This window comes from Streptomyces sp. NPDC087906 (assembly GCF_055584925.1).
On sequence record NZ_JBVJLC010000004.1, the window covers coordinates 115,344 to 170,286 of the forward strand.

Here is a 54,943-nt window from a genome sequence, read left to right on the forward strand (position 1 = left end):
CGCGGAAGCGGTCGATGGGGCCGCGGCGGCCGTCCTGGGAGATCCCGGAGAGGATCAGCTCCTTGTCGCTGAAGCCCTTGCCGCGCAGGTAGCGGGTGAGGTGGTCCCAGCCGGCCGGGCTGTAGCCGACCCCGAAATGCTCGGCCGCGGCCTGGTCGAAGCCGCGCTCGGCGAGGAACTTGCGGCCGATCTCGGCCTCGGCTGAGCCGAGCTGCTCGGCGTAGAACTCCGCCGCGATCTTGTGCGCCTCCACCAGGCGGGTGCGCTCGCCGCGCTGGCTCGACGGGTTGTAGCCGCCCTCCTCGTAGCGCAGGGTGATGCCCGCCTGGGCGGCGAGGCGCTCGACCGTCTCGGAGAACGAGAGATGGTCGATCTTCATCACGAAGGCGATGGTGTCTCCGCCCTCCTGGCAGCCGAAGCAGTGGAAGAGACCCTTGCTCGGACTGACCTGGAAGGACGGGGACTTCTCGTCGTGGAAGGGGCAGAGCCCCTTCAGATTGCCGCCTCCGGCGCTGCGTAGCTGAAGGTACTCGGACACGACGGCATCGATCGGGACCGCGTCCCGAACCGCCTTCACGTCGTCATCGTTGATCCTGCCGGCCACGGGGGAATTCTACGGGGCCGGACGGACACTCCCTCTCCGCAGGGGCGGTCAGGTTCTCCGCGCGCGGCCGTCCCGTCAGCCGTTCCCGAGGCTGGACAGCGCTACGCCCGGGTCGGCGAGGGCGTGCACGTCCAGGCTCGCGCCGGACCTGATCAGCCGCTGGATGTCCTCGGTGACGTCCCACACATTGACGTTCATCCCGGCGAGCACCCGGCCGTCCTTCAGCCAGAAGGCGATGAACTCCCGCTTTCCCGCGTCGCCGCGCACGACCACCTGGTCGTACGTGCCCGGCGGCGCCCAGCCCGAGTATTCGAGTCCGAGGTCGTACTGGTCGGAGAAGAAGTACGGGACGCGGTCGTAGACGACGTCCTGCCCGAGCATCGCGCGGGCGGCCTCCGGGCCTGAGTTCAGCGCGTTCGCCCAGTGCTCCACCCGGATCCGGGAGCCGGCGTCCGGGCCCCAGGCGAGCGGGACGGCCGCGACGTCGCCCGCCGCGAAGACGTCCGGGTCGGAGGTGCGGAGCCCGGCGTCGACGGCGACCCCGCCGCCCTCGGCGCGGGCGGCGAGTTCGAGGCCCGCCGCCTCGGCGAGGGAGACGCGCGGCGCGGCGCCGATCGCGGCCAGCACGTCGTGCGCGGGGTGGTCCTCGCCGTCGTCGGTACGGGCGGACAGGACCATGCCGTCCTGGCCGACGATCTCGGTGAGCCGGGCGCCGAAGTGGAAGCGCACGCCGTGCTCGCGGTGCAGATCGGTGAAGATCTGGCCCAGTTCCGGGCCGATGACCTGGTGCAGCGGGGTGTCCGCGGCTTCGACGACGGTGACCTCGGCGCCGTAGCTGCGGGCCGCGGCCGCCACTTCGAGCCCGATCCAGCCGGCGCCCGCGATGACCAGATGGCCGTTGTCGCGGCCGAGCGAGGCGAGCACCTGGCGCAGCCGGTCGGAGTGCGCGAGCCTGCGCAGATGGTGCACGCCGGCGAGGTCGGTGCCCGGGATGTCGAGCCTGCGCGGCTCGGCGCCGGTGGCGAGCAGCAGCTTGTCGTAGCGCACGGACGTACCGTCGCCCAGATGCACGCAGCGGGCCTCGCGGTCCACGGAGGTGACGGTCTGGCCGAGGTGCAGCTCGACCTCGGCCTGCGCGTACCAGGCCGGTTCGTGGACGAAGACGGTGTCGCGCTCCTCCTTGCCGGAGAGATAGCCCTTCGACAGTGGGGGGCGTTCGTAGGGGTGGTCGCGCTCGTCGCCGATGAGGATCACCCGGCCGGTGAACCCTTCCGCGCGGAGGGTTTCCGCGGCTTTCGCCGCCGCCAGACCTCCACCGACAATGACGAATGTGCGATGTGCGTCGACCACTTGATGCCTCCTCGTTGCGCTGCCGCCATCTGCGAGCGTCCCGCACGGAGCGTGATGGCGATAGAGGGGGCGCTCCGTGCGCGTGCCTGATTGTCGTGATCCGGCTGCCTTCATCCAAGCGTGCGCCGGGAGGCCCGAGGCGTGCAGGCCGATCGTACGCGGCGGCCGTCACCTGGAGAGGCGTGCGCCACCGGTGAGTCCGCTGTGCAGGGCGCGGGCCGCCGCGTCGGTGAGCGACGCGATCTGGTCGACGATGACGCGTTTGCGCGCCCGGTCGTCGGGCGCGGCGTGGAACAGTCCGCGGAACTGCGGGTCGAGCCCTTCGGGCGCACGGTCCGTCAGGGCGGCCGCCAGCTCGGCCAGGATGATCCGCTGGTCGAGGCGGAGCGCCTCCTGCTCGGCGCGCTGCATGACGTACCGGTCGGCGACCGCCTTGAGCACGGCGCACTCGTGGCGCGCGGCGCGCGGTACGACCAGCTCGGCGGTGTAGCGGGTGAGCGGGCCCGTGCCGTAGGCGTCGCGGGTGGCGCTCTCGGCGGCGAGGCAGAACCGGCCGATGAGCTGGCTGGTGGCGTCCTTGAGCCGGCCGAGGGCGACGGCCGAACCGTCGTAGCCGTGCGGCCACCACTCCTGGTCCATGAGCCGGTCGAGGGCGGCGGCCAGCTCCTGCGGGTCGGTGTCGGCGGGTACGTAGCGACCGATGGCGACGGCCCAGATCTCGCCGCGCTCCTCGGGCGAGGCGAGCGCGGCGGGATCGACATGGCCGGCGTGCAGACCGTCCTCGAAGTCGTGGACCGAGTACGCCACATCGTCGGACCAGTCCATGACCTGCGCCTCGAAGCAGGTCCTGCCGTCGGGGGCGCCCTTGCGGGCCCAGTCGAAGACCGGCAGGTCGTCCTCGTACACGCCGAACTTCACGGAGGCGGGGTCGGTGGGGTGGTGACCGCGCGGCCAGGGGTATTTGGTGGCGGCGTCGAGGGCGGCGCGGGTGAGGTTGAGGCCGACGCTGACGGGTTCGCCGGTCCCGGACTGAGCTGACGGGATGAACCGCTTCGGCTCGATACGGGTCAGCAGGCGGAGGGACTGGGCGTTGCCCTCGAAGCCGCCGCAGTCGGCGGCGAAGTCGTTGAGCGCCTGCTCGCCGTTGTGCCCGAAGGGCGGGTGGCCCATGTCGTGCGAGAGGCAGGCGGTCTCGACGAGATCCGGGTCACAGCCGAGCGCGGCGCCCAGTTCCCGGCCCACCTGGGCGCATTCCAGCGAGTGGGTCAGCCGGGTGCGCGGGCTGGCGTCCCACTGCCGGGCGCTGGACCCGGGGGTCACGACCTGGGTCTTGCCGGCGAGTCTGCGCAGCGCGGACGAGTGCAGCACCCGGGCCCGGTCGCGCTGGAACGCGGTACGCCCGGGGCGCTTGTCGGGTTCGGGGGCCCAGCGCTCGGTGGCGGCTTCGTCGTAGCTGCCGGCGGGGTCGGAGGGGTGGTGCGCCGTGGTGCTGGGGGTGGTGCCTGTGGTGCCTGCCATGTTCCGAAGGTAACCGGAAGCGGTGGGGTCATGCGGGTCAGGGCGCATGAGCCCGGGGCCGGGCGGGCCGGGAGTCCGGGGCGGCCGTCGGGCGTCTTCTGCGTGGGTGGTTGCGTTGGGCGCGTCTGTCGGGCGCACGAGCGAACTGTTCTGCGTCCCGGCACGTCCTGATAGGCATGCGCCGACCGAAGCTGCCGAAGATCAAGCCGCCCCAGCTCCCCCGCACCCGGCGCGGGCAGCGGCGCGCCGTGCAGATCGCCATGGTCTGCTGTGTCCTGGCGCTGGCCCCCATGACCTGGATGCACACCGCCGCCGACAGCCGGGTCCGTACGGTCGCCGACGTGCCGGCCAGGGACGTGGCCGTGGTCTTCGGCGCGGGGCTCCGGGACGGCCGGCCGACGCCGTACCTGGCCCACCGGCTGGACGCGGCCGTGACGCTCTACCGGACGGGGAAGGTCAAGGTCGTGCTGGTCACCGGCGACAACAGCCGGGTGGAGTACGACGAACCCGACGCGATGCGCGCGTACCTCACCAGGCGCGGGGTGCCGGACGGACGGATCGTCAGCGACTACGCCGGGTTCGACACCTGGGACTCCTGCGTCCGCGCGAAGAAGATCTTCGGCGTCGACCACGCGGTGCTCGTGACCCAGGGCTTCCACGTCCGACGCGCGGTGGCCCTCTGCCAGGCGGCGGGCGTCGAGTCGTACGGCGTCGGCGTCACCGAGCCGCACGACGTGACCTGGTACTACGGCGGAGTGCGCGAAATGATCGCGGCAGGCAAGGCGGCACTGGACGCGACGGTCCGCCCGGACCCGCACTTCCTCGGCCCGCGGGAATCGGGGGTCACCTCGGTGCTGGCCGCTCACTGACGGGTTGTCCGGCGGTTTCGTCGGCGGTTTCTTCGGCGGTTTCTTCGGTGAGCCAGTTCAGGTACGCGTCGCTGCCCGCCACCACCGGGGTCGCGATGATCTCCGGTGTCTCGTAGTCGTGCGCCGACAGCAGGTGCGCTTCCAGTTCGGGGTAGCGGGCCCGGGTGGTCTTGAAGAGGATCTGCCACTCGCGCGCCGTCTCGATCTCGCCCTGCCAGCGGTAGACCGAGGTGACCGGCGCCGAGATCTGGGCGCAGGCGGCCAGCCGGGACTCGATGGCGCCGCGTGCGAGGGCTTCGGCCTTTTCTGCGGTGTCGGTGGTGGTCAGCACGGTCAGGTGGTCGGCCATCGGGGCTCCCTTGCGGTCGGCGCGGTCCACCGTACCGGCCGGGTGCCCCGACGGGCCGTCAGGTCAACCGGCGTACGCGCGTACGGACTTCGCTTCGCGCAGGGCCAGGGCCCACCACGCCAGTTGGTCGAGCATCGCCTTGGCGGCGCCGTCCGGGCCCGAGGGGTCCTTGGGGCTGCCCGTCGCGTCGAAGAGGGCGCCGGCGTTGTGGAAGGAGACCGTGTCCCTGACCGTGACGGCGTGCAGTTCGGCGAAGACCTGGCGGAGGTGTTCGACGGCGCGCAGGCCGCCGGACATCCCGCCGTACGAGACGAAGCCGATTGGTTTGGCCTGCCATTCGGCGAAGTGCCAGTCGATCAGCGCCTTGAGGCAGGCGGGATAGGAGTGGTTGTACTCGGGGGTCAGTACGGCGAAGGCGTCGGCGGCGGCGAGTCGTGAGGTGACCTTGGCGAGTTGGGCCAGCGGCTCGGGGCCCGGGTCGGGTGACGGCGCTGTCGGCAGGTCCGTCTCGGCGAGGTCGATCAGGTCGACGGTGAAGTCGGCGCGTGCGGAGGCGTGTTCGAGGAACCAGTTGGCGACGACGGGGCCGAAGCGGCCCTCCCGGTTGCTGCCGAGGATGACGGCCAGCTTCAGCGGCCCGGCGGTGTCCTGCGCGGTGGTGTCCTGCGTGGAGTCCATGGACCGAGCGTCATACTTAAACCATAGTTGAAGTCAAGCTACGCTGGTCCGTATGACGACACATCTCGCCTGGGACGCCAAGGAAGCCACTGTCGGAGAGCTGGCGGCACGCAGTGGGGTCGCCACGTCGGCGCTGCGCTTCTACGAGCGCGAGGGGCTGATCTTCAGCCGCCGTACGTCGGGCAACCAGCGGCGCTACAGCCGCGACACGCTGCGCAGGGTCGCCTTCATCCGCACCTCGCAGCGGCTCGGCATCCCGCTGGCCGACATCCGGGCCGTCCTGGCGCTGCTGCCCGCGGACCGTACGCCGACGAAGGAGGACTGGGCGCGGATCTCCGAGTGCTGGCGCGCCGACCTCGAAGCGCGCATCCGTACGCTTCAGCGGCTGCGCGACAACCTCACCGACTGCATCGGCTGCGGCTGCCTCTCGCTGGACCGCTGCGTGCTGTCCAACCCCGGCGACGAACTGGCCTCGCACGGCCCCGGACCCCGGCGGCTGATAGAGGACTGACCCCGTCGTACGGTGACCGGCATGACGACCGAGGCTCCAGAACTGCTCATCGAGGTGGACGGGCGTCCGGCCACCGAGTCCGACCTGCGGATGCGGGCGCTCAACACCTACGGACACTTCACCGCCATGCAGGTCAGGGGCGGCGGGGTGCGCGGCATGGACCTGCATGTCGCGCGGCTCGACGCGGCGAGCCAGGAGCTGTTCGGCGTGGGTGTGGCGGGCGAGCGGGTACGGGCGCTGCTGCGGCACGCGCTCGGTGGCGTACGGGACGCGTCGGCGCGCGTGTACGTCCATCAGGCTGACGAACCAGGCGAGTTGAGCCTGATGGTGACCGTACGGCCGCCCGCGGTGCCGGACGAGCGGGCGGTGAGCCTGATGTCCGTCGCGTACGAGCGCCCCGCCGCCCATCTCAAGCACCTGGGCGGCTTCGGGCAGATCTACCACGGCCATCGCGCCGCGCGAGCGGGCTTCGACGACGCGCTGCTGACCGGTCCCGGTGGCGTCGTCCTGGAGGGCAGCATCGCCAACGTGGGCTTCTGGGACGGCAGTTCGGTCGTCTGGCCGCAGGGCGCCATCCTGACGGGGATCACCATGGCACTGATCGAACCCCGGCTGGCCGCCGCAGGGCTCGCCTCCGTACGGCGCGAGGTCAGGCTGTCGGAACTGGCCGGATTCCAGGGTGCGTTCCACACCAACTCGCACGGCGTGGTGCCGGTGAGCCGGATCGACGACGTGGAGTTCCCCGGCGACGCGGAGCTGCTTGAGCGGGTGCGCGGCGTGTACGAGTCGGTGGAGTGGGAGCGTCCCTGACCGTGCCGGTCCATCCCGTGCTGCGGCGGAGGCGGCTCAGGCCTCCGGCTGGGTCGGGGCGGTCGGGGCCGTGGCCGGGGGCCAGGTCCGCAGGGTCATGTCGGCCACCTGCTGGAGCACTTCGCGGGTGACGCCGCCCGCCGCCTGGACCGCGATGCCGTTCGCCACGGTCATGAGGTGGCGGGCGAGCAGGCCGGGGTCTGCGTCGGGCGGCAGGTCGCCTTCGTCCACGGCCCGCCGGAAGCGGTCGGCGAGGTGGGAGACGTGCTCGTCGCGCCAGGCGACGAGGGCGTCGCGGGCGGCGCTTCCCGGCTCCCCCGCGGCGAGGGAGCCCTGGACGCCGAGGCACCCGGCGGGGGTGCCGGCGCCGGTGGTGGCCAGGACCGCGCCGTTGAGCATCGCGGCGGCCACCTTTCGGGCGGTCGGTTCCCGTACGGCACGCGCGCCGTACGAGGCGGGGCCCTCCGTATAGCGCTCCAGGCACGTGCGGAACAGGTGCTCCTTGTTGCCGAAGGCCGCGTACATGCTGGTGCGGTTGATGCCCATGGCGGCGGTCAGATCGGTGAGGCTGGCGCCTTCGTAGCCCTGTTCCCAGAACACCCGCATGGCGCGTTCCAGGGCCTCTTCGGTGTCGAATCCCCTCGGCCGGCCGATCGGCGCCTTCTGTCCCGTGTCCATGCCACCGATCCTACCTCTTCTGTACCGGTCGGTTCGTAAGCTGCTACAGTCTCGTTCAGTACCGCTCGGTACTGAAATACGCGGAGGTCATGATGGGACAGTTCGAAGGCAAGACCGCTGTCGTCACCGGCGGCAGCAGCGGGATCGGCCTCGCGGCGGCCGTCCGGCTGGCGGCCGAGGGCGCGCACGTGTTCATCACCGGCCGGCGCAAGACCGCGCTGGACGCGGCCGTCGAGACCATCGGCCCGGCGGCGGCCACGCCCGTGGTGGGCGACATCGCGAACCTGGCCGACCTGGACCGGCTCTACGACGCGGTCCGCGCCCGGGGCCGCGGCCTGGACATCGTGTTCGCCAACGCGGGGACGGCGTCGTTCGCGACGCTGGAGGAGGTCACCGAGGAGCACTTCGACGCGACCTTCGGCGTCAACGTACGAGGCACGCTGTTCACGGTGCAGAAGGCGCTGCCGCTGCTCAACGACGGCGCTTCGGTGATCATCAACTCCTCGGTGCGCGCCGACGACGGTGTCGCCGCGTTCGGCACGTACGCGGCCTCCAAGGCGGCGCTGCGGTCCTTCACCCGCACCTGGGCCAACGAGCTGAAGGGCCGCGGCATCCGGGTCAACGCGATCTCCCCGGGCACCATCGACACTCCCGCGGTCGACGCCGTGGCCGAGGGGGACGCGCCCGTCAGCAAGGAGCAGTTCGTCGCGGGTGTGCCGCTGGGCCGGATCGGCCGACCGGACGAGGTCGCCGAAGCGGTGGCCTTCCTCGCCTCCGGGCGGAGCAGCTTCATCCTCGGCGCCAACCTGTACGTGGACGGCGGCGAGAACCAGCTCTGAGCCCTAGGTCGTGCCCGCCGACGCGCCCCCGGCCACACCCGCTCGTCACCCGCTCGTCACCCGTTCGGCGCGTACGGGGGCGGGGGGCCGGCCGGTTCCCCGGTCTCGGCCGTGACCTGCGGTGACGGCTCTTGGCAAGCCTGACACGCACTCCCGGGGGCGGGAATCTGATCGGCCATCAGCAGGCGTGCGGCTCGTGGGGGCACTTACCTCGGAGGAGACCCGCGATTCCGACGGAGGATCACCATGCGCAGCACTGCCCGCCTGCTGACCGGTGCCGCCCTCGCGGCTGCCTCGCTCGGACTGGTGACAGCGAGCGCCACCGGTGCGTTCGCCGCAGAGTCCGGTGACGCCGACGGCGGGGACTTCGGGGGCGCCGAGGTCGGGGCCGGTGAGGTCCCGGGCGGCGAGGTCCCGGGCGGCGAGGCTCCGGGTGGCGGGATTCCGGACGCCCCGGACGGGGAGGTTCCGGACGTCCCTGAGCACGGGGACGTCGATCCCGGTGGCGGCGACCGGTGGAGCGGCGACCACGAAGGCGGCGACCAGTGGGGCGGCGGGGACCACGGCGGCGGCAAGCCCGGCGTGCTTGAGGTGACCCCGGCCGACGCGCCGCCCGGCGCGACCGTCACCGTGAACACCACGGCCTGCGGCCCCGGCGGCTACGCCAAGGGCGACGCACGCGAACTCGGCGCCGGGGAGTTCGAGCTGAAGTCCGAGACGCACAAAGAGGTCGTCGTCGGCCGGTTCACGGTGCCGGACAGCGCCAAGCCGGGCTCGTACCGGATCGTCGCGAAGTGCAAGAACGGCAAGGAGGCCGACGGTGATCTCACCGTGCTGGCCCACTCAGGGCCGGTCGGCCATGTGAAGACAGGGGTCGGCGGCAGCGTCGGGCCCGACACCACCCAGATCGCGGCGGGGACGGCCGTACTGGCCGCCGCCGCCGCGGGCGGGACCCTGCTCCTGCGTCGCCGGGCGAGCGGCACGCAGGACGGCTAGGGAATCTCCCGTCCGGGCGTCCCCGCCCCCGTCATGCTCATCGCTGACCGGGGCGGGGAACCCCTGCCCAGGATCCCCCGCAGTCCCGGATCCCCCGCATCCCCACCGCGGAAAGGTCGCTCACCGTGCCGGTCACCGCCCAGGTCAGGAGGAGGGGCTGGCTGCTGGCCGCCGTCGCCTGCACCGGTGTCTGGCTCGTCCAGAACGGCGCGCGCCCGGTCACCCCGCCCGCCCCTTCGGCCGCGCAGGCGTTCGCCGCCGGGCCGGACCACCACACCCGGGCGGCGGCCGAGCCGCTGCCCGCCTCCGCGCCGGTACGGCTGCGTATCCCGGAGATCGAGGTGGACGCGCCGCTGATGCGGCTCGGCCTCGCCGCCGACGGCAGTCTCGCCGTACCGCCGGCCGCGCACAGCAATCTCGCCGGGTGGTACGGGGACGGCGCGGCGCCCGGCGCCAAGGGGACGGCCGTCATCGCCGGCCATGTCGACACCGCGCGCGGGCCCGCAGTCTTCTACTCCCTGGGCACCCTGAAGAAGGGGGACAGGATCGACGTCGTACGCGCGGACTCCCGTACGGCCGTCTTCGCGGTCGACGCGGTCGAGGTGTACGAGAACGCCGACTTCCCCGACAGCAAGGTGTACGGCTCGGGCGGCCGGGCCCAGCAGGACCGGGCCGAGCTGCGGGTGATCACGTGCGGCGGCGGCTTCTCGCCGAAGACCGGCTACCAGGGCAACGTCGTCGCGTACGCGCATCTCGTCGGGTGACCGCGGGATCAGGCCGCCCACTGGTCGAAGGCGAGCTTCGCGATCAGTGAGAACACCACCACCAGCAGCACGCCTCGGACGAACTCGCTGCCCTTCTTGAGCGCCGTGCGCGCGCCCAGCATCCCGCCTGCCAGGTTGAACACGGCCATGAGCGCGGCCAGTTGCCACAGCACGGTGCCCTGGTAGGCGAACATCGCGAGCGCGCCCGCGTTGGTGCAGACGTTCACGATCTTCGCGTTGGCGGAAGCGGTGACCAGGTCGAGCCGGAGCACGGCGGTCAGCGCCAGGACCAGGAAGGTGCCGGTGCCGGGGCCGAACAGCCCGTCGTAGAAGCCGATCCCGCCGCCCACGAGGACGATCGCCAGGACCGTACGCCGCCGGGTGACCGGCCCGGCCCCCGCCTGCGCCCGGCCGAACCCGGGCCGCAGCAGGACGAAGGCCGCGACCGCCAGCAGCACCACCATGATCACCGGCCGCAGTACGTCGCTGCTGATCCCGGCGGCGAAGAAGGCGCCCGTCATCGATCCGGCCAGCGCCACGAGCCCGATCCGCAGGGCCGTGCCCAACTCGACCGGCGCCTTGCGCAGATACGTGACGGCGGCGCCGGAGGTGCCGACGATGGCGACGGCCTTGTTGGTGCCGAGGATGTTCGCCGCCGGCACGTGCGGCAGCCCGATCAGCAGCGCCGGCAGGAGCAGCAGCCCGCCACCGCCCACCACGGCGTCGATCCACCCGGCAGCGAGCGCGGCGAGGCAGAGCAGGGTGAGCACGGTCAGGGATATGTCGGGCATGATCGCGACCCTAACCGAGCGCGCGGCAGGCGGCCCTGGCCATACTTGACTGCTCGTTCCGGAAAAGCCTAGGGTCACCGTCGTGGCCAGGACCAAGGAATTCGATCCGGAAGCCGCGCTCCAGTCCGCCCTTGAGCTGTTCTGGCGCCGGGGGTACGAGGCGACGTCCATGGCGGACCTCGTGGCCCACCTCGGCATCGGGCGCGCCAGTATCTACGCGACGTTCGGCAACAAGCACGAGCTGTACCTGAAGGCGCTCGACCGCTACAGCGAGACGCGCGACGCCGAGCCGCTGGCCGAGCTGTCCCGGCCGGGTCCCGCGCTGCCCGCGGTCCGGGCGGTGGTACGGCGGTTCGCCGCCGAGGCGACGGCGGGCGGGACCAGGAGCTGGGGCTGTCTCGTCACCAACACGGCGACGGAGCTGGCGCCGCACGACCCGGCGGCGGCCCGGCGCGTCGAGCAAAGCTGGCGGCATCTGGAGACCCTGCTGCACTCCGCGCTGGTACGGGCCAGGGCCGGCGGTGAACTGCCCGCCGACCGCGATCCGCGCGCCCTGGCGCATCTGCTGCTCGTCCTCATGCAGGGCATGCGGGTGACCGGCAAGGCGTCGGACGATCCGGCCAGGGTGCGGGACGCGGCGGAGCAGGCGCTCACCCTGCTGGACTGATTGACCCTCTCAGCCAAACCGGAACGAACGATCCAATATTCACGCCCTGGGGGTTCTTTGTGATGTTCGCACGCTTCACCGGCAGATCCGTTCTCGTCACCGGCGCGGGGTCGGGCCTCGGCAGGGCCGTCGCGCTGGCCTTCGCCGCCGAGGGCGCGTCGGTCGTCGTCGCGGGACGGAGCGCGGGACCGCTCGCCGGGACCGTCGAGCTGATCGAGGGCGCGGGCGGCACCGCCGCAGCCGTGCCGGCCGACATCACGCGCCCCGACGAGGTGAGCGCCCTGGTGCGCCGGGCGGTCGAGCTGTTCGGCGGTCTTGACGTGGCCGTCAACAACGCCGGGGTCTTCCGCGGCGGCACTCCCCTCGCAGATCTGCCGCTGGTGGACTGGCACACGCTGATCGACGGCAATGTCACCGGACTGCTGCACTGCCTCCAGGCGGAGATCGGCCATATGCGGGCGAGCGGCGGCGGCGTGATCGTCAACGTCTCGTCCAACCTCGGCGCGCACAAGCGCGTGCCGGGGATCGCCGCTTACATCGCGTCGAAGGCCGCCGTCTCGGCGCTGACCAGGGCGGCGGCTCTCGACCACATCCAGGACGGGGTACGGATCAACGCCGTCAGCCCGGGGCCCTCCGCCACCGCGATGTCGCTGCGGCCGGGCGAGAGCGAGGCCGGCAGGGCCGCCCGGATCAAGGAGGCCAACCCGCTGGGCCGGGTGTCGGCCACGGAGGAGATCGCCGCCGCCGTCCTCTATCTCGCCTCGCCCGACGCGGCGTCCGCCGTCGGCACCGACCTGGTCGTGGACGGCGGCGCCGCCGCCTGATCCGCGCGTCAGCTCTGTCCCGCGACGGCGGCCGGGTCCATCCACGTGATTTCCCACTGGTGGTGGTCCGGGTCCTGGAACGAGCGCTGGTACATGAACCCGTGGTCCTGCGGGTCGAGGGAGGGCGAGCCGCCGGCGGCGAGGGCCGTGTCGACGAGTTCGTCCACGGCGGCGCGGCTCTCGGCGCTGAGACAGATCAGCGCCTCGGTGCTCGTCTTGGCGTCGGCGATCTCCTTCTTCGTGAAGTCCTTGAAGCGGGCCTCCTCCAGGAGCATCACGAAGATGGTGTCGCTGATGACGACACACGCCGTCTGCTCGTCCGAGAACTGCGGATTGCTCGCGTAGCCGAGCTTCTCGAAGAACGTCTTGGAGACCTGGACATCCTTGACCGGCAGGTTGAGGAAGATCATCGCGGGCATCGGCCGTCTCGTTTCTCTCGGCGCGCCAGGCGCGCGTCGCGCTCGGTGCGCGTTCGAGGAGATAGACCGGGCCTTCGCCGGAAACTCATCGCCGCAGGGCAGGCGAGTCCTGGCAGCATGACGCGGCGGGGCGGGCCGGACCCCCGCACGGGTTCCGGCCCGCCCCGCCGCGCGTCCCGGGGCCGCCCGCAGGACCCGTGAGGGGCGGGCGGACCGCGAACGGCCCCGGTGTCTTGGGCGGGGGCGGTTACGCGCCCGTCATGCGCGGTTACGCGCCCGCCGCCGCGCGGCCCGCTTCCAGTCGGGCCACCGGGATGCGGAACGGCGAGCAGGAGACGTAGTCGAGGCCGACGTCGTGGAAGAAGTGCACCGACTCCGGGTCGCCGCCGTGCTCACCGCAGATGCCGAGCTTCAGATCCGGCCGGGTCGCCCGGCCCGCCTCGCACGCGCTGCGGACGAGCGCGCCGACGCCGTCGCGGTCGATCGTCTCGAACGGGGAGACCCCGAAGATGCCCTTCTCCAGATACGCGGTGAAGAAGCTCGCCTCCACGTCGTCGCGGGAGAAGCCCCACACGGTCTGGGTCAGGTCGTTCGTGCCGAAGGAGAAGAACTGCGCGGACTCAGCGAGTTGACCCGCCGTCAGCGCGGCGCGCGGCAGCTCGATCATCGTGCCGATCGCCAGCTTCAGCTCGACGCCCGTCGCCTTCTCCACGTCGGCGATGACCTGGTGCGCCTCGTCGCTGACGATCTCCAGCTCCTGGACCGTGCCGACGAGCGGGATCATGATCTCGGCGCGCGGGTCGCCCTTGGCGTTCTTCCGGTCGGCCGCCGCCTCGGCGATGGCCCGTACCTGCATGGCGAAGAGGCCGGGGATGACCAGGCCGAGCCGTACCCCGCGCAGCCCCAGCATCGGGTTCTGCTCGTGCAGTTTGTGTACGGCCTGCAGGAGCCGCAGATCGTTCTCGTTGTGGTCCTTGCGGGCCTCGGCCAGGGCGACGCGGACCGACAACTCCGTGATGTCGGGCAGGAATTCGTGCAGCGGCGGGTCCAGCAGCCGTACCGTGACCGGCAGTCCGTCCATCGCCTCGAACAGCTCGGTGAAGTCCTTCTTCTGCAGCGGCAGCAGCGCGTCGAGCGCCGCGTCGCGCTCGTCGTCCGTGTCGGCGAGGATCAGCTTCTCGACCATGGCCCTGCGCTCGCCGAGGAACATGTGCTCAGTGCGGCAGAGCCCGATGCCCTGGGCGCCGAACCGGCGGGCGCGCAGGGCGTCTTCGGTGTTGTCGGCGTTGGCCCGCACCCGCAGCCTGCGGCGCCGGTCCGCGTACGCCATCATCCGGTGCACCGCCTCGACCAGTTCGTCGGCGTCGTCGGCGCCCGCGTGCATCCGGCCCTCGAAGTACTCGACCACGGGCGAGGGGACGACAGGCACCTCACCGAGGTAGACCTTGCCGGTCGAGCCGTCGACGGAGACGACGTCGCCCTCCTCGATGACGGTCGAACCGACCGTGAGCCGGCGGGCCTTGGTGTCGACCTCCAGCTCCTCCGCGCCGCACACACAGGTCTTGCCCATGCCCCGGGCGACGACGGCGGCGTGCGAGGTCTTCCCGCCGCGCGAGGTCAGGATGCCCTCGGCGGCGATGATGCCGTCGAGGTCGTCGGGGTTGGTCTCCCGGCGGATGAGGATGACCTTCTCGCCCGAGCGCGACCACTTCACGGCGGTGTACGAGTCGAAGACGGCCTTGCCGACGGCGGCGCCCGGCGAAGCGGCGATGCCCCGGCCGAGCAACTGCCGCTTCGCGCCCTCGTCGAAGCGCGGGAACATGAGCTGGGCGAGCTGGGCGCCGTTGACGCGCTGGAGCGCCTCCGCCTCGTCGATCAGGCCCTGGTCGACGAGTTGGGTGGCGATCCGGAAGGCGGCGCCCGCCGTGCGTTTGCCGACCCGGGTCTGGAGCATCCACAACTGGCCGCGCTCGATGGTGAATTCGATGTCGCACAGATCGCGGTAGTGCGTCTCCAGCGTCGCCATGATCTGCATGAGCTGGTCGTACGACGCCTTGTCGATGGTCTCCAGATCGGCGAGCGGCACGGTGTTGCGGATGCCGGCGACGACGTCCTCGCCCTGCGCGTTCTGCAAGTAGTCGCCGTACACGCCCTGGTGGCCGCTGGCCGGGTCGCGGGTGAAGGCCACGCCCGTACCGGAGTCGGGGCCGAGGTTGCCGAAGACCATCGAGCAGACCGTGACCGCCGTACCGAGGTCGCCGGGGATACGTTCCTGGCGGCGGTAGAGCTTGGCGCGGTCGGTGTTCCACGAGTCGAAGACGGCGCGGATGGCGAGGTCCATCTGCTCGCGCGGGTCCTGCGGGAAGTCGCGTCCGGTGTGCCGGGAGACGATCTTCTTGAACTGCTTGACCAGCTTCTTGAGGTCGCCCGCGGCCAGATCGACGTCGGTGGCCGCGTTGTTGGCCTGCTTGGCCTCCTCCAGCGCGTCCTCGAAGAGTTCGGCGTCGACACCGAGGACGGTCGCGCCGAACATCTGGATGAGCCGCCGGTAGGAGTCCCAGGCGAACCGCTCGTCGCCCGACTGCTTGGCGAGCCCGGCGACCGAGTCGTCCGAGAGCCCCACGTTCAGGACGGTGTCCATCATGCCCGGCATGGAGAACTTCGCCCCGGAGCGTACGGAGACCAGCAGCGGATCGTCGGCCTGGCCGAGCCGCTTGGCCATCTTCTTCTCCAGCGCTTCGAGATGGGCCGTCACCTCGTCACCCAGTGCCGCCGGTTCGGTCCCGCTGTCGAGGTAGACGTTGCACGCCTCGGTGGTGATGGTGAAACCGGGCGGGACGGGCAGTCCGAGATTGGTCATCTCGGCGAGGTTGGCGCCCTTGCCGCCGAGGAGATCCTTCAGATCCTTGTTGCCCTCGGTGAAGTCGAAGACGTACTTCGCCGGCTTCTCGGTCTTCTCCTGCTTTTCCGACACGGGTCTCGACTCCTCGGAGGACGACGCGCTGGCTGCCCTGACGGCGAGGAACATACCCAGATCAAAGGCGTCCGGACATGTCCACCTGGCCGTCGCACGGCATTGACCACTCGTCCGCCACCGGATCCAATGCGCATGGCGGATGCCCGCGCGGCCCGTACGGCTTCACGCCTCGAAGCGGGCATGACCCGCCGATGACCCTTTCCGCTCGTCTGAGCGGTGACAACGACGTCTGAGTTCACCCTTCGAACACCAAAGGGGTGGCACGCAGTGCCACCCCTTCCAGAGGTGCAGTCGCCCAAGATCCGCTCCTCTGAGCGCATCGACCGTCAAATGTGGCGAGAATCACGCCCCACGACGGGCCGAAGCGTGGTCGCGCAGCCGGTCCCGCGCGCAGTCGCGCAGCACCGCCAGATCGACGTCCTCCAGGCTCTCCGCGAAGTACCGCCCGGCGGCGGGCTCCACCGGCAGCAGGGACGGTACGACGAGGACGGCGCACCCGGCGGCCTGCGCCGAGGCCGTACCGTCCGGGGAGTCCTCCACGGCGACACACGCCCCCGGCCGCACGCCGAGCCGTGTCGCGGCGGCCAGGTAGGGATCGGGGTGCGGCTTGGTCCGTACGGTGTCGTCGGCCGAGAGCGTGAAGGCGAAGCCGACGTCCGGCAGCGAGCCGCCGACCACGGAGTCGACAACGGCCCGTGGCGAGGCGCTGACCAGGGCGAACGGCACCCCGTCTCGTGCCAGCTCGGCCAGCAGCCGGCGGGCACCCGGCCGCAGCGGCGCGCCCGCCTCCACCCGCCGGAGGAAGGACCCGGACAGTTCGGCGGCGACGGACTCGACCGCCGGAGCCGGCTCCGTACGGCTGGGTTCCGCGCCGGCGACGCGTACGAGATACGCGGCCGTGTCGGCGACGGCCCGGCCCACCACCTCGCGCGCGTCGGCGTCCGTCAGCCGGTGGCCGAGCCGGGCGGCGACCTCGTCCGCCGTGTCCCACCAGAGCACTTCGGTGTCCACGAGCGTGCCGTCCATGTCGAAGAGGACAGCCGCGGGCAGCTTCACGCGGCGTTCCCGGCGGACGCCGCGACACCGGCCACCGGTACGACCAGGGCGGGGCGCTCGGCCGGTACGACCGTGGCCCGTACGCCGGGCTGCAACTCCCCCGCGTCGCGCGAGGGCACGTCGGCCTTGACCGAGCCGCCACCGGGCAGATCGAGCAGCACCCGGGTGACCGAGCCGAAGAACGCGGCCGAGACGACCGTGGCGGTGCCTTCGGGGTCGGCGGTCGCCGTGACGTTCTCCGGCCGGATCAGCACCTCGACCTCGCGTCCTGCCGGGATCTCGCCGTCCACCGGCAGGGTGGCACCGGCGACCTCGACCCGGCCGGCGTCGGTGAGCCGGCCGGGCAGCCGGTTCATCGTGCCGACGAACTCGGCGACGAAGGCGGTGGCGGGACGCTCGTACAACTCGGCGGGCGGCGCGCACTGTTCGAGCCGGCCCGCGTTGAGCACGGCGACCCGGTCGGCCATCGACAGCGCCTCCTCCTGGTCGTGCGTGACGAAGATGGTGGTGATGCCGAGCGAGAGCTGGAGCCGGCGGATCTCCTCCCGCAGCGTGAGCCTGACCTTGGCGTCGAGCGCCGACAGCGGCTCGTCGAGCAGCAGCACCCGGGGCCGCAGCGCCAGCGCGCGGGCCAGTGCCACCCGCTGCTGCTGGCCGCCGGACATCTGGTGCGGGAAGCGGTCGCCGTGCTCGGGCAGCCCGACCAGGTCGAGGAGTTCGGCGGCGCGGGTGCGCCGCTCGGCGGCCGGCACCTTCCGTACCCGCAGCCCGAAGGCGACGTTGTCGCGCGCGTTGAGATGCGGGAAGAGGCTGTACGACTGGAAGACCATGCCCGCGTCGCGGCGGTTGGCCGGGACCCGGGTGATGTCGGCGCCGTCCACCAGCACCTCGCCCGCGTCGGGCTGCTCGAAGCCGGCGAGCACGCGCAGCGCGGTGGTCTTGCCGCAGCCCGAAGGGCCGAGCAGCGCGAGGAGTTCACCGGGCCTGGCCGTCAGGTCGAGTCCGTCGAGGGCGACGGTGGGCCCGAAGGCCCGCCGCAGACCGCGGAATTCGACCAGCGCGCCGGCGGGAGCCGCGGGCTGTCCCTCACTCGCGGTGAGTGTGGCCGTGGAAGACATGAGGGGCTACTCCTTGCCGGAGAGGGGAGTTGTGGTGGCAGGACCGCCCGCGGGGGCCGCGGATGCGCCGGCCGCGGCCCGCGCCCCGGCCCGGGAGAGGACCATCAGCAGCGCCCAGGCGATCAGCAGGCTGAGCAGCGAGACGGCGACCGAAACCTGCGCCTGGGAGCCGGAGATGGTGACGATCCAGACGGCGAAGGGCTGATAGCCCAGCAGCGCGGCGATGGTGTATTCGCCGAGCACGAGGGCCAGGGTGAGGAAGGAGGCGCCGGCCAGCGACGAGCGCAGATTGGGCAGGATCACCCGGACGACCGTGTACGGCATGCTCGCCCCGCAGTTGCGGGCCGCCTCCACGAGCGTGGGAATGTCGACGGCGCGCAGCCCCGCGTCCAGCGAGCGGTACACGAACGGCAGCGCGAGCACGGTGTAGGCGATGACCAGCACCAGCGGGAACGACTCGTCCTGCACGACGATGAACGTCTGGTAGAGCGGGGTGGTGGACAAGTACTCGGGGCCCCAGCGCAGGACCGTCGTGATCCCGCTGACCAGCGCGATCGGCGGCACCACCAGCGGCAGCATGCAGATGACCTCGATGACGGGCCGCAGCCGGGGCGCGCCGAGCCGTACCGCGACGAGCGCGGGCACGGCCAGCAGCAGCGACAGCACGATGGTGCAGCCGGCCAGGCCGAGCGAGAGCAGCAGGCTCTTGGAGAATCCGTCGGCGGACAGGATCCCGGTGTAGGCGTCGAAGGAGAGGCCCTGGCCCGGGGTGTGGACGGTGAAGACGAACGAGGCGAGCAGCGGTACGACGAAGTAGATCCCGGCGAGGATCAGGACGGCGCCGCGCCAGATGCGCGGCCGGCCGCGCTGCTTGCGGACGCGGCCGGCGGGCGGCGCTGTGCGGCTCGGCGCGTCGGCGGCGGTGGGGGTCAGTGCAGCCATCGGGTGCTCCGTCGCTGGAGGGGCAGATAGACCACCATCACCAGGCCGGCGATCACGATCATGTCGAGGCTCAGGGCGAGCGCGACGTTCTCCTGGCCGACCTGGACGTTGCCGGACAACGCGTCGGCGATCTTCAGCGTCACCAGGGGTACGGAACCGCCGACGAGCGCCGCGGCCGTGGCGTACGCGGCGAAGGCGCTGCCGAAGAGCAGCACGAACCCGCCGAGCAGGGTGGGCATGAGGACCGGCAGTCCGACATGGCGCCAGAACTGCCAGGTGGTGGCGCCCGCGTTCTGCGCGGCCTCCCGCCACTGCGGGCGCAGGCCGTCCAGCGCCGGGACGCTGACCAGCACCATCAGCGGCACCAGGAAGTACAGGTAGATCACGGTGAGCCCGGTGAAGGAGTACAGGTTCCAGCCGGCCGCGTCGAGATGCGCGTACTGCGTGACGACACCCGAGATGCCGAGGGTCGCGACGAAGGCGAAGGCGAGCGGTACGCCGCCGAAGTTGGCGAGCACCCCGGACGCGGTCAGCACGGACTCCCGCAGCGCGCCGCGCCGGGACGTGACGACGGCCTGGGCGATCAGCATGCCGAGGACGGTGCCGATCAGGGCGGTCAGCGCGGAGAGTTCGACGCTGCCGGTCAGGGAGGTGAGGTAGGGGCCCTGGAGCGAGGTGCTGACGTTGGCGCCGGTCGCCGAAGTGACGCCGGTGGCCGTGTCCTTCGTCGTGAACGCCCCGTACACCACGGCGCCGACCGGCAGTCCGAAGCAGATGCCGGCGAACACGAGCAGCGGGAGGGCGCCGAGCCAGGCGCGCGGCGCCCGCCGCCGACGGCGGGTGCCGTCGGCGGCGCCCGGTGCGGGCGGGGTGGTGCCCGGCGCGGGCAGGGAGTGGTCTGCCATTAGCTGACGGCCTTGTCCCAGTTCTTGGCGAGGACGGCCTTGACGCTGTCCAGGTCCTTGGCCTCGGGGAACTCGGGGGTGCCTTCGACCTTGGGGAGCTTGGTGACGAAGGTCTTGTCGACGGAGCCGTCCTCGGTCATGGAGGGCAGCAGGACGGGGCGGGCGTAGCCCTTGAGGAAGAGGTTCTGGCCCTCGGCGCTGTACAGGTACTCCATCCACAGGCGGGCGGCTGCCGGGTGCGGCGCGTCCTTGTTGATCGCCTGCGAGTAGTACTGGGCGTACGAGCCGTCGGTCGGGACGGCGACCTGCCAGTCGACGCCCTTGCCCTTGAACTGGTCGGCGTAACCGGCGTTGAGGTAGTCCCAGTCGATCGAGATGGGCGTCTCGCCCTTCTGGACCGTCGCGGGGGTGGACTCGACGGGGATGAAGTTGCCGTTCTTCTTCAGCTTGCCGAAGAAGTCGATGCCCGGCTGGATGTCGGAGAAGCTGCCCTTGTTGGCGAGGGAGGCCGCGTAGACGCCGCCGAAGGCCGAACCGGACTTGTTGGGGTTGCCGTTGAGGGCGACCTTGCCCTTGTACTCGGGCTTGAGGAGATCGGCGAAGGTCGTTGGGCAGACCTTGATGCGCTTGGCGTCGCAGCCGATGGAGATGTACCCGCCGTAGTCGTTGTACCAGAGGCCGTTCGGGTCCTTCTGCGCCGCGGGGATCTTGTCGTAGGACGCGACCTTGTACGGCGCGAAGAGGCCCTCGGCGGCGCCGCTGCGGTCGAAGGGGCTGCCCAGGTCGACGACGTCGGGGGCGCGGTCCTGGCCCTTGCGGGACTTGATCGCGTTGATCTCGTCGGCGCTGGCGGCGTCCGGCGTCTCGTCCTTGATCTTGACCTTGTACTTGGCCTCGAAGCCCTTGATGATCTCGCCGTAGTTGGCCCAGTCCGGCGGCAGGGCTATCGCGTTGAGCGTGCCTTCCTTCTCCGCCGCCTTGACCAGCCCTGCCAGACCGCCGAAGTCCGCCACGGAGGTGGCGGCGTTGGCCTTCACACCGGCGGAGCCGCCGGCGTCGGCGGGGGTGTCGGAGTCGGACTTGGCGCCACAGGCGGTGAGCGCGGTGAGTGCGGCGGTGCTGAGCACCAGGGCGGCTGTCAGCCGGCCGTTGGCGCGTACGCGAAGTCGGGTCACGCGATGTCTCCCGGGGGCAAATGAAGGTTTCACTTGTTCATACAAGCTGGCACCAGTTCGCCCGGTCAAGGTGTCCGCACGGTTAACGTCCGATGACCTTGGCAGCACGAAGGGCGGAAGACCAAAACGCCCGCAAAGCGGCAGATCGTCAGCGCTTCGGGGCCGCTGACCGGCTGGCCGGCCGCGCTTCATATGCGGTTACAGTGAAGGTCAGGTGTGCGACGGGGAAGCGCTCCTGTACACAGTTCACGCATCACCGCAGGCAGCGCACGCGGCGCCGGCGGGACCGACCGAGGGGGCCAGTGTGGGGAGTTCGCGCTATCTGGAGATCGCGGAGGCGCTGCGGCAGTCGATCCTGTCCGGCGACTACCCCGTCGGCGCACACCTGCCGTCGGAGAGCGATCTGGCGGCCCACTGGTCGGCCTCGCGCGGCACGGTCCGCCAGGCGGTCGGGCTGCTCGCCTCGGAAGGTCTGATCGGCTCCCGGCAGGGCGCCCGGCGCGTCGTACTGCGCCAGGAGCGCCGGCACAGCTTCCAGCAGCTCAACAGCTTCGCCCAGTGGGCCCAGGCCATGGGCAGCGAGGTGGCGAGCCGCATCCTCAGCCGTACGACGCGGACGGCCACGGCCGAGGAGGCGTCCCGGCTCGGCATCGAGCCGGGCGCGCAGGTGCTGTACGTCCTGCGGCTGCGCCATCTGGACGGCGAGCCGGTGATGGTGGAGCGCACCGCCTACACGGACTGGGTGGCGCCTGCCGTGCGGGCGCTGCCCGACGACTGCGTGTCGATCATGAACAGCATCGCCGAGGAGGCCGGGATCGTGGCGCACTACGGCGAGCACCTGCTCGACGCCGTCGCCACGGGCAGCGAGGACGCCCGGCTGCTGCGGGTGCGCAGGGGCAGCCCGCTGCTGCGGCAGCGCTATCTGACGTACACGGCGGCGGGCCGGCCGATCGAGTGGACCGACGACCGCTACCGGGCGGGCACGGTCGCCTTCAGCGTCTCCAACTCGGCGGCGGCTACGCCGCTTGAGCGGCACGCGGGGCCGGACGTGGCGCAGCAGACGGGCCGGCCGTAGGGCCTGTCAGCGCTAGCGCCGGTTGCCGCGGTTGCGGGGGTGGTCGCGGGCGGTGCGTTCGTTGCCGAACTTGTACGGGCCTGTCCAGCGCGCCATCACCGACTGGGCGTCCCCGGAGGCCACTTGCACCAGGAACTTGTCGGCGCGTGAGCCGCGCAGCGTGGCGGCCACCCGCCCCTGGTGGGTGATGACCACGCTGCCGTCGGTGTGCCGCTCGTAACGGAAGCCGGTGGGTGCGGGCATGGCCGGAGTCTCCTTATCCGTCCGTGGACAGCTCGCGCTCGAACCGGCCGATGGCGATCGTCGTCCTCATCCCGGCCCGCTCGTACAGCCGGTGCGCGCCGGTCAGGCTCGTGCTGTCGACGTCGAGTCCGACGGAGTCGATCCCCCGTCCGGCGAAGAGCGCGAAGCCCGCCAGCAGCAGCGCCCGGCCGAGGCCGAGCCGCCTGGCCTCCCGTCGCACCCCCAACTGGCTTATCTCACCGGCCGGTCGGCCTTCGACCTCGCGCACCTGGCACAGGGCCACCCCCACCATCCGTCCGTCGCGCTCGGCGACGAGCCAGAGGCCGGGGTCGAACCCTTCGTAGAGCATGTCGGCGGCCCATTCGCCGTACGAGCGCCGCGTTCGGCCCCAGTGGTCGCCGAAGGTCTCCTCGGCGCATTCATGGACGCGCCGCAGGTCTTCCGAACTCCCGTCGCAGGAGCGGACCTTGACGCCGTCGGGCCAGACCGGCGGCTCCAGCGGCCCGTCGACGGCGGTCCGCATCCGCTGGTGGACCCGGGTCCGTTCGTACCCGCGGGCGCGCAGCATCCGGTCGGCGGCGCCGTCGAGCAGGACGTAGTTCACCAGCACGACGGGCCGCGCCAGTTCGGCGGCGCGCGCCTCCATCCGGGTCAGCAGCGCCGTGCCGATGCCCCGGCCGACATGGCCGGGACGGGTGTACGCGTCGCCGACCACCCGGCCTTCGCGCACGCCGCCGACCTGCCCGTACCCGCACACCTCGCCGTCGGGGCCGGTCACGACCCAGACATCCCTGGCAGGGTCCAGCGACGCCCACTCGTGCCGGAAGCCGGCCGCGGTCCTGGCGGCGGCCGTGGGGTCGCTCGCCCGCTCGGCGGCGCTCACCGCGTCGGCCACCGCCGGCAGATCGGCCTCCACCGGACTCCGGAGCACGTACCCGTCCCGCATCGAACTCTCCTCGCCGACGACTCTCTACTGATCCGCTGCGGCCGGTTCGGCCGTCAGTGCCGTACCGATCCTGCGGAAGCCCAGCCGCGCGTAGATGCGGGCGACGGTCTCGTCGTCCGCCGACAGGAAGACGGTGTCCACGCCGCGCGCCCGTGCGTCGGCCACCAGCGCCGCGGTGACCGCGAGGGCGAGGCCCTGGCGCCGGGCGGCCGGCAGCGTGCCCACGCCGACGATCTCGCTGACCGTGCCGACGGGTTGATGCTGGCCCGCGCAGAGGGCGAGGCCGTCCGCCACCGCGGCGGCGACCGCCGTCAGCCCGGCGCCGATACGGGCGGCTGTCCGCGCCACGGACCCGTCGGCCGCCGTCTCCCGTGCGGCGGCGGCGAGTTGCTCAATGCCCGCTTCCCCCAAGCCCGTTCCGGGGGTGGCGAAGGCCAGGCGCGGCGCGGCCAGGGCGCTCGGCAGCGCGGGATCGTCCGCGCCCACCGTCCGTACGGACACCCCGTCGACCGCCGTTTCGGCGGCTCCTGCGGGCAGTTCGGCGTCCGGGGGAAGCACCATCAGCGGGTGCTCGTGGATGACGAGCCCGGACGAGCCCTCGACCGCCGCCCGCAGCGAGGGCGTGGTCTCCGCCACCCACTCGAAGCTCTCCGGGACGCCCAGTTCACGCTGCCGGCCGCGCACGCGCGTCACGTCCGCCGGCTCGACGGCGCCCGACGCACCCCGGGTGGGCCGCGCGTAGTACGGCCATCCCGGGTCGTTCCTGACGAACAGGGTCAGCGCACCGTGGTCCTCGACGCGGGCAGCGGCGCGCGGCACCGCGTCGTAGTACGCGTCCAGCTTGTCCAGCAGCGTCTGTTGTGCGGAGGCGGAGGTCATGCCGCGCATCCAAGCACCGGGCTCGTACGGGCCGCCACCGCATTACCGGCGGGGCGGGTCAGCCGCCCGAGGTGTCGAGTTCGGCGTCGGCGCCGATCCCGGCGCAGTCGTACGGGTCCTTCAGCCAACCGTCCGGCAGGACGACCCTGTTGTTGCCCGACGTACGGCCGCGCGGTCCGTCGGCGCCGTCCGGCCACGGCTGGTCGAGGTCCAACCCGGCGATCAGCGCGTCGAGTTCGGCCAGGGACGAGGTGATCGCCAGCTCCCTGCGGAGGTGGGAGCCGACCGAGAAGCCCTTCAGGTACCAGGCCACGTGCTTACGGAAGTCGATCACCCCGCGCGCCTCGTCGCCGATCCACTCCCCCAGCAGCTCCGCGTGGCGCCGCATGACCTCGGTGACCTCGCGCAGGGTCGGCCGCAGCGTCTCGCCCGTCCCTTCGAAGGCCGCGACCAGGTCGCCGAAGAGCCACGGCCGGCCCAGGCAGCCCCGGCCGACGACAACGCCGTCGCAGCCGGTCTCGCGCACCATGCGCAGCGCGTCGTCGGCCGACCAGATGTCGCCGTTGCCGAGGACCGGGATCTCCGGAACGTGCTCCTTCAGCCGGGCGATCGCGTCCCAGTCGGCGGTGCCGCCGTAGTGCTGGGCGGCCGTCCTGCCGTGCAGCGCGATGGCCGTGACGCCGGTCTCGACCGCGATCCGGCCGGCGTCGAGGTACGTCATGTGGTCGTCGTCGATGCCCTTGCGCATCTTCATCGTGACGGGCAGCTCACCCGCGTTGGTGACGGCCTCGTGGAGGATCGCGCGCAGCAGCGGCCGCTTGTACGGGAGGGCCGAGCCGCCGCCCTTGCGGGTGACCTTGGGCACGGGGCAGCCGAAGTTGAGGTCGATGTGGTCGGCGAGACCCTCGTCCACGATCATCCGGACGGCCTTGCCGACGGTGACCGGGTCCACCCCGTACAACTGGATCGAGCGGGGCGTCTCGGAGGCGTCGAAGCGGATGAGCTGCATCGTCTTCTCGTTGCGCTCGACCAGCGCCCGTGTGGTGATCATCTCACTGACGAACAGCCCCTTGCCGCCGGAGAACTCGCGGCACAGCGTCCGGAACGGCGCGTTGGTGATCCCGGCCATGGGGGCGAGCACCACGGGCGGGGACACCGGGTACGGGCCGATGGCCAGCGGTGCTGCGGTCGTGGGAGCAAGTGGAGCTGCTGTCATAGCTCCATTGTCACGTATGGCGGCGGTGCCCTGATGTCCCGCACACCTAAGTTGTTAGTTAGCCGTACTATCCTTGTATGCCCGAGCTGAGCCGCCGACGGCGCATGCTGGTGCTCGCGATCTGCTGTATGAGCCTGCTGATCGTGAGCCTCGACAACACCGTCCTCAATGTCGCCCTGCCGTCGATGCAGAAGGAGTTGCACACCTCGGTCTCCGGACTGCAGTGGACGATCGACGCGTACACCCTGGTCCTGGCCTCGCTGTTGATGCTCTCCGGCTCCACGGCCGACCGGATCGGCCGGCGCAAGGTCTTCAAGACCGGGCTCGTCGTCTTCACCGTGGGCTCGGGGCTCTGCTCCGTCGCGCCGAACCTCGAATCGCTCGTCGTGTTCCGGATGGTGCAGGCGGTCGGCGGCTCGATGCTCAACCCCGTGGCGATGTCGATCATCACCAACACCTTCACCGAACCGCGCGAGCGGGCCCGCGCGATCGGCGCGTGGGGCGGCACGATCGGCATCTCGATGTCGGCGGGGCCGCTGATCGGCGGTCTGCTGGTGGACTCGGTCGGCTGGCGCTCGATCTTCTGGGTCAACATCCCGGTGGGCATCACGGCGCTGATCCTGACCTGGCGCTTCGTCCCCGAGTCCCGCGCACCGAAGCCGCGCAGGCCGGACCCGATCGGCCAGGTGCTGGTCATCGGCCTCCTCGGCGCGCTGACCTACGCGATCATCGAGGCGCCCGCCGCCGGCTTCTTCTCCCCGCTGATCCTGACCTTCGCCGCGGTGGCGGTGCTCTCGCTGATCGGCCTGCTGTTCTACGAGCCGCGGCGCGACGAACCCCTGATCGACCTGCGCTTCTTCCACAGCGCGCCGTTCAGCGGCGCGACGGTGATCGCGGTCTGCGCCTCGGGCGCGCTCGGCGGGTTCCTGTTCCTGAACACCCTCTACCTCCAGGACGTCCGAGGCCTCACCGCGATGCACGCCGGGCTCTACATGCTGCCGATGGCGGCGATGACGTTCGTCTGCGCGCCGCTGTCGGGACGGCTGGTCGGGAACTGGGGGCCGCGCGTCCCGCTGCTGATCGCCGGTATCGGCATGGCGGCCAGCGGCACGCTGTTCGCCGTCTTCCACGCGGAGACGCACAACGTGCTGCTCTTCACGGGCTACGTGCTGTTCGGCATCGGCTTCGGCTTCGTGAACGCGCCGATCACCAACACCGCCGTGTCCGGCATGCCCCGCTCCCAGGCGGGCGTCGCCGCTTCCGTCGCCTCGACCAGCCGGCAGATCGGCCAGACGCTGGGCGTGGCGGTGATCGGCGCGGTCCTGGCGTCGGGCGTCGGCTCGTCCTCGTACAAGGCCACCTTCGCGACGGCGAGCCACCCGGCGTTCTGGATCATCACGGCCGCCGGTCTCGTCGTCCTGGTGGTCGGCCTGCTGACCAGCGGTCCCTGGGCCCGGGGCACAGCGCTGCGCAACGCGGAACGCCTGGAGTCCGCGACCGGCCGCCCGGCGGAGCAGGTGCGTCACTCCGCTGCGTAACCGCATCACGCGTATGGGTGACTGCGCTGAGTGCGTGCGCCGGGCCAAGATCGCTTGCATGAACTCCTCTCTGATCCGCCGCGCTTCCGTCGCCGCGCTGGTACTGGCGACGACGGCGGCCCCCGCCGTGGCGGCCCGGTCGCACGACACCGCCACGAGGCCCGCCGCCGCCGTCCAGCCCGCCGTCGGAGCACAGGCCCGGCTGCTGGGCGAGAAGATCGTGCCGCGCAAACTCGACTTCCAGAGCACGACAGTTGGCGGGCTGTCCGGCATCGACCGGAACCCGTGCACAGGCGAGTACGCCATGATCAGCGACGACCGCTCGAACCTGCAGCCCGCCCGCTTCTACACCGCGCGGATCAGCGTGGACGGCGCCGGGGTGCACTCCGTGGACTTCACCGGCACCCACCCGTTCCGCCAGCCCGACGGCTCGGTCTACCCGCCGGCGAGCGCAGGCGACGGCAAGGCCGTGGACCCGGAGGAGATCCGGGTGGACCCGCGGACCTGCCGGTACTGGTGGGCGCAGGAGGGCGACCGGCCCACCTCGGCGAGCGACCCGGTGATCCAGCCGTCGATCCAGTTCGCCAACCGCTTCGGTGCCTACCGCGGCCAACTGCCGCTGCCCGCCACCTACGAAAACACCAGGGAAGACCGCGGCCTCCGCCGGAACAAGGCGGTCGAAGCGATCACCTTCGGGGCCGGGGACCGGGTGCTGACCAGCGCGGTCGAGGGCCCGCTGCTCCAGGACGGCCCGGAGCCGACCCTGGACCACGGCGCGCTGGTCCGCGTCACCCAGCAGAGCCGCACGGGCCGGGTGCTGGGGCAGTTCACCTACCCCATCGAGAAGATCTTCGCCGAGTCCGACCCGGCCAGCCCCTGGGGCCCGGACACCGGCGTGCCCTCGATCCTCGCCTTCCCCGACGACCCCAGCCGCTATCTCGTCCTCGAACGGAGCTGGGTGGCGGGCTCGGACTACAAGATCCGCGTCTACGACGCCACCACCCGCGGCGCGACCGACGTACGGGACATCGACTCCCTGGCCGGCCAGCGGGTCGTACCGATGCGCAAGAAACTGGTCGCCGACTTCGACGACCTGGGCCTGTCCACGGTCGACAACACCGAGGGCATGACCTGGGGCCCGACCCTGCGCACCGGCGAACGGACCCTGGTACTGGTCAGCGACGACAACTTCGCCGACGACGCGGTCACCCAGATCGTCGCCCTGGGCATCAGCACCCGCTGAGCGGGGGCGGACGCCTGAGCCGGGCCGCTCTCGCGGGGGCCCGGCTCAGGCGTGCTGCTTCTCCTTTTCCTGCTTCTCCATTTCCCGCTTCTCCATTTCCTGCTTCTGCTTTTCCGCTGTCAGCAGCAGGTTCTGAAGCTCGATCAGGCGCAGCCGCGTCTCCTCGTCCACCGGGACGTAGCTGACCATCCGCGAGCCGTTGCGGGGGCCGAGCCAGAGGCTGGTCTGGGTCATGTTCAGGGGGCCGACCTTCGCGTTGACGAACTTCTTGGTCTTGGCCGGGTTGCCCATCACCTCGTGCCGCTCCCAGATCTCGCAGAACTCCGGTGACGCCGCCTGGAGGCGGCTGAGCATCGTCTTCCAGGCCGGGTCCGTCAGATGCTCCGCCATGTCCGCGCGGAACCGCGCCGTCATCAGCCGGCTCGACTCCTCGCGGTTGGCGATCGACGCCCGCCACTCGTCGTTCGTGAACGCCAGCCACAGGCAGTTGCGGTCCTCGGGCGGCAGGGCATCCAGGTCGCACATCAGCGAGCCGTAGGCGCGGTTGTACGCGAGGACGTCGTAGCGGCTGTTCTGGATGCAGGCGGGGTACGGGTCGAGCTGCGTCAGCATCTCGCGGAGCGCCGGGGTGATCGTCGGGCACGGCGTCCCCGGCGCCGGGTCGACCGCGCCCGCCAGTGCGAAGAGATGCGCGCGTTCACTGGGGTCGAGGAGCAGCGCGCGGGCCACCGCGTCCAGCACCTGGGCCGAGACCTGGATGTCACGCGCCTGTTCGAGCCAGGTGTACCAGGTCACCCCCACGGCCGACAGATGCGCGACCTCCTCGCGGCGCAGGCCGGGGGTGCGGCGCCGTCTGCCGCGCGGCAGGCCGACCTGCTCCGGAACGACGCGCTCGCGCCTGCTGCGCAGGAACTCGGCGAGTTCGTGCCGACGTACATCCGGTTCCTGCGCGCGCACGCTCGTCGTCATCACCCCAGCGTGCCTCGCCCGGCAGGTCATTGCCAGGTACTGCTTCTACCAGGATAAAGACACTCTGGTACCAGGGTGCGGGCAGGACGATCGTCGTCCAGGTGAGTAGAACATCCGCATCGCCATCCGCGTCCGCGTCCGTCACTTCCTCCGAGGCCGCCACCGAGGCGCCCGTCATCCAGCACCACGGCTCCGTCCTCGGCGCCCTCGGTCTGTTCACCGTGCTGCTCGGCGCCTCGCTTCCGCTGATCGACTTCTTCATCGTCAATGTCGCCCTGCCCACCATCGACCACGACCTCGCCGCGGGCCCCGCCCTGCTGGAGCTGGTCGTCGCGGGCTACGGGCTCTCGTACGCCGTGCTGCTCGTCCTCGGCGGGCGGCTCGGGGACATGTTCGGGCGCCGGCGGCTCTTCATCGCGGGGATGGCGGCCTTCGGCCTCACCTCGCTCGCCTGCGGCCTCGCGCCCAGCGCCTGGGCCCTCGTCGGGGCGCGCGTCGCGCAGGGCGCCGCCGCCGCGCTGATGCTGCCGCAGGTGCTGGCCACCATCCACTCGGCGACCTCGGGTCCGCGCCGCGCCAAGGCGCTCAGCATGTACGGCGCGACGGCGGGGCTCGCGATGGTCGTCGGGCAGATCCTCGGCGGGGTACTGGTCGCCGCCGACATCGCGGGATCCGGCTGGCGGGCGATCTTCCTCGTGAACGTCCCCGTCGCGATCGTCGGCGTACTGCTCGCGATCCGTACGGTCCCTGAGACCCGCTCCCAGCGGCCCGCGCCCATCGACGTACCGGGAACGCTGCTGCTCGCCGCCACGCTGTCGACGCTGCTCGCGCCGCTCACCGAAGGCCGGGCCGCGGGCTGGCCGGTGTGGACCTGGGTCTCGCTCGGGCTCTTCCCCGTCGCCGCGCTCGCCTTCCTCGCCGTCGAGCGGCGGGCCGACCGGCAGGGCCGTACGCCGCTGGTGCCGCCGAGCCTGTTCGCGATCGTGCCGCTGCGCCGGGGGCTGGCGCTCGTGCTGCCGTTCTCGATCGGCTTCGGCGGGTTCATGTTCGTCATCGCCGTCGCCCTCCAGCAGGGCCTGGGCATGGGCGCTGTCGCGTCCGGTGTGGCGCTGGTGCCGCTGGCCGCCACCTTCTTCGTCGCCTCGCTGGCGGGCCCCCGGCTGGTACGGCGGCACGGCAGCCTGGTGGTCACCGCGGGCGCGCTGATCCAGGCCGTGGGGATCGCGCTGCTGGCCTTCACGGTGTGGCACGACTGGTCGTCGCTGGACGCCTGGGCGCTGCTGCCCGGCACCGCCGTCGCCGGTTTCGGGCAGGGGCTCCAACTCCCGGTCATCTTCCGCATCGTGCTGTCGGAGATCCCCGCCGAGCGGGCCGGGGTGGGCAGCGGCGTGATGGTCACGGCGCAGCAGTCGGCGCTGGCGCTGGGTGTGGCGACGCTGGGCTCGCTCTTCCTGAGCCTGGCCGCCGGGTCGGGGATGCGGGACGCCCTGGCGATCACGCTGCTGGTCCAACTGGGCGCCGTCGTCATCACGTTGCTGCTGAGCCTGCGGCTGCCCCGCGCCGTCGGCTGACGCGGTCCCGTGCGGCGGGTGAACGACGTGGGGCCCGGATCACCACCTCGGTGATCCGGGCCCCACGCGTGATGAAAAGGTCGGTCAGTCCTCCGTCGTCGCGGCAGGCGCCTCGGGCGACTCCTGCGCCTCGTCGGCCGGGTGGCCCGCCCGCTCGCGCATCTTGCGCAGCAATTCCTGCTTGTTCTCGTCGGCGGCCTTGCGGTCGGCGTTGCGCGCCGGGCCGTTGCCCTGCTGTTCCGCGCGGGACAGCTTCTTGCGCTGCCCGCCCACACCGAGAAGGTTGTTCCGGCTCTTTGCCACGGGGTTCTCCCGAAATGATGAGAAGTGATCTGCGGATTCGTCGGCGAGGGGGCGGTCGGTGACCGCCGCGCCCTCACTCGTAGATCTGGAAGAACATGCCCGTGATACGCATGGTTGTGACGCTACCACCGCCCGGACCGGCGGCGTTACCGGTTTATCCGTCAGCCCGTCGTCGGGTCCACCGTCGCCTGGTGCGCCTCGGCGAGATGCTCCTCGGCCTTCAGCCACGGCAGGAACTGCACGCTCTTGCTCCAGTCGCAGGTGTCGCAGCTCAAGGTCCGCCGCGCGCCCGCCTTTTCGACCCGGACAACATGTTCACGCCCCTGCTGGTCCCATCTGCTGACCTTGCTGCTGGTCGTGGACGCCATCGTGCCTCCTGTTGACGCGTACACACCCCAGTCTGCAACGAAGCCCCCGGCTCCGTAACGGAACCGGGGGCTTCGAGCCGCGACCGTGATCTGCCGGGGCGGCCGGCAGCCGGTCGGCGGACGGTCAGCAGCCGAGCAGCCTGCTGCCCAGGTACCCCTGGATCTGGTCGAGCGAGACGCGCTCCTGCTGCATCGTGTCGCGCTCGCGGACCGTCACCGCGTTGTCCTCAAGGGTGTCGAAGTCGACCGTGACGCAGAACGGCGTACCGATCTCGTCCTGGCGGCGGTAGCGGCGGCCGATGGCGCCCGCGTCGTCGAACTCGATGTTCCAGTTGCGGCGCAGGTCCTCGGCGAGGCCCTTGGCCTTCGGCGAGAGCTGCGGGTTGCGGGACAGCGGCAGCACGGCGACCTTGACCGGCGAGAGCCGCGGGTCGAGCCGCATCACGGTGCGCTTCTCCAGCACGCCCTTCGCGTTGGGCGCCTCGTCCTCGTTGTACGCGTCCAGCATGAAGGCCAGCATCGCGCGGCCGACACCGGCGGCCGGCTCGATGACGTAAGGCGTCCAGCGCTCGCCGGCCTCCTGGTCGAAGAACGACAGGTCGTGGCCGGACGCCTTGGAGTGCACGGAGAGGTCGTAGTCGGTGCGGTTGGCGACGCCCTCAAGCTCGCCCCACTCGCTGCCGCCGAACGAGAAGCGGTACTCGATGTCCACGGTGCGCTTGGCGTAGTGCGCGAGCTTCTCCTGCGCGTGCTCGAACCAGCGCATGTTCTCCTCGCGCATGCCGAGGTCGCGGTACCAGCCCCAGCGCTGCTCCATCCAGTACTCGTGCCACTTCTCGTCCTCGCCCGGCTTGACGAAGAACTCCATCTCCATCTGCTCGAACTCGCGGGTGCGGAAGATGAAGTTGCCCGGAGTGATCTCGTTCCGGAAGGACTTGCCCATCTGCGCGATGCCGAACGGCGGCTTCTTGCGCGAAGTCTGCTGCACCTGCGCGAAGTTGGTGAAGATGCCCTGCGCGGTCTCGGGGCGCAGGTACGCGACGGAGCCGGTGTCCTGGGTCGGGCCGAGATGCGTGGACAGCAGCCCCGAGAAGGACTTGGGCTCGGTGAACGTGCCCTTGTTGCCGCAGTTGGGGCAGTTGATGTCGGCGAGGCCGTTCAGCGGGGCCTTGCCGTGCTTCTCCTCGTACGCCTCCTCCAAGTGGTCGGCGCGGAAGCGCTTGTGACAGGAGGTGCACTCGGTCAGCGGGTCGGTGAAGGTGGCGACGTGACCCGACGCCTCCCACACCTCGGTGGCCAGGATCACCGACGAGTCGATACCGACGACGTCCTCGCGCGAGGTGACCATGTGGCGCCACCACTGGCGCTTGATGTTCTCCTTCAGCTCGACTCCGAGCGGCCCGTAGTCCCAGGCGGCTCGCTGACCACCGTAGATCTCACTGGACGGGTAGACGAAGCCACGGCGCTTGCTCAGGTTGACGATGGTGTCGATCTTGTCGGCGGCCACGGTGCTCTCTTCATTACGACGGCGACGAACGGCGAATGCCTCAGATTAGCGGCGGGCGCACCCCTCGTATCAAATCGGTTGCGCACGACGGCGCCACAACGCCACCACAACCGGCTTTTCCGGCACCGAAACCGGGTTTGTTGACAACCGTTATCGTTTTTGTTGAAAATGACTGTCATGAACGTACGCCGTCCCCGCCCCCCGGCCCGCCTGCGGCTGATACCCGCCGCCGGGCCGGCGGGCGCCCTCGCCCTCGGCCTGGTCGCGCTGTCCGGCTGCGGCGCCCCGGGGACGGGAGCGGCCGACATCGTCGACGGCAGGAGCGGCGGCAAGCTGGCGGTGACGGCCTCCTTCTATCCGCTGCGGTACCTGGTCCAGCAGATCGGCGGCGACCATGTCTCCGTCACCACCCTCACCCCGCCCGGCGTCGAGCCGCACGACCTGGAGCTGAAGCCCCGGGAGATCACCAGGCTCGGCGAATCGGGTCTCGTCGTCTACCTCAAGGGCATCGCACCCGCCGTGGACGACGCGGTGAAGGTGTCGGACGCCAAGAACGTCCTGGACGCGGCCACCCTCGGCTCCCCGCACCACAACGACCCGCACATCTGGCTCGATCCCGTACGGTTCGGCAAGATCGCCGAGGGGGTCGGCGCCGCCCTGGCGAAGACCGACCCGGGCCACGCCGCCGACTACGCGAAGAACACCGCGGCGCTGACCGGCCGGCTCGGCGCCCTCGACACCGCGTACCGGCAGGGCCTCGCCCACACCGCCACCAGGACCTTCATCACCACGCACGCGGCCTTCGGCTATCTCGCGCAGCGCTACAACCTGCGCCAGGAGGCCATCGTCGGGATCGACCCGGAGTCGGAGCCGAGCCCGGCCCGGGTGAAGGATCTCGGCGCCGTCGCCGCGCGCGACCATGTCGGCACCGTCTTCTTCGAGACGCTCGTCAGCGACAAGCTCGCGAAGACGATCGCCGGCAACTCGGGGCTGCGGACCGACGTCCTCGACCCGGTCGAGGGAATCACCGACCAGTCCAAGGGCGCTGACTACCTCGCGGTCATGCGGTCCAACCTCGTCGCGCTGCGCACGGCCCTGGGAGCGAAGTGAACGTGAGACATACGGATACGGGCACGGGTACGGACCTGGCGGCGGCCCCAGTGGCGGCTCAGGCGGCGGCACCGGCCATCTCGGTCCGCCGCGCCGCCGCGTCCCTCGGATCGCGCCCCGTACTGCGCGGTGTCGACCTGACCGTGCGGCGCGGCGAGGTCGTCGCGCTGCTCGGGGCCAACGGCTCGGGCAAGTCGACGGCCGTACGGACGGTGATCGGGCTCGTACCGCTCACCTCAGGCGAGGTGTCCCTCTTCGGCACCCCGCTGGGCCGCTTCCGCGACTGGGCCCGCGTCGGGTACGTACCGCAGCGCACCACGGCCGCGAGCGGCGTGCCCGCCACGGTCCGGGAGATCGTCGCGTCCGGCCGGCTGTCGCGCGGGAAGCTGCGCGGGCCCGGCAAGGCGGACCGGGCGGCGGTACGGCGCGCCATCGAACTCGTCGGGCTCGGCGACCGCGCCAAGGACCCGGTCGACGCGCTCTCCGGCGGCCAGCACCAGCGGGTGCTGATCGCCAGGGCGCTCGCCGCCGAGCCCGAACTGCTGATCATGGACGAGCCGATGGCAGGCGTCGACCTGGTCAGCCAGCGGATCCTCGCCGACACCCTGCGCGCGCAGGTGGCGGCCGGTACGACCGTCCTGCTCGTCCTGCACGAACTCGGCGCCCTGGAACCGCTGATCGACCGCACGGTCACGCTCAGGGACGGCTCGGTCGTCCACGAGGGGCCGCCGCGGCGCGACGACCAGAGCTGCCACCCCGCCGCGGCCGGCGAGCCGCTCCGCACCGGACTGCTGAGCTGATCATGGAAATCCTGGAAGCCTCTTTCATGCAGCGGGCGCTGCTCGCCGCCGTACTCGTCGGCATCACGGCCCCCGCCGTCGGCATCTATCTCGTGCAGCGCCGCCAGGCGCTGATGGGCGACGGCATCGGCCATGTCGCGCTGACCGGCGTCGGACTCGGTTTTCTGCTGTCCACCAGCCCGGTGTGGATGGCGACGCTGGTCGCCGTCGCCGGGGCCGTGACGATGGAGCTGGTGCGGTCGTACGGCCGCACCCGCGGCGATCTGGCGCTGGCCATGCTGTTCTACGGCGGGATGTCGGGCGGTGTGCTGCTCATCAACCTCGCGCCGAACGGCTCCAACGCCAACCTCAGCTCGTATCTCTTCGGCTCGCTCTCGACGGTCTCGCCGCAGGACGTCGTCTCGATCTCCGTCCTGGCGGCCCTGGTGGTGCTGGTCACGGTCGGGCTGCGGCGCCAGTTGTTCGCCGTGAGCCAGGACGAGGAGTTCGCGCGGGTCAGCGGCCTGCCCGTACGCACCCTGAATCTGCTGATCGCGGTGACGGCGGCGGTGACCGTCACGGTCGCGATGCGGGTCGTCGGGCTGCTGCTGGTGAGCGCGCTGATGGTGGTGCCGGTCGCGGCGGCGCAGCAGATCAGCCGGTCGTTCGCGGTCACGTTCGTGCTGTCGGTGGTGATCGGTACGGCGGTCACGCTGGCCGGTACGGTCACCTCGTACTACCAGGACGTGCCGCCGGGCGCGACGATCGTGCTGCTGGCCATCGGGCTGTTCGTGGTCCTCACGGTCCTGGCGGCGCCGCTGTCGAGACGGCGGGCCCGTGCGCTGGCCGCCACGGAGGCGCAGCCGCCGGAAGCCGCACCGGCGGGGGTCGCCGCCGGGCCTTCCGGGTACACACTTGAGGTGCCTGCCACGCGGCGGCCCGCCGACGACGCAACGGTATGAGCGCGAGCTGGCAGAATGGCCCGAGAGAGCAGAGGAGGCACTTGTGACGACTGCGCCCAGCAGTGGACCGAGCGCCGCGGCTCCCGTGCGCGGCCGGTCGACCCGGCAGCGTACGGCGGTGGCGTCGGCACTTGACGAGGTGGACGAGTTCCGCAGCGCGCAGGAGCTTCACGACATGCTGAAGCACCGGGGCGACTCGGTCGGCCTCACCACCGTGTACCGCACGCTCCAGTCGCTCGCCGACGCCGGCGAGGTCGACGTGCTGCGCACGACCGACGGCGAGTCGGTCTACCGGCGCTGCTCGACCGGCGACCACCACCACCATCTGGTCTGCCGGATGTGCGGGAAGGCGGTCGAGGTCGAGGGACCGGCCGTCGAGCAGTGGGCGGAGACGATCGCGGCGCAGCACGGCTTCGTGAGCGTGGCGCACACGGTGGAGATCTTCGGCACCTGCGCGGACTGCGCCACCTGCGAAAGCTGACCGGGGCCTGACCCGGGCCTGACCGGGGAGGGGCGAGCCCCTCCCCCACCCCCCTCGGCTCAGCTCAGCCGGCTCAGCTCAGTTGCTCCGCCTGCTCCTGGATGTCCTCGTTCGACGAGTCGTTGGGCAGCGCACCGCCGAAGCGGCGGTCGCGCGAGGCGAACTCCAGGCAGGCGCGCCACAGATCACGCCGGTCGAAGTCGGGCCAGAGCACGTCCTGGAACACCATCTCCGCGTAACTGCTCTGCCAGATCAGGTAGTTGGACGTCCGCTGCTCACCGCTGGGGCGCAGGAAGAGATCCACGTCCGGCATGTCCGGGTAGTACAGGTACTTGGCGAGCGTCTTCTCGTTGACCTTGGACGGGTCGAGCTTGCCCGCCGCCACGTCCTGCGCGAGGGCCCGCGCCGCGTCGGCGATCTCCGCGCGACCGCCGTAGTTGACGCAGAAGTACAGCGTCATGGCGTCGTTGTCCTTGGTCTGCTCCTGGGCGACCTGGAGCTCCTGGACGACGGACTTCCACATCTTGGGCATCCGGCCGACCCAGCGGATACGGATCCCCAGCTCGTCCATCTCGTCGCGGCGGCGGCGGATCACGTCGCGGTTGAAGTTCATCAGGAAGCGCACCTCGTCGGGCGTGCGCTTCCAGTTCTCCGTGGAGAAGGCGAACAGCGACAGGTTCTTGACGCCCATCTCGATGCAGCCCTTGAGCACGTCGAGCACGACGCCCTCGCCGACCTTGTGGCCCTCGGTACGCGGCAGCCCGCGCTCCTTGGCCCACCGGCCGTTGCCGTCCATGACGACGGCGACGTGCTTCGGCACCAGTTCGCTCTGGATCTGCGGCGGGCGAGCACCGGACGGATGCGGCTCCGGTGTCTTGTACTCGCGGCGGGTACGCCCCAGGATTCCGCGTCGTGCCATGCGGCTCGTCTCCTAATTCTTCTCTACGTATCTGAGCGAGCGCAGCCCGCGCTCCAGATGCCAGTGCAGATAGGCGGACACCAGCCCGCTGCCCTCCCTGACATGGCGCGCCTCGCACGCGTCCGCCGTCTCCCAGTCCCCCGTCAGCAGCGCGCTGAGCAGTTCGACGGCCTCCGCAGAGGGTACGACGCTGCCGGGCACCCGGCAGTCGCCGCATATGACTCCTCCCGCCGCGACCGAAAAGAACCGGTTGGGACCGTCGAGACCGCATTTCGCACAGTCGTCGAAGCTCGGCGCGTATCCGTTGACGGCGAGCGAGCGCAGCAGGAAGGCGTCCAGGATCAGATGCGGGGCGTGCTCGGCACGCGCGAGGGTGCGCAGCCCGCCGACCAGCAGCAGATACTGCTGGACCGCGGGCTCCCCCTCGTGGTCGGTGAACCGCTCGGCGGTCTCCAGCATGGCCGTGCCGGCGGTGTAGCGGGGGTAGTCGGTGACGATCCCGCCGCCGTACGCGGCGATGGTCTCGCTCTGCGTGCAGAGCGGCAGGCCGCGCCCGACGAGATCGCTGCCGCGCGCGAAGAACTGCACGTCGACATGGGAGAACGGTTCGAGCCGCGCCCCGAACTTCGACTTGGTCCGCCGCACCCCGCGGGCGACGGCGCGGACGCGGCCGTGGCCGCGGGTCAGAAGCGTGATGATGCGATCGGCCTCACCGAGCTTCTGGGTGCGCAGCACAACGCCGTCATCCCTGAACAGACTCATACCCTCATTGTCGCGCCTTTTGAGGGCCCAGGGCGCGCTCCGGGGCGCCCCCGGGTTCACTGTTCACCCCGGGGCCGCCCCGATCACGTGGCGAGTGAGCCGAAGGGGCGCGCCGCTGTCGAAAGGGAGAGCGCGCGCAGGCCCGTGAGGAACGAGCGGGCCGAGCACGGTCGACCGTCGACAGGGGCACAAAGCGCCCCGGAGGCGAACCGAGCCCCAAAAATTAGGAATGCGTGCGGGTGGCGGCCAGGAGCAGCTTGGCGGTGTCGTCCGCGCAGAGTTGGAGCGCGCCGCCCACCGTCGTCAGTACCTCGCGCTCCGCCGTGCTGTACGGGCCGTCGGCCAGGGCGATCCTGGCGCCCTGCAGGATGATCGACTCCCGGCCCGCCGCGGCGAGATGCGGGGCGAGCGGTTCCAGCGCCTCGTGCAGCTCGATGGCGAGAGCCGCGCCGCAGGGGCCCGGGTCGATGATGAACCGGCCTGTGTCGGCCGCGAGGGCGTCGACCAGCTCCGTCAGCATCTCTTCCGTGCAGTCGTCGAACCCGGCGGCGCGGACCGTGGCGACCGCGGCCTCCAGGGCCGTACGCGACGACGTGCCACCGGCGGCGAGGACGGCCAGCGCGACCGTGTGGACGGCGTCGCGGAGCATCGCCGAGAAGCGGACCGTGGTGGGGTGGTCGAGGACGTCCATGCCGAAGTGGTCGTGGCAGGCGGCACATTCGACGACGGGGCCCGCGAGGCCGCGGGGCAGCAGCGGGACGCCGAGGAGCGTGAAGCGGCGACGGCCCGTGCGGCGGCGGTAGTTGCGGTCGCCTCCGCAGCCGGGGCAGAAGAACTCTCCGTCGCCGACCGTCGTCCACGACGTACGAATGCCACAGATGCGCACTTTTCGGCCGCGTGATCCTTGAACTGGCAGCACGTCGCGCACCTCCGTAACGCTTCGGCATCATTGCCGCGTTGACGTGATGTTAGCCACATGGACCTTGTCCCGTCAGCACCCCGGCGTGAGTTCGCCACGACATGGCCGAACCCCGCCACCTGTTTTCGGGTGGCGGGGTCCGTAAATGCTCAGGTCAGCGCGGGTTCCGGCGGATTCAGCGGGCTGCGCGGTTCACAGCCGAAATTACCGCCTTCAGGGAGGCGCGCGTGGTGTTCGCGTCGATGCCGATGCCCCACAGCACCTTCCCGTCGATGGCGCACTCGATGTACGAGGCGGCCTGGGCGCGGGCGCCCTCGCTCATCGTGTGCTCCTGGTAGTCCAGCAGCCGCGCGTCCAGGCCGACGGTGGCCAGCGCCTCGAAGAAGGCCGAGATGGGGCCGTTGCCGGTGCCGGTCAGCACGGTGTCGACGCCGTCGACCACGGCCTCGACGGTCAGCGTGTCCTGGCCGTCCTTGTCGGTCGTGGACTGGCCCGAGCGCAGTTGCAGCCTGCCCCAGGCATTGTCGGCGTCGGGCAGGTACTCGTCGCGGAAGACGGACCAGATCTGGGCGGGGGTGACTTCGCCGCCCTCGGCGTCGGTCTTGGCCTGGATGATCCGGGAGAACTCGATCTGCATCCGGCGCGGCAGGTCCAGTTGGTGCTCGTTCTTCAGGACGTACGCCACACCGCCCTTGCCGGACTGCGAGTTGACCCGGATGACGGCCTCGTAGGAGCGGCCGACGTCCTTCGGGTCGATGGGCAGGTACGGCACGGCCCACTCGATCTCGTCGACCGTCTTGCCCTGTGCGGCGGCGTCCGCGTCGCGGGCGTCGAAGCCCTTCTTGATCGCGTCCTGGTGGGAGCCGGAGAAGGACGTGTAGACCAGGTCGCCCGCGTACGGGTGGCGCGGGTGGATCTCCATCTGGTTGCAGTACTCGCTGGTGCGGCGGATCTCGTCGATCTGCGAGAAGTCGATCTGCGGGTCGACGCCCTGCGAGAAGAGGTTCATGCCCAGGGTGACCAGGTCGACGTTGCCGGTGCGCTCGCCCTGGCCGAACAGGCAGCCCTCGACCCGGTCGGCGCCGGCCATCAGCGCCAGCTCGGCGGCGGCCACCGCCGTACCCCGGTCGTTGTGCGGGTGGACGGACAGGCAGACGTGCTCGCGGCGCGACAGGTTGCGGGACATCCACTCGAACCGGTCCGCGTGCGTGGACGGCGTCGAACGCTCCACCGTCGCGGGCAGGTTGAGGATGATCTCGCGGCCGGCCTCGGGCTGCCAGACGTCCATGATGCCCTCGCAGACCTCCAGGGCGAAGTCCAGCTCGGTGTCGGTGAAGATCTCCGGGCTGTACTGGTAGCCGAAGACCGTCGAGTCGTCGAGGATCTTCTCCGCGTACTCCATCACCAGCCGCGTGCCGTCCACGGCGATCTGCTTGACCTGCTCCTTCGTCCCCCGGAACACCACACGGCGGAACGTCGGCGCGGTCGCGTTGTACAGGTGGACCGTCGCCCGGCGGGCGCCGCGCAGCGACTCCACCGTGCGCTCGATCAGCTCCTCACGCGCCTGCGTCAGGACGGAGATCGTCACGTCGTCGGGGATCGCGCCCTCTTCGATGATCGAGCGGACGAAGCCGAAGTCCGTCTCGCCCGACGAGGGGAAGCCGACCTCGATCTCCTTGTAGCCCATGCGCACCAGCAGGTCGAACATCTCCCGCTTGCGGGCGGGCGACATCGGGTCGATCAGTGCCTGGTTGCCGTCGCGCAGGTCGGTGGAGAGCCAGCGGGGCGCGACGGTGATGCGGTTGTCGGGCCAGGTGCGGTCGGGGATGTCCACGGCGTCGTAGCGGCCGTACTTGTGAATCGGCATCCCGGAGGGCTGCTGGGTGTGGGTCGCGTTGGTGACGGGCGTCGAACGACCGACGGAATTCTCAGACATTGCGTAGGGCTCCTCGTGTGTCCGCTGGGAACGGCCGACGACGGGACGTAATCACCGCAACACAGCACTCCGCGGGGAGGGGGTCGACCTACGACTGCAGACCCTCGCCGCGGCAGCTAAGAAGAAGCAACCCGAAACGCATGATGCGGGGAGCCTAGCGGAGCCGCGCCGTCCATGGTGACCCGTATCAGTATGCGGGATCACCGACGGGTGACGGCGGGGTCAGCGCGAACAGTGAGACATCACTCTATTTCAGCAATATCGACCACAAGCAGTGACAGGCAGGCTACGGGGTGCGACATTGCCTTCATGGACGCCATCGCCCCCGTTTTCTGCACGATCGTGCCGCCGCACATCCTGGACAGGCTCGCCGAGGCCCGGGACCCGGCGCTCGCCGAGCCCGCCCGCCGCACCCTGGACGCGGACGCCGTGCGCCGTACCCGCCGCCGGCTGACCGCGACCGCGACGCCGGCGCCGGCGCCGGAGGCCCGTACGGCGCCGCTGACGGGCGAAGCGAAGGCGGCGGCGGGCCCGCAGCGCACGGTGTACGACTGCGGGCACAGCACGGCCCTGCCGGGCACCCGGATCCGCGGCGAGGGCGAGCAGCCCGCAGCCGACACCACGGTGAACCGCGCGTACAACGGCCTCGGCGCCACCTTCGAGCTGCTGCTCTCGGCGTACGGACGCGACTCGCTGGACGGCGCCGGACTGCCGCTGACGGCGAGCGTGCACTACGACGAGGGGTACGCGAACGCCTTCTGGGACGGCGAGCAGATGGTCTTCGGGGACGGCGACGGGGAGATCTTCCTCGACTTCACACTCCCCGTGGACGTCATCGCGCACGAACTGGCCCACGGCCTCACGCAGTACTCGGCCAACCTCACCTACTCCGGCGAGGCGGGCGCGCTCAACGAGTCCGTCTCGGACGTCTTCGGCTCGCTGGTCAAGCAGTTCACCCTGGACCAGACGGCCGCCGAGGCGGACTGGCTGATCGGCGCAGGGCTGCTCACCCCGCGGGTCAGCGGTGTCGCGCTGCGGTCGATGAAGGCGCCGGGCACGGCGTACGACGACGACGCGCTCGGCAAGGACCCGCAGCCGGGCTCGATGGACGGTTACGTCCGCACGAGCAGCGACAACGGCGGCGTGCACATCAACTCGGGCATCCCGAACCACGCGTTCTACCTGCTGGCCACGGAACTGGGCGGCAAGGCGTGGGAGCGGGCCGGGCAGATCTGGTTCGACGTGCTGACCGGCGGCGCCCTCGCCGCCGACGCGACCTTCGCCGACTTCGCAGCCGGGACGGCGGCCGCGGCGCGCGACCGCTTCGGCGCTGACGGCGCGGAGCACCGCGCGACGGTCAAGGCGTGGTCGCAGGTCGGGATCGCCGGGTAGGCCGGAGTCAGCGGGTAGGAGAGCCCCATGCGGATTCAGGTACGGCGCACGGGCGGTTTCGCCGGCATCGAGCGCGCGGCCGAGGTGGACACCTCGGGCCTGCCCGACGCCGGCGCCTGGCAGGCCCTGGCGGAGCAGGCGCTGAGCGACAGCAGCGGCGCGCCGCCCACCGGCGTACCGGACGGCTTCACCTACCGGATCACGGTCGACAGCCGTACGGTCCACTGCGCCGACCCGCGGCTGTCCGCGTCGCAGCGGGAGCTGATCTCACGCGTGTTGAAGGAAGGCGCGTGAGAGATCACGGAAAGGCGGCGGCTTCGAGGGACGCGGTCGCCGCCTCTGTCGAGTCCCCCGCGCCGACCGCGAAGTCCCGCAGGGTCGCCTCAAGGAACTCGTCCACGGTGTAGCGGCTCTTGAGGTAGCCCGTCTGCTCCAGCTCGATCAGCCCGTGCAGCACGCACCAGAGCTGGCGCACCCGCAGCCCGGTGTCGGCCTCGTGGAACCTGCCCGCCGCCATGGCCCGGCGGATCGCGTCCTGCGGCACGCGCAGGACGTACAGGCCCATCTCCCGGTCGGTGTCGTCCAGTTCGAAGCCGGCCAGCGCCGATCCGCCGAACAGCACCGCGTACACATGCGGTTCGGCGAGGGTGAACTCGTGGTAGCTCCGGGCGAGCGCGAACAGTTCGGCGACGGGATCCGCGTCGTCGCGCTCCACCAGCCGCAGCCGCTCCATGAAGCGGGCGAACCCCTCGCGCATGACTTCCCGCACCAGGCCAGGCATGGAGCCGAAGTGGGTGTAGACGGCCATGGTCGAGGCGCCGACCTCCTTGACGAGCCGTCTCGCGCTCAGGGCCGCGGCGCCCTGTTCGGCGAGGATGCGGGCGGCTTCGTCCAGCAGGCGGCGGCGTAGCGCGGAATCGGAGGTTGACACAGGACGGAGCATAACGATGTTATGGGCATAACAGCGTTATGGCGTTGAGGCGAGAGAGGGGTGAACCTCATGCTGATGACCAAACAGGCGATACGGGCACGGGTGCCGAGGCTCCCGGAGGCCGCGGGGGACAAGGGCCTGTCCAAGAACGCAGCGGGCGTCGGGGGGCGCCCGCTGCGGCTGCTCGTCCTGGGCGACTCGACGGCGGCCGGGGTCGGCGCGGTGCGGCAGGAGGACGCGCTGGCGGGCCAGTTGGCCGTCGCGGTGACCGCGCTCACCGGCCGGGAGGTCTCGTGGCGGGTGGTGGCGCGCTCGGGCGCCACGGTGCGCGCGGTCCGGCGGGAGCTGCTGACCCGGCTCACGGAGCCGACGGAGGGCTGGCAGCCGGATCTGGTGCTGGTGGTCGCCGGGGTGAACGACGCGCTCACGTTCCGCCGCCCGCGCGCGTTCCGCGCCGATGTGGAGCGGCTGGTACGGGACATCAGGGTGCGGCTCGGCCATGACGTGCCGATGATGTTCGCCGGGCTGCCGGAGACGGACACGATGGACGCGCTGCCGCGCGCGGTCCAACTGCCGCTCAGCGGCTATCTGCGGCTGCTCGACCGGCAGTTGAAGATCGTCGCGGGGCGGCACCCCGCGCTGTTCCATCTGCACTCGGGCGGGCCGCCGAAGATGCCGGGCGACTGGATGGCAGCCGACCGCTTCCACCCGTCGGCGAGCGGCTACCGCGCCTGGGCGCGGGCCCTGTCGGGGCGGGTGGCGACCCTCGTGGAAGCGCTGTGACGATCTGACGCGGGGACGCGGTCAGAAGCCGAGCTTCCGTAGCTGCTTCGGGTCCCGCTGCCAGTCCTTCGCGACCTTCACATGCAGATCGAGGAAGACCGGGGTGCCCAGCAGCGCCTCGATGTGCTTGCGGGACTTCGTCCCGACCTCCTTGAGCCGCTTGCCCTTCGGGCCGATGATGATGCCCTTCTGGCTGGGCCGCTCGATGTAGACGTTGGCGTGGATGTCCAGCAGCGGCCGGTCGGCGGGGCGGTCCTCGCGCGGCAGCATCTCCTCGACCACGACGGCGATCGAGTGCGGCAGCTCGTCCCGTACGCCCTCCAGCGCGGCCTCCCGGATCAGCTCGGCCACCATGACCTGCTCGGGCTCGTCGGTGAGGTCGCCCTCCGGGTAGAGCGGGGGGCTCTCCGGCAGCAGCGGGACCAGCAGGTCGGCCAGCAGACCGACCTGCTGGTCGGCTACGGCCGACACGGGGATGATCTCGGCCCACTCCAGGCCCAGTTCGCGGCCGATCTGGTCGATCGCGATGAGCTGCTCGGCGAGCGTCTTCGAGTCGACGAGGTCCGTCTTCGTGACGACGGCGATCTTCGGCGTCTTCTTGATCGCGGCCAGTTCCTTGACGATGAAGCGGTCCCCGGGGCCCAGCTTCTCGTCGGCGGGCAGGCAGAAGCCGATCACGTCGACCTCGGCCCAGGTGGTCCGCACGATGTCGTTGAGCCGCTCACCGAGCAGGGTGCGCGGCTTGTGGAGGCCGGGGGTGTCCACGAGGATCAACTGCGCCTCGGGCCGGTGCACGATGCCGCGGACGGTGTGCCGGGTGGTCTGCGGCCGGTTGGAGGTGATGGCCACCTTCTGTCCGACCAGAGCGTTCGTGAGGGTGGATTTGCCCGCGTTGGGGCGGCCTACGAAGCAGGCGAAGCCGGCCCTGTGGGGTGCTTCGGCTGTCTCGGGTGAAGGGGTACGAGCGCTCATGGCGCCCATTGTCCCCGATCGCGGGGCCGGCGCCGACCAGCCGGGTCGGCGGACGGCCGGTGCGGGTCCCGGGTCAGCCCGCCTCGACCGTGGCGCGCAGCGTCCCGTCCGGGGCCGCCAGCAGGACCGGCGTCGCGGGGCCGCCGAGATCGCGTACGGCGGCACGGTCCTCGGCCGCCGGTTCCGCGGCCTCGGTGACGACGGCGGCGGCCTCCAGTGACGTCGCTCCGCTGGCGACGGCCATCGCGACGGCGGTGCGCAGCGCGCTCAGCTTGAGGGAGTCGAGTTCGACCGTGCCGGCGACGTACGTACGGCCCGTTTCGTCCCGTACCGCCGCACCCTCGGCCACCCCGTTGCGGGCGCGGGTCGCACGGGCCAGCGTGATGATCTTGCGGTCCTCCGGGTCGATGTCCGCAGGTCCCGGTCCGGCGCTCTGTGTCATGTGCCGAGCATAAGTCTCGGGAGATCACCGCAGGTGGCGGCGGGTCCCCAGGTCTTAGGACCTAAGGAATAAACCGTTCGAAACCGGGAATTGCGTTCGACTTCCGGTCTTTGCCCTGCGGTATCGTCCCGTTCACCTACGCCTTTCCGGACAGTTGACCGGTCTTTACGAGTAAGCGAGAAAGCAGGCCATGAAGCGCATACTCATCCGCTCGGGGAAGAGCCCGTTCCGTGTCGCGTCCCAAGAGGAGTTCATCGAGCAGGACCTGATCGGCACGAACTCAGGGAATCTCCTGTTCAGCGACGCGACGTACAAGATCCTGCTCACCCAGGACACCGAGCTGACGTCGAACGGGCTGAAGACCGTGCCGACGGCCGAGCGGGCGAAGGAGATCAACGAGCAGTACGACGCGTTCGTCATCCCGCTCGCCAACGCCTTCCGGCCCAGCTTCCGCGGCTCGCTCGACCGGATGTCCACCCTGATCGAGCAGCTCACCATCCCGGTGGTGGTGCTGGGAGTCGGCGCGCAGGTCAGTGAGAACTACGACACCAAGCGGCTCGCCCCGATGGAGCTGTCGGTCAAACGCTTCGTCAGAGCCGTGCTGGAGAGATCGCCTTCGATCGGCGTGCGCGGCGAGCTGACCGCCTCGTACCTCAAGGACCTCGGCTTCCACGACGTCGACATCATCGGCTGCCCGTCGATGTTCCTGCACGGCGAGACCTTCCCCCGGCCGCGCGACCCCGGGTTCATCGACAGTTCGTCCCGAATAGGGATAAACCTCTCACCCGGCGCCGTGAACGTCGGCGATGTGGCCGCGCTGGCCCGCAACGCATACGAACGCTTCCCGCACCTCACCTACTTCGCGCAGAACCTCGCCGACGCCGAGCTGCTGTTCTGGGGCGACACCTCCAGCGGCGCCACCGCCGGCCGCGACAAGGGGCTCCCCCGCCGGATGACTCACCCGCTCTTCCAGGAGAACAAGGTCAGGGTCCCGCTGGACCCGAGGACCTGGCTGGAGGAACTCGCCACCCACGACTTCGTCTACGGCACCCGCATCCACGGCAACATCGCCCCGCTCCTCGCGGGCACGCCCAGCGTGGTGCTGGTCCACGACTCGCGGACCCTCGAACTCTGCCGGTACTACGACATCCCGCACCGGATGCTGCGCGGCCTGCCCGGCGACATCCACCCCAGGGACCTGTACGAGGAAGCCGACTACGGGCCGCTGCTCAGCAACCACCGGGAGCGCTGGGACCGGTTCAAGACCTTCCTCGACCGCAACGGCCTGGAGAACACCTTCAGCCACGGCGACGGCGGCGCCGCGTACGACGCCCGGGTCGCCGCCCTGAAGCTGCCGCCGCCCGTCAGCGTCTGGGACAGCTCCGACGACGGCGCGCTGCGCTACCGCTTCAGCAGGCTGCACGAGCGGCTGGCGCAGGCCGAGCGGAGCGTGACCGCGCTGACCGCGCAGAACAAGGAACTGATGAAGCGGCTCACCACCATGGAGCGGCGGATGTCGGCCGACGGCTCGCGCATCGGTCCCGCCATCCGCCGCCGCGTACGCAAGATGCGGCCGCACGGCTGATCCGCTGACGCCGACGGACGCGCGTAGAGTCCCCGGACCGGGGACTCCGGGCCCGGATCGGGGCCTGGATCAGGGCCGGTCGAGGCGGAGGCGCTCCGCCCGCGGCAGCCCGGCGACCACCAGGTCGTAGGAGTCCTCGATCAACTCCCGCACCATGCGCGGCGGGAGGTCTCCGACCGTCACCGTGTTCCAGTGCCGCTTGTTGAGATGCCAGCCGGGGACGATCGCCGGATACGCCTCCCGGAGCCTGACCGCCTCCTCCGGCGCGCACTTGAGGGCGACCTTCAGGGGCGCGTCGTCCAGCGAGCAGAACGCGAAGATCTTCGCCGCCACCTTGAAGACCGAGAGGCCGGGACTGCGCGAGAACGGTGTCTCGCGCGAGGTCCCGTTGAACCCGAGGCAGAACTCGGCCAGTTCCTCCGGGCTCATGACGAAGCGCCCCTCACGACGAAGCCGCCCCTTGCTTCTGCTCCGCCTCCGCCACCACCGGCTGCGCGAGCACGGTGACGATCTTGTTGCGGCGGCCGGCCGGGGACTCCGCCGTCAGCCGCAGGACCCGGCCGTCCGGCAGCTCGACCTTGGCGCTCGCGCCGGCGATCGGCACGCGCCCGAGCGCCTTCGCCAGCAGGCCGCCCACCGTCTCCACGTCCTCGTCGTCGTACTCGTCGAGCCCGAACAGCTCCCCGAGGTCGCCGATGTCGAGCCGGGCCGTGACCCGGTACGAGCCGTCGCCGATCTCCTCGACCGGCGGCAGCTCCCTGTCGTACTCGTCGGTGATCTCGCCGACGATCTCCTCCAGGATGTCCTCGATCGTGACGATGCCCGCCGTGCCGCCGTACTCGTCGATGACGACGGCGACATGGCTGCGCTCCTGCTGCATCTCCCGCAGCAGGTCCCCCGCGTTCTTCGTGTCGGGCACGAAAGCCGCCGGGCGCATCGCCGTGGAGACCAGATCGGCCTCCGACTCGCGGTTGATGTGGGTCTTCCTGACCAGGTCCTTGAGATAGACGACGCCGACGATGTCGTCCTCGTTCTCCCCCGTCACCGGAATCCTGGAGAAGCCGGAGCGCAGCGCCAGCGTGAGCGCCTGACGGATCGTCTTGTACCGCTCGATGGAGACCAGGTCCGTACGCGGCACCATGACTTCCCGTACGAGGGTGTCGCCCAGCTCGAAGACGGAGTGCACCATGCGGCGCTCGTCGTCCTCGATCAGGGACTCCTGCTCGGCGAGGTCCACCATCGCGCGCAGCTCGGCCTCGCTCGCGAACGGGCCCTTGCGGAAACCCTTGCCGGGCGTGAGGGCGTTGCCGAGGAGGATCAGGAGCTGCGGGACCGGGCCCATCACCCGGGCCAGCGGCAGCAGCACGTACGCGGCTGCCGTCGCCGTGTTCAGCGGGTGCTGCCTGCCGATGGTGCGCGGGGAGACGCCGACGGCCACGTACGAGACGAGGACCATCACGCCGATCGCGACGAGCAGCGCCTCCCACGTCGCGTCGAACTCCTTCAGGCAGACGTACGTGACGAGCACGCCGGCCGCCATCTCGCAGGCCACCCGCACCAGCAGGGCGACGTTGAGGTAGCGGGTGGGATCGGCGGCGATCTGGGCCAGCTTGGCCGCGCCCTTGCGCCCCGACCTGACGGCCTCGGCGGCGCGGAAGCTGGAGACGCGGGCGAGGCCCGCCTCGGCCGAGGCCGCCAGCCAGGCGACGACGACCAGGGCGACGGCCCCGACGATGAGTTGCGCGGTCATGACACGGTCGGCGCGGGCGACGGACCCGTCAGACCGCGCTCACCCCGCCAGCCGTCGACGATGGCGGCCTGGAGGCCGAACATCTCGGCCTTCTCGTCCGGCACGTCGTGGTCGTACCCGAGCAGATGCAGCACACCGTGGACGGTGAGGAGCTGCAACTCCTCGTCCATGGTGTGCTGCGTCGGCGCTTCCTCGCCCTGCTTCTTCGCGACCTCGGGGCAGAGCACGATGTCACCGAGGAGCCCCTGCGGGGGCTCCTCCTCGTCCTTGACCGGCGGACGCAGCTCGTCCATCGGGAAGGACATGACATCGGTCGGACCCGGCAGGTCCATCCACTGCATGTGCAGTTGCTCCATGGCGGCCTCGTCCACGACGATCACCGACAGTTCGGAGAGCGGGTGGATACGCATCCGCGTGAGCGCGTAGCGGGCGACGTCGAGGACCGCCTGCTCGTCGACCTCGATACCTGACTCGTTGTTGACGTCGATCGACATGGTGTTGCTGTGACTCTTTCGGTCGATGCCTCAGCCGGGCGGGCCCGTCAGCGGTGCTGCTCGTTGCCGTTGCGGCTGTCGTACTTCTCGTAGGCGTCGACGATACGGCCGACGAGCTTGTGCCGTACGACGTCCTCCGACGTGAGCCGGGAGAAGTGCACGTCGTCGACGCCCTCCAGGATGTCCTGGACCTGGCGCAGACCGCTCTTCGTGCCGCCCGGGAGGTCGACCTGGGTGACATCGCCCGTGATGACGATCTTCGATTCGAAGCCGAGCCTCGTCAGGAACATCTTCATCTGCTCGGGACTGGTGTTCTGCGCCTCGTCCAGGATGATGAACGCGTCGTTCAGCGTCCGGCCGCGCATGTAGGCCAGCGGGGCGACCTCGATCGTGCCCGCCGCCATCAGCCGCGGGATCGAGTCCGGCTCCAGCATGTCGTGCAGCGCGTCGTAGAGCGGGCGCAGATACGGGTCGATCTTCTCGTAGAGCGTGCCGGGCAGGAAGCCGAGCCGCTCGCCCGCCTCGACGGCGGGCCTGGTCAGGATGATCCGGGTGACCTGCTTGGCCAGCAGGGCCTGGACCGCCTTGGCCATGGCGAGATACGTCTTGCCCGTACCGGCGGGGCCGATGCCGAACACGATCGTGTTCTTGTCGATCGCGTCGACATACCGCTTCTGGTTGAGGGTCTTCGGCCGGATCGTGCGCCCCCGGCTGGAGAGGATGTTCTGGGTGAGCACCTCGGCGGGCGTCTCGGGTCCGTCCGCGCCGCCGTCCTCGCTCGCCCTGAGCATGGCGATCGAACGTTCCACTGCGTCCTCCGTCATCGGCTGACCGGTGCGGAGCACCAGCATCATTTCGTCGAACAGGCGCTGGATCATCGCGACGTCGGCCGCGCTGCCACTGGCGCTGATCTCATTGCCCCGTACATGGATGTCGGCGGCGGGGAAAGCCGACTCGATCACACGCAGCAGGGAGTCCCTCGAACCCAGAACCGTCACCATCGGGTGTTTGTCGGGGACGGTGAAGTGGGCACGCGCCTGTCCCGCCTCGGGGGACCTGCCATTCTGGGCTGTAGGTGTCTGAGTCATGGGCCGGCACTGTGGCCTGCACATACCTCCCGTTGCAGGGTTCTCGCTGCTCGACAACCTCTGGGGTAACAGCCTACGACTCCGCACTGACAAGCCCGTAGGACTTTTCCCCGCGCCCTTGCCCGATCTGGCTTTCCCGCGGCCGCCCGGGTGGTCAGGACGAGCGGCCGAAGCCGATCGTCGGGACCGCCCTGCGCAGCGGCCAGGGGCGATCGGGGGCCGGGAGCAGCGGCTTGAGGAAGGCGTATCGGCGCAGCCCTTCGGGGTCCTGCTCGGTGGACGCCTGCACGTAGCTCCACCAGGCGGCGACCTCCGACCAGCCGGGGGCGGCGAGCGCGCCGCCGAACTCCTGGACGGAGAGCGCAGCCGTCAGGCCGGCGAAGGCGAGCCGGTCGGCGAGCGGCCAGCCGGCGAGCGTACCGGTGACGAATCCGGCCACGAACACATCGCCTGCGCCCGTCGGGTCCAGTGCTTCCACCGCGATGGCCGGCACCTCGGCCGTCTCCCCCGTCCTGCCGTCCACCGCGTAGGCCCCTTCGGAGCCCAGCGTGACGACGGCGAGCGGCACCCGCTCCGCCAGCAGCCGGGCGGCGGCCCTGGGGCTGTCGGCGCGGGTGTAGCGCATCGCCTCCTCGGCGTTGGGCAGGAACGCCTCGCAGTGGTCCAGGTCGGGCAGCTCGGCCAGGTCCCAGCGCCCCGAGTCGTCCCAGCCGACGTCGGCGAAGATCCGTGCGCCGTGCCCGGCGGCGCGGGCGACCCAGCCCTCGTCGCGCCCCGGGTTGAGGGCGGCGACGGCGGCCCGTGCGCGCGGCGGGCATTCGGGCAGCGCGCCCTCGGGCGGCGGGGCCTCGTGGCCGTGCGAGACCATCGTCCGCTCGCCCTCGTACGCCATGGAGACGGTGACGGGCGAGTGCCAGCCGGGGACGGTGCGCGAGCGGGACAGGTCGATGCCCTCGCCCTGTTCGAGCGCGTCCCAGCAGTACTCGCCGTAGTGGTCGTCGCCGAAGGCGGCGGCGAGCGACGTGCGCAGCCCCAGCCGGGCCAGCGCGCTCGCCATGTTGGCGATACCGCCGGGGCTCGACCCCATCCCCCTGGCCCAGGACTCGGTGCCGCGCACCGGTGCGCTGTCGAGGCCGGTGAAGATGATGTCGAGGAAGACCGTGCCGGTCAGGTAGACGTCGCACTCCGGGTCGTCCGGGGCGCGCAGCCCGCCGAGCGGGTCGATGTCGGCGGTGTGGTCCTGTGGGTTTCCGTCGGATGCGGTCGTCACTGCCGTCTCCCCGGTCGCGTGCAGATCCGGCCAGTGTGCCCGATGTGCGCCGCTGTACGGAGGGGAAGCCGCACGCTCAGCGGGTGTGTCCCGCCGACCGCTTGGGCAGCGGCACCCGCGCCAGGTCGGCCGCCACGGTCAGTTCGCCGTCGAACCCGGCGGCGCGCGCCTGCCGTTCGAACGCGGCGGGGTCGCCGTAGCGCTGCGAGAAGTGGGTCAGCACCAGATGCCGTACGCCGGCGTCCCGCGCCACCCGGGCCGCCTGGCCCGCGGTGAGATGGCCGTGGTCGGTGGCGAGATGCTCGTCCTCGTCGAGGAACGTCGACTCGATGACCAGCATGTCGCACCCTTCGGCCAGCGTGTACACGCCGTCGCAGAGCCGGGTGTCCATCACGAACGCGAACCGCTGGCCGCGCCGCACCTCGCTGACCTCCGCCAGCATGACCCCGTCCAGCACACCCTCGCGCTGGATCCGGCCGACGTCCGGGCCCCGGATGCCGCGCTCGGCGAGCAGCGCGGGCACCATGCGGTGGCCGTCCGGTTCGGTGAGCCGGTAGCCGTACGACTCGACGGGGTGCGAGAGCCGGTGCGCGTCCAGCGTGTAGCCGGGCGTCCGCGCGAGGACGACCACCCCGTCGCCGTCGACCGGGACCTGTGACAGTGCGACGGACTCCCGGTAGGCGGTGGCGTACCGCAGCCGCTCGAAGAAGTGCTGCCCGCTCAGCGGGTAGTGGGCCGTGATCTCGTGCGGCACCCGGTCGAGGTTGATGCGCTGGATGACACCGGCGAGACCGAGCGAGTGGTCGCCGTGGAAGTGCGTGACACATATCCGGTTGATGTCGTGCGCGGCGACCCCGGCGCGCAGCATCTGCCGCTGGGTGCCCTCGCCGGGGTCGAAGAGCAGCCCCTCGCCGTCCCAGCGCAGCAGGTAGCCGTTGTGGTTGCGGTGGCGGGTCGGCACCTGGCTCGCCGTGCCGAGGACCACCAGTTCGCGGACGGACAACGCCGTGGCCCGCCGCTATCCGGGAGGCCAGTTGAGACCCCGGCCGCCCAGCACGTGGGCATGCGCGTGGAAGACGGTCTGGCCGGCCCCGCTGCCGGTGTTGAACACGATCCGGTAGCCCCCGGCGTCCACCTTGTCCTGGGCCGCGACCTCGGCCGCCTCCCGCAGCACGTCGGCGGCGATCTGCGGCTCGGCGACGGCGAGCGACGCGGCGTCGGGGTAGTGCACCCGGGGGATGACCAGGACATGCGTCGGGGCCTGCGGGTTGATGTCACGGAAGGCGACCGTGGTCTCCGTCTCCTTGACGACGGTGGCCGGTACGTCACCGGAGACGATCTTGCAGAACAGGCAGTCGGCCTGTGGTTCTCCCGCCATGGTCCGGGGCCTCCCTGGTATCCGATCGGTTGGCAGGCATCGTATCCGGCCGACGGCTGCCTGCCGCGCCGCCGGGTGCGGGGCGGCCGTGGCGGCCCGTCAGGACCAGCGGCCCGTGCGGCCCAGGAGCAGGGCGGTGGCCGCCGTGCCCGCCGTGGAGGTGCGCAGCACGCTCGGGCCGAGCCGGTACGGCTTGGCCCCCGCGTCGGCGAAGGCCGCCAGCTCCTCCGGGGAGACGCCCCCTTCAGGACCGACGACGAGCACGATGCTGCCCTCGGCCGGCAGCGCGGCCATGGCGAGCGGTTCGCTGCCCTCCTCGTGCAGTACGGCGGCGAAGTCGGCGCCCGCCAGCAGCGCGGCGACCTGTTTGGTGCTCGCCGGCTCGGCGACGTCGGGGAACCGCAGCCGCCGCGACTGCTTGCCCGCCTCCCTGGCCGTCGCTCGCCATTTGGCCAGCGCCTTGGCGCCGCGCTCGCCCCGCCACTGCGTGACGCAGCGCGCGGCGGACCACGGCACGACGGCGTCCACGCCCGTCTCGGTCATCGTCTCGACGGCCAGCTCGCCCCTGTCCCCCTTGGGCAGCGCCTGGACAACGGTGATGAGCGGCGCGGGCGCGCCCTCGGTGCGTACGTCGGTGACGGCGACGTCGAGCCGGTCCTTGCCCTCGACGGCGGCAACCGTCCCGAACCCGCCGTTGCCCGCGCCGTCCGTGAGGACGATCTGCTCGCCGACACGGAGCCTGCGTACGGAGACGGCGTGCCGCCCCTCGGGCCCGTCGAGGGTGACCGTGCCGGTGCGCAGCGCACCGGCGGGGACGAGGAAGACGGGCGCGGTCATGACGCACTCCCCAGGGACAACGCGGCGCGGGTCGCGTCGAGTTCGGCGGCCAGCACCTCGACGAGCTGCCCGGCGGGCAGCTCGCGGGCCATCCGGTGGCCCTGTCCCGCGTACAGCGCCATGCCCTGCGCGTCCCCCGCCTTGGCCGCGGCCTTGCGCAGTCCGGCGGTCAGATGGTGCACGGCGGGGTACGCGGGTGGCGCGTAAGGGCCGTGTTCCCGCATGAAGCGGTTCACCAGGCCGCGCGCCGGCCGCCCGGAGAAGGCGCGGGTCAGCTCGGTCCTGGTGAAGACGGGGTTGGTCATGGCTTGTTTGTGCAGCAGATTCGCGCCGGATTCCGGGCAGACCAGGAACGCGGTGCCGAGCTGCCCCGCGTCGGCGCCCACGGCGAGCACGGCGGCGATCTGGGCGCCGCGCATCAGCCCGCCGGTCGCGATGATCGGCAACTGCACGGTCTCCCTGACCTGGGCGACCAGCGAGAGCAGCCCGATGCCGGCGCCGTCGGTGGTGGGGTCGTCGCGATGCGTGCCCTGGTGTCCGCCGGCTTCGATGCCCTGCACGCACACGGCGTCGGCCCCCGCCCACTGCGCGGCCCGCGCCTCGTCGGGGGTGGTGACGGTGACGACGGTGAACACCCCGGCGCGGCCGAGCGCGGCGAGCGCGGCGCGGGTGGGGCAGCCGAAGGTGAACGAGACGGCCGGCACGGGGTCGTCGAGCAGTATGGCCAGCTTGGCCTCGTAACCGTCGTCCCGGCCGGACTCGGGGTCCCCCAGCGGTGTGTCGTACCAGGTGGCCTCACCGGCGAGCTGGTTGCGGTAGACCTCGACGGCGGCGCCGTCCTCGTGGTGCGGCTGCGGCATGAACAGATTGACGCCGAAGGGGCGGCCGGTCAGCCCGCGGAGCTGCTTGATCTCTTCGTACATGCCGTCCGCCGTCTTGTACCCGGCGGCGAGGAATCCGAGACCTCCCGCGTCGGAGACGGCCGCGGCCAACCGCGGGCACGACGCACCGCCCGCCATGGGGGCCTGCACGATCGGATACCGGCAGAGATCGGTCAGCGCGGAGGACATGGAGGCATGGTGCCATGCCGCCCGTGGGCCTTGGTTGCGGTGTCGCCGTCCGGCGGGGTTCACGTGTCTGGGTTGCGGTTGTCGCCGGGGGCGGTGTCGCCGTCCGGCGGGGTGACCGGTCTGGGTTGCGGTTGTCGCCGGGGGCCGTTCCGGGATGGTGTCCTGCGCTGCACGATTTACGGCGCGTACTCGTCCCACACGCGGTGCACCCGGACATGCGCCGCAAATCACGCTTTACGCTCCGGACACCACCCCTGCACGACCCCCTTCAGCCCCACCGCCCGGATCGGGTGTTCCCGACCACCGGCGGCAAGGGGCCAGGCGTGCGCGACAGGGACGCGGCCCCCGGCCCGCACGCACCCCGCAAGCCGCGCCCACGCGGGGC

Annotated in this window: 58 protein-coding genes (1 of these 58 running past the window's edge); 20 read left to right on the top strand and 38 right to left on the bottom strand. The window is 71.1% G+C overall.

Translation table 11 applies throughout. The annotated features are described in order from the left end of the window. From dnaG to ACZ63I_RS14155, 3 genes are all read right to left on the bottom strand, one after another. A protein-coding gene (gene dnaG, locus ACZ63I_RS14145) for a DNA primase (RefSeq protein ID WP_469338539.1) crosses the window boundary here: on the bottom strand, positions 1 to 604 show its start. The gene continues 1,322 nt to the left of window position 1, outside the view; only the first 604 of its 1,926 coding nucleotides appear in the window; its start codon is at positions 602 to 604; the stop codon falls past the left edge of the window. Between the two features lie 75 nt (positions 605 to 679). Next, a complete protein-coding gene (locus ACZ63I_RS14150; RefSeq protein WP_469338541.1) occupies positions 680 to 1,954 on the bottom strand; it encodes an NAD(P)/FAD-dependent oxidoreductase in 1,275 nt (424 codons plus the stop codon). A gap of 168 nt (positions 1,955 to 2,122) precedes the next feature. Then, positions 2,123 to 3,472 carry a deoxyguanosinetriphosphate triphosphohydrolase gene (locus ACZ63I_RS14155; RefSeq protein ID WP_469338543.1) on the bottom strand — a complete coding sequence of 450 codons (1,350 nt, stop codon included), beginning with the start codon at positions 3,470 to 3,472 and terminating at the stop codon, positions 2,123 to 2,125. Positions 3,473 to 3,648: 176 nt separating this feature from the next. On the opposite strand from ACZ63I_RS14155, the gene ACZ63I_RS14160 reads away from it, so the two are divergent. Further along, on the top strand, positions 3,649 to 4,341 hold the full coding sequence (locus tag ACZ63I_RS14160; protein ID WP_469338544.1) for a SanA/YdcF family protein: 693 nt from the start codon (positions 3,649 to 3,651) through the stop codon (positions 4,339 to 4,341). Here the strand turns inward: ACZ63I_RS14160 and cutA are convergent. Both cutA and ACZ63I_RS14170 read right to left on the bottom strand, forming a co-directional pair. Further along, on the bottom strand, positions 4,316 to 4,690 hold the full coding sequence (cutA, locus tag ACZ63I_RS14165; protein WP_469338545.1) for a divalent-cation tolerance protein CutA: 375 nt from the start codon (positions 4,688 to 4,690) through the stop codon (positions 4,316 to 4,318). The two genes, ACZ63I_RS14160 and cutA, sit on opposite strands and share 26 nt — an antisense overlap. A 63-nt stretch (positions 4,691 to 4,753) precedes the next feature. Beyond that, positions 4,754 to 5,368, bottom strand: a complete 615-nt coding sequence (locus tag ACZ63I_RS14170) for an NADPH-dependent FMN reductase (RefSeq protein ID WP_469338546.1) — start codon at positions 5,366 to 5,368, stop codon at positions 4,754 to 4,756. 52 nt (positions 5,369 to 5,420) lie between these two features. Here ACZ63I_RS14170 and soxR point away from each other — a divergent pair, with 52 nt between their 5' ends. Continuing rightward, a complete protein-coding gene (gene soxR / locus ACZ63I_RS14175; protein ID WP_469338548.1) occupies positions 5,421 to 5,879 on the top strand; it encodes a redox-sensitive transcriptional activator SoxR in 459 nt (152 codons plus the stop codon). Positions 5,880 to 5,900: 21 nt separating this feature from the next. After that, positions 5,901 to 6,689, top strand: coding sequence for an aminotransferase class IV (locus ACZ63I_RS14180; protein WP_469338549.1), 789 nt, complete (start codon positions 5,901 to 5,903; stop codon positions 6,687 to 6,689). A 36-nt stretch (positions 6,690 to 6,725) separates the two neighbouring features. On the opposite strand, the gene ACZ63I_RS14185 is transcribed toward ACZ63I_RS14180, so the two are convergent. Further along, on the bottom strand, positions 6,726 to 7,367 hold the full coding sequence (locus tag ACZ63I_RS14185) for a TetR/AcrR family transcriptional regulator (RefSeq protein ID WP_469338550.1): 642 nt from the start codon (positions 7,365 to 7,367) through the stop codon (positions 6,726 to 6,728). Positions 7,368 to 7,459: 92 nt separating this feature from the next. Between ACZ63I_RS14185 and ACZ63I_RS14190 the strand changes: the two genes are divergently transcribed. From ACZ63I_RS14190 to ACZ63I_RS14200, 3 genes are all read left to right on the top strand, one after another. Then, positions 7,460 to 8,206 carry an SDR family NAD(P)-dependent oxidoreductase gene (locus tag ACZ63I_RS14190; RefSeq protein ID WP_469338551.1) on the top strand — a complete coding sequence of 249 codons (747 nt, stop codon included), beginning with the start codon at positions 7,460 to 7,462 and terminating at the stop codon, positions 8,204 to 8,206. Positions 8,207 to 8,452: 246 nt separating this feature from the next. Beyond that, the gene (locus ACZ63I_RS14195; protein WP_469338552.1) at positions 8,453 to 9,202 is read left to right on the top strand and encodes a hypothetical protein; all 750 of its coding nucleotides are present in this window, start codon (positions 8,453 to 8,455) and stop codon (positions 9,200 to 9,202) included. A 125-nt stretch (positions 9,203 to 9,327) separates the two neighbouring features. Beyond that, a complete protein-coding gene (locus tag ACZ63I_RS14200; RefSeq protein ID WP_469338554.1) occupies positions 9,328 to 9,966 on the top strand; it encodes a class F sortase in 639 nt (212 codons plus the stop codon). Between the two features lie 8 nt (positions 9,967 to 9,974). On the opposite strand, the gene ACZ63I_RS14205 is transcribed toward ACZ63I_RS14200, so the two are convergent. Beyond that, entirely contained in the window at positions 9,975 to 10,757 is a 783-nt protein-coding gene (locus tag ACZ63I_RS14205) for a sulfite exporter TauE/SafE family protein (RefSeq protein WP_469338555.1), read from the bottom strand. An 82-nt stretch (positions 10,758 to 10,839) separates the two neighbouring features. Here ACZ63I_RS14205 and ACZ63I_RS14210 point away from each other — a divergent pair, with 82 nt between their 5' ends. Together ACZ63I_RS14210 and ACZ63I_RS14215 are read left to right on the top strand one after the other, a co-directional pair. Then, positions 10,840 to 11,424, top strand: a complete 585-nt coding sequence (locus tag ACZ63I_RS14210; protein WP_469338557.1) for a TetR/AcrR family transcriptional regulator — start codon at positions 10,840 to 10,842, stop codon at positions 11,422 to 11,424. 62 nt (positions 11,425 to 11,486) lie between these two features. Then, complete coding sequence (locus ACZ63I_RS14215; protein ID WP_469338558.1) at positions 11,487 to 12,248, top strand: SDR family NAD(P)-dependent oxidoreductase; 762 nt, start codon at positions 11,487 to 11,489, stop codon at positions 12,246 to 12,248. 8 nt (positions 12,249 to 12,256) lie between these two features. On the opposite strand, the gene ACZ63I_RS14220 is transcribed toward ACZ63I_RS14215, so the two are convergent. The 7 genes from ACZ63I_RS14220 to ACZ63I_RS14250 all read right to left on the bottom strand — a co-directional run bounded on the left by ACZ63I_RS14220 (position 12,257) and on the right by ACZ63I_RS14250 (position 20,840). Further along, complete coding sequence (locus tag ACZ63I_RS14220) at positions 12,257 to 12,667, bottom strand: VOC family protein (protein ID WP_469338560.1); 411 nt, start codon at positions 12,665 to 12,667, stop codon at positions 12,257 to 12,259. Positions 12,668 to 12,935: 268 nt separating this feature from the next. After that, entirely contained in the window at positions 12,936 to 15,641 is a 2,706-nt protein-coding gene (gene ppdK / locus ACZ63I_RS14225) for a pyruvate, phosphate dikinase (protein WP_469338561.1), read from the bottom strand. A gap of 345 nt (positions 15,642 to 15,986) precedes the next feature. After that, positions 15,987 to 16,700 (bottom strand): HAD family hydrolase, encoded by a 714-nt coding sequence (locus ACZ63I_RS14230; RefSeq protein WP_469338563.1) that lies wholly within the window; start codon positions 16,698 to 16,700, stop codon positions 15,987 to 15,989. Continuing rightward, complete coding sequence (locus ACZ63I_RS14235; protein ID WP_469338565.1) at positions 16,697 to 17,818, bottom strand: ABC transporter ATP-binding protein; 1,122 nt, start codon at positions 17,816 to 17,818, stop codon at positions 16,697 to 16,699. Before ACZ63I_RS14235 ends, ACZ63I_RS14230 begins: the two co-directional genes overlap by 4 nt. Before the next feature lie 6 nt (positions 17,819 to 17,824). Beyond that, positions 17,825 to 18,760, bottom strand: coding sequence for an ABC transporter permease (locus ACZ63I_RS14240; RefSeq protein WP_469338567.1), 936 nt, complete (start codon positions 18,758 to 18,760; stop codon positions 17,825 to 17,827). Next, positions 18,748 to 19,665, bottom strand: coding sequence for an ABC transporter permease (locus ACZ63I_RS14245; RefSeq protein ID WP_469338569.1), 918 nt, complete (start codon positions 19,663 to 19,665; stop codon positions 18,748 to 18,750). Before ACZ63I_RS14245 ends, ACZ63I_RS14240 begins: the two co-directional genes overlap by 13 nt. Then, positions 19,665 to 20,840: an ABC transporter substrate-binding protein gene (locus ACZ63I_RS14250; RefSeq protein WP_469338571.1), complete on the bottom strand. Its 1,176-nt coding sequence runs from the start codon at positions 20,838 to 20,840 to the stop codon at positions 19,665 to 19,667. Before ACZ63I_RS14250 ends, ACZ63I_RS14245 begins: the two co-directional genes overlap by 1 nt. Before the next feature lie 304 nt (positions 20,841 to 21,144). Here ACZ63I_RS14250 and ACZ63I_RS14255 point away from each other — a divergent pair, with 304 nt between their 5' ends. Beyond that, complete coding sequence (locus ACZ63I_RS14255) at positions 21,145 to 21,915, top strand: GntR family transcriptional regulator (protein WP_469338572.1); 771 nt, start codon at positions 21,145 to 21,147, stop codon at positions 21,913 to 21,915. 12 nt (positions 21,916 to 21,927) lie between these two features. Here ACZ63I_RS14255 and ACZ63I_RS14260 read toward each other — a convergent pair whose 3' ends face one another. The 4 genes from ACZ63I_RS14260 to dusB are packed head-to-tail and all read right to left on the bottom strand — an operon-like array spanning position 21,928 to position 25,199. Further along, entirely contained in the window at positions 21,928 to 22,158 is a 231-nt protein-coding gene (locus tag ACZ63I_RS14260; protein ID WP_469338574.1) for a hypothetical protein, read from the bottom strand. Between the two features lie 13 nt (positions 22,159 to 22,171). Continuing rightward, positions 22,172 to 23,104, bottom strand: a complete 933-nt coding sequence (locus tag ACZ63I_RS14265; protein ID WP_469338575.1) for a GNAT family N-acetyltransferase — start codon at positions 23,102 to 23,104, stop codon at positions 22,172 to 22,174. Positions 23,105 to 23,128: 24 nt separating this feature from the next. Beyond that, complete coding sequence (locus ACZ63I_RS14270; RefSeq protein ID WP_469338577.1) at positions 23,129 to 23,983, bottom strand: GNAT family N-acetyltransferase; 855 nt, start codon at positions 23,981 to 23,983, stop codon at positions 23,129 to 23,131. A 58-nt stretch (positions 23,984 to 24,041) separates the two neighbouring features. Continuing rightward, positions 24,042 to 25,199, bottom strand: coding sequence for a tRNA dihydrouridine synthase DusB (dusB, locus tag ACZ63I_RS14275; protein ID WP_469338578.1), 1,158 nt, complete (start codon positions 25,197 to 25,199; stop codon positions 24,042 to 24,044). A gap of 77 nt (positions 25,200 to 25,276) precedes the next feature. Here dusB and ACZ63I_RS14280 point away from each other — a divergent pair, with 77 nt between their 5' ends. Beyond that, entirely contained in the window at positions 25,277 to 26,737 is a 1,461-nt protein-coding gene (locus ACZ63I_RS14280; RefSeq protein ID WP_469338580.1) for an MFS transporter, read from the top strand. Positions 26,738 to 26,795: 58 nt separating this feature from the next. Beyond that, positions 26,796 to 27,980 carry an esterase-like activity of phytase family protein gene (locus tag ACZ63I_RS14285; RefSeq protein WP_469338581.1) on the top strand — a complete coding sequence of 395 codons (1,185 nt, stop codon included), beginning with the start codon at positions 26,796 to 26,798 and terminating at the stop codon, positions 27,978 to 27,980. 45 nt (positions 27,981 to 28,025) lie between these two features. Here the strand turns inward: ACZ63I_RS14285 and ACZ63I_RS14290 are convergent, their stop codons facing one another. Continuing rightward, the gene (locus ACZ63I_RS14290; protein ID WP_469338583.1) at positions 28,026 to 28,949 is read right to left on the bottom strand and encodes a helix-turn-helix transcriptional regulator; all 924 of its coding nucleotides are present in this window, start codon (positions 28,947 to 28,949) and stop codon (positions 28,026 to 28,028) included. Positions 28,950 to 29,125: 176 nt separating this feature from the next. On the opposite strand from ACZ63I_RS14290, the gene ACZ63I_RS14295 reads away from it, so the two are divergent. After that, complete coding sequence (locus ACZ63I_RS14295) at positions 29,126 to 30,520, top strand: MFS transporter (RefSeq protein WP_469339223.1); 1,395 nt, start codon at positions 29,126 to 29,128, stop codon at positions 30,518 to 30,520. Between the two features lie 84 nt (positions 30,521 to 30,604). On the opposite strand, the gene ACZ63I_RS14300 is transcribed toward ACZ63I_RS14295, so the two are convergent. From ACZ63I_RS14300 to ACZ63I_RS14310, 3 genes are all read right to left on the bottom strand, one after another. After that, entirely contained in the window at positions 30,605 to 30,823 is a 219-nt protein-coding gene (locus ACZ63I_RS14300; protein ID WP_469338585.1) for a DUF6243 family protein, read from the bottom strand. A gap of 161 nt (positions 30,824 to 30,984) precedes the next feature. Continuing rightward, on the bottom strand, positions 30,985 to 31,191 hold the full coding sequence (locus ACZ63I_RS14305) for a hypothetical protein (RefSeq protein WP_469338587.1): 207 nt from the start codon (positions 31,189 to 31,191) through the stop codon (positions 30,985 to 30,987). A 124-nt stretch (positions 31,192 to 31,315) separates the two neighbouring features. Then, positions 31,316 to 32,698, bottom strand: a complete 1,383-nt coding sequence (locus ACZ63I_RS14310; RefSeq protein WP_041989993.1) for a glycine--tRNA ligase — start codon at positions 32,696 to 32,698, stop codon at positions 31,316 to 31,318. Between the two features lie 177 nt (positions 32,699 to 32,875). Here ACZ63I_RS14310 and ACZ63I_RS14315 point away from each other — a divergent pair, with 177 nt between their 5' ends. From ACZ63I_RS14315 to ACZ63I_RS14330, 4 genes are read left to right on the top strand one after another with little or no spacing between them, the layout of a single operon-like run. After that, positions 32,876 to 33,808, top strand: coding sequence for a metal ABC transporter substrate-binding protein (locus ACZ63I_RS14315; RefSeq protein ID WP_469338589.1), 933 nt, complete (start codon positions 32,876 to 32,878; stop codon positions 33,806 to 33,808). A 35-nt stretch (positions 33,809 to 33,843) separates the two neighbouring features. Continuing rightward, positions 33,844 to 34,608, top strand: coding sequence for a metal ABC transporter ATP-binding protein (locus tag ACZ63I_RS14320; RefSeq protein ID WP_469339228.1), 765 nt, complete (start codon positions 33,844 to 33,846; stop codon positions 34,606 to 34,608). Between the two features lie 2 nt (positions 34,609 to 34,610). Continuing rightward, positions 34,611 to 35,549, top strand: coding sequence for a metal ABC transporter permease (locus tag ACZ63I_RS14325; protein ID WP_469338591.1), 939 nt, complete (start codon positions 34,611 to 34,613; stop codon positions 35,547 to 35,549). 43 nt (positions 35,550 to 35,592) lie between these two features. Continuing rightward, positions 35,593 to 36,030, top strand: a complete 438-nt coding sequence (locus ACZ63I_RS14330) for a Fur family transcriptional regulator (protein WP_469338592.1) — start codon at positions 35,593 to 35,595, stop codon at positions 36,028 to 36,030. Positions 36,031 to 36,103: 73 nt separating this feature from the next. Here ACZ63I_RS14330 and ACZ63I_RS14335 read toward each other — a convergent pair whose 3' ends face one another. From ACZ63I_RS14335 to leuA, 4 genes are all read right to left on the bottom strand, one after another. Further along, on the bottom strand, positions 36,104 to 36,949 hold the full coding sequence (locus ACZ63I_RS14335; protein WP_469338593.1) for an isoprenyl transferase: 846 nt from the start codon (positions 36,947 to 36,949) through the stop codon (positions 36,104 to 36,106). Positions 36,950 to 36,961: 12 nt separating this feature from the next. After that, a complete protein-coding gene (recO, locus tag ACZ63I_RS14340) occupies positions 36,962 to 37,711 on the bottom strand; it encodes a DNA repair protein RecO (protein ID WP_328581924.1) in 750 nt (249 codons plus the stop codon). A 223-nt stretch (positions 37,712 to 37,934) separates the two neighbouring features. Continuing rightward, the gene (locus tag ACZ63I_RS14345) at positions 37,935 to 38,630 is read right to left on the bottom strand and encodes a TerB family tellurite resistance protein (protein WP_469338595.1); all 696 of its coding nucleotides are present in this window, start codon (positions 38,628 to 38,630) and stop codon (positions 37,935 to 37,937) included. 175 nt (positions 38,631 to 38,805) lie between these two features. Further along, positions 38,806 to 40,566, bottom strand: a complete 1,761-nt coding sequence (gene leuA / locus ACZ63I_RS14350; protein WP_469338597.1) for a 2-isopropylmalate synthase — start codon at positions 40,564 to 40,566, stop codon at positions 38,806 to 38,808. Between the two features lie 309 nt (positions 40,567 to 40,875). Here leuA and ACZ63I_RS14355 point away from each other — a divergent pair, with 309 nt between their 5' ends. After that, on the top strand, positions 40,876 to 41,958 hold the full coding sequence (locus ACZ63I_RS14355) for a M4 family metallopeptidase (protein ID WP_469338599.1): 1,083 nt from the start codon (positions 40,876 to 40,878) through the stop codon (positions 41,956 to 41,958). A gap of 27 nt (positions 41,959 to 41,985) precedes the next feature. Beyond that, entirely contained in the window at positions 41,986 to 42,252 is a 267-nt protein-coding gene (locus ACZ63I_RS14360) for a protealysin inhibitor emfourin (RefSeq protein ID WP_469338601.1), read from the top strand. A gap of 4 nt (positions 42,253 to 42,256) precedes the next feature. Here ACZ63I_RS14360 and ACZ63I_RS14365 read toward each other — a convergent pair whose 3' ends face one another. After that, on the bottom strand, positions 42,257 to 42,889 hold the full coding sequence (locus ACZ63I_RS14365; protein ID WP_469338603.1) for a TetR/AcrR family transcriptional regulator: 633 nt from the start codon (positions 42,887 to 42,889) through the stop codon (positions 42,257 to 42,259). Between the two features lie 69 nt (positions 42,890 to 42,958). Here ACZ63I_RS14365 and ACZ63I_RS14370 point away from each other — a divergent pair, with 69 nt between their 5' ends. Further along, entirely contained in the window at positions 42,959 to 43,672 is a 714-nt protein-coding gene (locus tag ACZ63I_RS14370) for an SGNH/GDSL hydrolase family protein (RefSeq protein WP_469338605.1), read from the top strand. Between the two features lie 21 nt (positions 43,673 to 43,693). On the opposite strand, the gene era is transcribed toward ACZ63I_RS14370, so the two are convergent. Both era and ACZ63I_RS14380 read right to left on the bottom strand, forming a co-directional pair. Continuing rightward, positions 43,694 to 44,653, bottom strand: coding sequence for a GTPase Era (era, locus tag ACZ63I_RS14375; RefSeq protein WP_041989967.1), 960 nt, complete (start codon positions 44,651 to 44,653; stop codon positions 43,694 to 43,696). A 64-nt stretch (positions 44,654 to 44,717) separates the two neighbouring features. After that, positions 44,718 to 45,086: a cytidine deaminase gene (locus ACZ63I_RS14380; protein WP_469338607.1), complete on the bottom strand. Its 369-nt coding sequence runs from the start codon at positions 45,084 to 45,086 to the stop codon at positions 44,718 to 44,720. Between the two features lie 190 nt (positions 45,087 to 45,276). Here ACZ63I_RS14380 and ACZ63I_RS14385 point away from each other — a divergent pair, with 190 nt between their 5' ends. Further along, complete coding sequence (locus ACZ63I_RS14385; RefSeq protein ID WP_469338609.1) at positions 45,277 to 46,671, top strand: polysaccharide pyruvyl transferase family protein; 1,395 nt, start codon at positions 45,277 to 45,279, stop codon at positions 46,669 to 46,671. 69 nt (positions 46,672 to 46,740) lie between these two features. On the opposite strand, the gene ACZ63I_RS14390 is transcribed toward ACZ63I_RS14385, so the two are convergent. The 9 genes from ACZ63I_RS14390 to ACZ63I_RS14430 form a co-directional block, all read right to left on the bottom strand. Then, a complete protein-coding gene (locus ACZ63I_RS14390; protein WP_469338610.1) occupies positions 46,741 to 47,100 on the bottom strand; it encodes an MmcQ/YjbR family DNA-binding protein in 360 nt (119 codons plus the stop codon). Between the two features lie 13 nt (positions 47,101 to 47,113). Continuing rightward, on the bottom strand, positions 47,114 to 48,421 hold the full coding sequence (locus ACZ63I_RS14395) for a hemolysin family protein (protein WP_469338612.1): 1,308 nt from the start codon (positions 48,419 to 48,421) through the stop codon (positions 47,114 to 47,116). Next, on the bottom strand, positions 48,418 to 48,915 hold the full coding sequence (gene ybeY / locus ACZ63I_RS14400) for an rRNA maturation RNase YbeY (RefSeq protein WP_328581930.1): 498 nt from the start codon (positions 48,913 to 48,915) through the stop codon (positions 48,418 to 48,420). The genes ACZ63I_RS14395 and ybeY overlap by 4 nt, the downstream gene beginning before the upstream one ends. Positions 48,916 to 48,962: 47 nt before the next feature. Then, positions 48,963 to 50,003, bottom strand: a complete 1,041-nt coding sequence (locus ACZ63I_RS14405; protein WP_469338613.1) for a PhoH family protein — start codon at positions 50,001 to 50,003, stop codon at positions 48,963 to 48,965. A gap of 154 nt (positions 50,004 to 50,157) precedes the next feature. Then, a complete protein-coding gene (locus ACZ63I_RS14410; RefSeq protein WP_469338615.1) occupies positions 50,158 to 51,273 on the bottom strand; it encodes a carbohydrate kinase family protein in 1,116 nt (371 codons plus the stop codon). Between the two features lie 76 nt (positions 51,274 to 51,349). Continuing rightward, on the bottom strand, positions 51,350 to 52,276 hold the full coding sequence (locus ACZ63I_RS14415; RefSeq protein WP_469338617.1) for a ribonuclease Z: 927 nt from the start codon (positions 52,274 to 52,276) through the stop codon (positions 51,350 to 51,352). Between the two features lie 15 nt (positions 52,277 to 52,291). Continuing rightward, complete coding sequence (locus ACZ63I_RS14420) at positions 52,292 to 52,651, bottom strand: histidine triad nucleotide-binding protein (protein WP_328581932.1); 360 nt, start codon at positions 52,649 to 52,651, stop codon at positions 52,292 to 52,294. 99 nt (positions 52,652 to 52,750) lie between these two features. Next, entirely contained in the window at positions 52,751 to 53,488 is a 738-nt protein-coding gene (locus ACZ63I_RS14425) for a 16S rRNA (uracil(1498)-N(3))-methyltransferase (protein ID WP_469338620.1), read from the bottom strand. Then, entirely contained in the window at positions 53,485 to 54,558 is a 1,074-nt protein-coding gene (locus tag ACZ63I_RS14430) for a nitronate monooxygenase (protein WP_469338622.1), read from the bottom strand. Before ACZ63I_RS14430 ends, ACZ63I_RS14425 begins: the two co-directional genes overlap by 4 nt. Positions 54,559 to 54,943 lie beyond the last annotated feature (385 nt).

Coding starts and splice junctions, on each gene's coding strand:
- ACZ63I_RS14155 (WP_469338543.1), bottom strand. CDS start 3,472: ATGGCAGGCACCACAGGCACCACCCCCAGCACCACGGCGCACCACCCC.
- ACZ63I_RS14160 (WP_469338544.1), top strand. CDS start 3,649: ATGCGCCGACCGAAGCTGCCGAAGATCAAGCCGCCCCAGCTCCCCCGC.
- cutA (WP_469338545.1), bottom strand. CDS start 4,690: ATGGCCGACCACCTGACCGTGCTGACCACCACCGACACCGCAGAAAAG.
- ACZ63I_RS14170 (WP_469338546.1), bottom strand. CDS start 5,368: ATGGACTCCACGCAGGACACCACCGCGCAGGACACCGCCGGGCCGCTG.
- soxR (WP_469338548.1), top strand. CDS start 5,421: ATGACGACACATCTCGCCTGGGACGCCAAGGAAGCCACTGTCGGAGAG.
- ACZ63I_RS14180 (WP_469338549.1), top strand. CDS start 5,901: ATGACGACCGAGGCTCCAGAACTGCTCATCGAGGTGGACGGGCGTCCG.
- ACZ63I_RS14185 (WP_469338550.1), bottom strand. CDS start 7,367: ATGGACACGGGACAGAAGGCGCCGATCGGCCGGCCGAGGGGATTCGAC.
- ACZ63I_RS14190 (WP_469338551.1), top strand. CDS start 7,460: ATGGGACAGTTCGAAGGCAAGACCGCTGTCGTCACCGGCGGCAGCAGC.
- ACZ63I_RS14195 (WP_469338552.1), top strand. CDS start 8,453: ATGCGCAGCACTGCCCGCCTGCTGACCGGTGCCGCCCTCGCGGCTGCC.
- ACZ63I_RS14205 (WP_469338555.1), bottom strand. CDS start 10,757: ATGCCCGACATATCCCTGACCGTGCTCACCCTGCTCTGCCTCGCCGCG.
- ACZ63I_RS14215 (WP_469338558.1), top strand. CDS start 11,487: ATGTTCGCACGCTTCACCGGCAGATCCGTTCTCGTCACCGGCGCGGGG.
- ACZ63I_RS14220 (WP_469338560.1), bottom strand. CDS start 12,667: ATGCCCGCGATGATCTTCCTCAACCTGCCGGTCAAGGATGTCCAGGTC.
- ACZ63I_RS14235 (WP_469338565.1), bottom strand. CDS start 17,818: ATGTCTTCCACGGCCACACTCACCGCGAGTGAGGGACAGCCCGCGGCT.
- ACZ63I_RS14240 (WP_469338567.1), bottom strand. CDS start 18,760: ATGGCTGCACTGACCCCCACCGCCGCCGACGCGCCGAGCCGCACAGCG.
- ACZ63I_RS14245 (WP_469338569.1), bottom strand. CDS start 19,665: ATGGCAGACCACTCCCTGCCCGCGCCGGGCACCACCCCGCCCGCACCG.
- ACZ63I_RS14260 (WP_469338574.1), bottom strand. CDS start 22,158: ATGCCCGCACCCACCGGCTTCCGTTACGAGCGGCACACCGACGGCAGC.
- ACZ63I_RS14265 (WP_469338575.1), bottom strand. CDS start 23,104: ATGCGGGACGGGTACGTGCTCCGGAGTCCGGTGGAGGCCGATCTGCCG.
- ACZ63I_RS14270 (WP_469338577.1), bottom strand. CDS start 23,983: ATGACCTCCGCCTCCGCACAACAGACGCTGCTGGACAAGCTGGACGCG.
- dusB (WP_469338578.1), bottom strand. CDS start 25,199: ATGACAGCAGCTCCACTTGCTCCCACGACCGCAGCACCGCTGGCCATC.
- ACZ63I_RS14280 (WP_469338580.1), top strand. CDS start 25,277: ATGCCCGAGCTGAGCCGCCGACGGCGCATGCTGGTGCTCGCGATCTGC.
- ACZ63I_RS14285 (WP_469338581.1), top strand. CDS start 26,796: ATGAACTCCTCTCTGATCCGCCGCGCTTCCGTCGCCGCGCTGGTACTG.
- ACZ63I_RS14290 (WP_469338583.1), bottom strand. CDS start 28,949: ATGACGACGAGCGTGCGCGCGCAGGAACCGGATGTACGTCGGCACGAA.
- ACZ63I_RS14305 (WP_469338587.1), bottom strand. CDS start 31,191: ATGGCGTCCACGACCAGCAGCAAGGTCAGCAGATGGGACCAGCAGGGG.
- ACZ63I_RS14315 (WP_469338589.1), top strand. CDS start 32,876: ATGAACGTACGCCGTCCCCGCCCCCCGGCCCGCCTGCGGCTGATACCC.
- ACZ63I_RS14325 (WP_469338591.1), top strand. CDS start 34,611: ATGGAAATCCTGGAAGCCTCTTTCATGCAGCGGGCGCTGCTCGCCGCC.
- ACZ63I_RS14335 (WP_469338593.1), bottom strand. CDS start 36,949: ATGGCACGACGCGGAATCCTGGGGCGTACCCGCCGCGAGTACAAGACA.
- recO (WP_328581924.1), bottom strand. CDS start 37,711: ATGAGTCTGTTCAGGGATGACGGCGTTGTGCTGCGCACCCAGAAGCTC.
- leuA (WP_469338597.1), bottom strand. CDS start 40,566: ATGTCTGAGAATTCCGTCGGTCGTTCGACGCCCGTCACCAACGCGACC.
- ACZ63I_RS14355 (WP_469338599.1), top strand. CDS start 40,876: ATGGACGCCATCGCCCCCGTTTTCTGCACGATCGTGCCGCCGCACATC.
- ACZ63I_RS14360 (WP_469338601.1), top strand. CDS start 41,986: ATGCGGATTCAGGTACGGCGCACGGGCGGTTTCGCCGGCATCGAGCGC.
- ACZ63I_RS14370 (WP_469338605.1), top strand. CDS start 42,959: ATGCTGATGACCAAACAGGCGATACGGGCACGGGTGCCGAGGCTCCCG.
- era (WP_041989967.1), bottom strand. CDS start 44,653: ATGGGCGCCATGAGCGCTCGTACCCCTTCACCCGAGACAGCCGAAGCA.
- ACZ63I_RS14380 (WP_469338607.1), bottom strand. CDS start 45,086: ATGACACAGAGCGCCGGACCGGGACCTGCGGACATCGACCCGGAGGAC.
- ACZ63I_RS14385 (WP_469338609.1), top strand. CDS start 45,277: ATGAAGCGCATACTCATCCGCTCGGGGAAGAGCCCGTTCCGTGTCGCG.
- ACZ63I_RS14390 (WP_469338610.1), bottom strand. CDS start 47,100: ATGAGCCCGGAGGAACTGGCCGAGTTCTGCCTCGGGTTCAACGGGACC.
- ACZ63I_RS14395 (WP_469338612.1), bottom strand. CDS start 48,421: ATGACCGCGCAACTCATCGTCGGGGCCGTCGCCCTGGTCGTCGTCGCC.
- ybeY (WP_328581930.1), bottom strand. CDS start 48,915: ATGTCGATCGACGTCAACAACGAGTCAGGTATCGAGGTCGACGAGCAG.
- ACZ63I_RS14405 (WP_469338613.1), bottom strand. CDS start 50,003: ATGACTCAGACACCTACAGCCCAGAATGGCAGGTCCCCCGAGGCGGGA.
- ACZ63I_RS14420 (WP_328581932.1), bottom strand. CDS start 52,651: ATGGCGGGAGAACCACAGGCCGACTGCCTGTTCTGCAAGATCGTCTCC.
- ACZ63I_RS14425 (WP_469338620.1), bottom strand. CDS start 53,488: ATGACCGCGCCCGTCTTCCTCGTCCCCGCCGGTGCGCTGCGCACCGGC.
- ACZ63I_RS14430 (WP_469338622.1), bottom strand. CDS start 54,558: ATGTCCTCCGCGCTGACCGATCTCTGCCGGTATCCGATCGTGCAGGCC.